This is a genomic window from Bradyrhizobium yuanmingense (genome assembly GCF_900094575.1).
Taxonomy (GTDB): Bacteria; Pseudomonadota; Alphaproteobacteria; order Rhizobiales; family Xanthobacteraceae; genus Bradyrhizobium; species Bradyrhizobium yuanmingense.
Genome location: NZ_FMAE01000003.1, coordinates 564,223 through 618,786, shown reverse-complemented (window position 1 = coordinate 618,786; position 54,564 = coordinate 564,223). Strand labels below are relative to the sequence as shown.

Annotated in this window: 56 protein-coding genes (2 of these 56 cut by a window edge); 24 read left to right on the top strand and 32 right to left on the bottom strand. The window is 64.9% G+C overall.

Annotation, left to right across the window (positions count from 1 at the left end; translation table 11 throughout):
• From exbB to GA0061099_RS12615, 4 genes are all read right to left on the bottom strand, one after another.
• Nucleotides 1-533, bottom strand: the 5' portion of a protein-coding gene (exbB, locus tag GA0061099_RS12630; RefSeq protein WP_036022039.1) for a tonB-system energizer ExbB. Its footprint begins 244 nt before the window's first position; the window shows 533 of its 777 coding nt (coding positions 1-533); it begins with the start codon at nucleotides 531-533; its stop codon lies beyond the left edge, outside the window.
• A gap of 23 nt (nucleotides 534-556) precedes the next feature.
• Nucleotides 557-1,072 carry a heme utilization cystosolic carrier protein HutX gene (hutX, locus tag GA0061099_RS12625; protein WP_036022037.1) on the bottom strand — a complete coding sequence of 172 codons (516 nt, stop codon included), beginning with the start codon at nucleotides 1,070-1,072 and terminating at the stop codon, nucleotides 557-559.
• A 24-nt stretch (nucleotides 1,073-1,096) separates the two neighbouring features.
• Nucleotides 1,097-1,432, bottom strand: coding sequence for a heme-degrading protein HmuQ (gene hmuQ, locus GA0061099_RS12620; protein ID WP_035998838.1), 336 nt, complete (start codon nucleotides 1,430-1,432; stop codon nucleotides 1,097-1,099).
• Nucleotides 1,433-1,558: 126 nt separating this feature from the next.
• Nucleotides 1,559-3,952 (bottom strand): TonB-dependent hemoglobin/transferrin/lactoferrin family receptor, encoded by a 2,394-nt coding sequence (locus GA0061099_RS12615; RefSeq protein WP_036022035.1) that lies wholly within the window; start codon nucleotides 3,950-3,952, stop codon nucleotides 1,559-1,561.
• Nucleotides 3,953-4,214: 262 nt separating this feature from the next.
• Between GA0061099_RS12615 and GA0061099_RS42060 the strand changes: the two genes are divergently transcribed.
• Genes GA0061099_RS42060 through GA0061099_RS12595 form a run of 4 tightly spaced genes read left to right on the top strand, consistent with a single transcriptional unit; the run spans nucleotide 4,215 to nucleotide 7,268 of the window.
• The gene (locus GA0061099_RS42060; protein WP_036022033.1) at nucleotides 4,215-4,421 is read left to right on the top strand and encodes a hemin uptake protein HemP; all 207 of its coding nucleotides are present in this window, start codon (nucleotides 4,215-4,217) and stop codon (nucleotides 4,419-4,421) included.
• Nucleotides 4,422-4,426: 5 nt separating this feature from the next.
• Nucleotides 4,427-5,377 (top strand): heme/hemin ABC transporter substrate-binding protein, encoded by a 951-nt coding sequence (locus GA0061099_RS12605; protein ID WP_036022030.1) that lies wholly within the window; start codon nucleotides 4,427-4,429, stop codon nucleotides 5,375-5,377.
• Complete coding sequence (locus tag GA0061099_RS12600) at nucleotides 5,374-6,459, top strand: FecCD family ABC transporter permease (protein ID WP_036022027.1); 1,086 nt, start codon at nucleotides 5,374-5,376, stop codon at nucleotides 6,457-6,459. Before GA0061099_RS12605 ends, GA0061099_RS12600 begins: the two co-directional genes overlap by 4 nt.
• Nucleotides 6,456-7,268: a heme ABC transporter ATP-binding protein gene (locus GA0061099_RS12595; protein WP_074447706.1), complete on the top strand. Its 813-nt coding sequence runs from the start codon at nucleotides 6,456-6,458 to the stop codon at nucleotides 7,266-7,268. The genes GA0061099_RS12600 and GA0061099_RS12595 overlap by 4 nt, the downstream gene beginning before the upstream one ends.
• 172 nt (nucleotides 7,269-7,440) lie before the next feature.
• Here GA0061099_RS12595 and GA0061099_RS12590 read toward each other — a convergent pair whose 3' ends face one another.
• Both GA0061099_RS12590 and GA0061099_RS12585 read right to left on the bottom strand, forming a co-directional pair.
• Nucleotides 7,441-9,120, bottom strand: coding sequence for a mucoidy inhibitor MuiA family protein (locus GA0061099_RS12590; protein ID WP_036022018.1), 1,680 nt, complete (start codon nucleotides 9,118-9,120; stop codon nucleotides 7,441-7,443).
• Between the two features lie 179 nt (nucleotides 9,121-9,299).
• Nucleotides 9,300-9,908 (bottom strand): response regulator transcription factor, encoded by a 609-nt coding sequence (locus tag GA0061099_RS12585; protein WP_036022016.1) that lies wholly within the window; start codon nucleotides 9,906-9,908, stop codon nucleotides 9,300-9,302.
• A gap of 199 nt (nucleotides 9,909-10,107) precedes the next feature.
• On the opposite strand from GA0061099_RS12585, the gene GA0061099_RS12580 reads away from it, so the two are divergent.
• A complete protein-coding gene (locus tag GA0061099_RS12580) occupies nucleotides 10,108-11,136 on the top strand; it encodes an AraC family transcriptional regulator (protein ID WP_036022014.1) in 1,029 nt (342 codons plus the stop codon).
• Between the two features lie 2 nt (nucleotides 11,137-11,138).
• Here GA0061099_RS12580 and GA0061099_RS12575 read toward each other — a convergent pair whose 3' ends face one another.
• The gene (locus tag GA0061099_RS12575; protein WP_074447705.1) at nucleotides 11,139-12,350 is read right to left on the bottom strand and encodes an NnrS family protein; all 1,212 of its coding nucleotides are present in this window, start codon (nucleotides 12,348-12,350) and stop codon (nucleotides 11,139-11,141) included.
• A 129-nt stretch (nucleotides 12,351-12,479) separates the two neighbouring features.
• Between GA0061099_RS12575 and GA0061099_RS12570 the strand changes: the two genes are divergently transcribed.
• Nucleotides 12,480-13,190 (top strand): Crp/Fnr family transcriptional regulator, encoded by a 711-nt coding sequence (locus GA0061099_RS12570; RefSeq protein WP_036021991.1) that lies wholly within the window; start codon nucleotides 12,480-12,482, stop codon nucleotides 13,188-13,190.
• 105 nt (nucleotides 13,191-13,295) lie between these two features.
• On the opposite strand, the gene GA0061099_RS12565 is transcribed toward GA0061099_RS12570, so the two are convergent.
• Entirely contained in the window at nucleotides 13,296-13,493 is a 198-nt protein-coding gene (locus GA0061099_RS12565; protein ID WP_035998817.1) for a DUF1858 domain-containing protein, read from the bottom strand.
• 179 nt (nucleotides 13,494-13,672) lie between these two features.
• On the bottom strand, nucleotides 13,673-15,025 hold the full coding sequence (gene hemN, locus GA0061099_RS12560; RefSeq protein WP_036021990.1) for an oxygen-independent coproporphyrinogen III oxidase: 1,353 nt from the start codon (nucleotides 15,023-15,025) through the stop codon (nucleotides 13,673-13,675).
• Between the two features lie 165 nt (nucleotides 15,026-15,190).
• On the opposite strand from hemN, the gene GA0061099_RS12555 reads away from it, so the two are divergent.
• From GA0061099_RS12555 to GA0061099_RS12535, 5 genes are all read left to right on the top strand, one after another.
• Complete coding sequence (locus GA0061099_RS12555) at nucleotides 15,191-15,391, top strand: hypothetical protein (RefSeq protein WP_035998787.1); 201 nt, start codon at nucleotides 15,191-15,193, stop codon at nucleotides 15,389-15,391.
• Between the two features lie 302 nt (nucleotides 15,392-15,693).
• The gene (gene nirK / locus GA0061099_RS12550) at nucleotides 15,694-16,791 is read left to right on the top strand and encodes a copper-containing nitrite reductase (RefSeq protein ID WP_036022006.1); all 1,098 of its coding nucleotides are present in this window, start codon (nucleotides 15,694-15,696) and stop codon (nucleotides 16,789-16,791) included.
• A gap of 58 nt (nucleotides 16,792-16,849) precedes the next feature.
• On the top strand, nucleotides 16,850-17,728 hold the full coding sequence (locus GA0061099_RS12545; RefSeq protein WP_036022002.1) for an SUMF1/EgtB/PvdO family nonheme iron enzyme: 879 nt from the start codon (nucleotides 16,850-16,852) through the stop codon (nucleotides 17,726-17,728).
• Between the two features lie 164 nt (nucleotides 17,729-17,892).
• Nucleotides 17,893-18,918: a Fe(3+) ABC transporter substrate-binding protein gene (locus GA0061099_RS12540; protein WP_035998784.1), complete on the top strand. Its 1,026-nt coding sequence runs from the start codon at nucleotides 17,893-17,895 to the stop codon at nucleotides 18,916-18,918.
• A gap of 67 nt (nucleotides 18,919-18,985) precedes the next feature.
• Nucleotides 18,986-20,620, top strand: coding sequence for an ABC transporter permease (locus GA0061099_RS12535; protein WP_036021988.1), 1,635 nt, complete (start codon nucleotides 18,986-18,988; stop codon nucleotides 20,618-20,620).
• An 81-nt stretch (nucleotides 20,621-20,701) separates the two neighbouring features.
• Here the strand turns inward: GA0061099_RS12535 and GA0061099_RS12530 are convergent, their stop codons facing one another.
• Genes GA0061099_RS12530 through GA0061099_RS12520 form a run of 3 tightly spaced genes read right to left on the bottom strand, consistent with a single transcriptional unit; the run spans nucleotide 20,702 to nucleotide 22,735 of the window.
• Entirely contained in the window at nucleotides 20,702-21,337 is a 636-nt protein-coding gene (locus GA0061099_RS12530; protein ID WP_036021985.1) for a GNAT family N-acetyltransferase, read from the bottom strand.
• A gap of 21 nt (nucleotides 21,338-21,358) precedes the next feature.
• Nucleotides 21,359-22,009, bottom strand: coding sequence for a CoA transferase subunit B (locus GA0061099_RS12525; protein ID WP_036021982.1), 651 nt, complete (start codon nucleotides 22,007-22,009; stop codon nucleotides 21,359-21,361).
• 18 nt (nucleotides 22,010-22,027) lie between these two features.
• Entirely contained in the window at nucleotides 22,028-22,735 is a 708-nt protein-coding gene (locus GA0061099_RS12520) for a CoA transferase subunit A (RefSeq protein ID WP_035998773.1), read from the bottom strand.
• Between the two features lie 287 nt (nucleotides 22,736-23,022).
• Here GA0061099_RS12520 and GA0061099_RS12515 point away from each other — a divergent pair, with 287 nt between their 5' ends.
• The 4 genes from GA0061099_RS12515 to GA0061099_RS12500 all read left to right on the top strand — a co-directional run bounded on the left by GA0061099_RS12515 (nucleotide 23,023) and on the right by GA0061099_RS12500 (nucleotide 28,297).
• Nucleotides 23,023-24,906 (top strand): AsmA family protein, encoded by a 1,884-nt coding sequence (locus GA0061099_RS12515; RefSeq protein WP_036021980.1) that lies wholly within the window; start codon nucleotides 23,023-23,025, stop codon nucleotides 24,904-24,906.
• Nucleotides 24,907-25,094: 188 nt separating this feature from the next.
• On the top strand, nucleotides 25,095-26,480 hold the full coding sequence (locus GA0061099_RS12510; RefSeq protein WP_036021978.1) for an ABC transporter substrate-binding protein: 1,386 nt from the start codon (nucleotides 25,095-25,097) through the stop codon (nucleotides 26,478-26,480).
• A 96-nt stretch (nucleotides 26,481-26,576) separates the two neighbouring features.
• Complete coding sequence (locus GA0061099_RS12505; RefSeq protein WP_035998764.1) at nucleotides 26,577-27,449, top strand: carbohydrate ABC transporter permease; 873 nt, start codon at nucleotides 26,577-26,579, stop codon at nucleotides 27,447-27,449.
• Nucleotides 27,446-28,297 (top strand): carbohydrate ABC transporter permease, encoded by an 852-nt coding sequence (locus GA0061099_RS12500; protein ID WP_035998760.1) that lies wholly within the window; start codon nucleotides 27,446-27,448, stop codon nucleotides 28,295-28,297. The genes GA0061099_RS12505 and GA0061099_RS12500 overlap by 4 nt, the downstream gene beginning before the upstream one ends.
• Before the next feature lie 138 nt (nucleotides 28,298-28,435).
• Here GA0061099_RS12500 and GA0061099_RS12495 read toward each other — a convergent pair whose 3' ends face one another.
• From GA0061099_RS12495 to GA0061099_RS12475, 5 genes are all read right to left on the bottom strand, one after another.
• A complete protein-coding gene (locus GA0061099_RS12495) occupies nucleotides 28,436-29,248 on the bottom strand; it encodes an ABC transporter permease (protein ID WP_036021974.1) in 813 nt (270 codons plus the stop codon).
• Nucleotides 29,249-29,252: 4 nt separating this feature from the next.
• The gene (locus tag GA0061099_RS12490) at nucleotides 29,253-30,167 is read right to left on the bottom strand and encodes an ABC transporter permease (RefSeq protein WP_036021971.1); all 915 of its coding nucleotides are present in this window, start codon (nucleotides 30,165-30,167) and stop codon (nucleotides 29,253-29,255) included.
• A complete protein-coding gene (locus GA0061099_RS12485; protein WP_036021970.1) occupies nucleotides 30,164-31,336 on the bottom strand; it encodes an ABC transporter ATP-binding protein in 1,173 nt (390 codons plus the stop codon). The genes GA0061099_RS12490 and GA0061099_RS12485 overlap by 4 nt, the downstream gene beginning before the upstream one ends.
• Nucleotides 31,337-31,454: 118 nt before the next feature.
• Nucleotides 31,455-32,927, bottom strand: a complete 1,473-nt coding sequence (locus GA0061099_RS12480; protein WP_036021999.1) for a glycerol-3-phosphate dehydrogenase — start codon at nucleotides 32,925-32,927, stop codon at nucleotides 31,455-31,457.
• Between the two features lie 138 nt (nucleotides 32,928-33,065).
• Nucleotides 33,066-35,750, bottom strand: coding sequence for an EAL domain-containing protein (locus tag GA0061099_RS12475; protein WP_036021968.1), 2,685 nt, complete (start codon nucleotides 35,748-35,750; stop codon nucleotides 33,066-33,068).
• A 202-nt stretch (nucleotides 35,751-35,952) separates the two neighbouring features.
• On the opposite strand from GA0061099_RS12475, the gene GA0061099_RS12470 reads away from it, so the two are divergent.
• Entirely contained in the window at nucleotides 35,953-37,077 is a 1,125-nt protein-coding gene (locus GA0061099_RS12470) for an NAD(P)/FAD-dependent oxidoreductase (RefSeq protein ID WP_036021966.1), read from the top strand.
• A gap of 146 nt (nucleotides 37,078-37,223) precedes the next feature.
• On the opposite strand, the gene GA0061099_RS12465 is transcribed toward GA0061099_RS12470, so the two are convergent.
• On the bottom strand, nucleotides 37,224-37,406 hold the full coding sequence (locus tag GA0061099_RS12465) for a YdcH family protein (protein ID WP_008546178.1): 183 nt from the start codon (nucleotides 37,404-37,406) through the stop codon (nucleotides 37,224-37,226).
• A 330-nt stretch (nucleotides 37,407-37,736) separates the two neighbouring features.
• On the opposite strand from GA0061099_RS12465, the gene GA0061099_RS12460 reads away from it, so the two are divergent.
• The 3 genes from GA0061099_RS12460 (at nucleotide 37,737) to GA0061099_RS12450 (ending at nucleotide 38,567) form a co-directional block, all read left to right on the top strand.
• Nucleotides 37,737-37,943 carry a YdcH family protein gene (locus tag GA0061099_RS12460; RefSeq protein ID WP_008546179.1) on the top strand — a complete coding sequence of 69 codons (207 nt, stop codon included), beginning with the start codon at nucleotides 37,737-37,739 and terminating at the stop codon, nucleotides 37,941-37,943.
• A 131-nt stretch (nucleotides 37,944-38,074) separates the two neighbouring features.
• Entirely contained in the window at nucleotides 38,075-38,293 is a 219-nt protein-coding gene (locus GA0061099_RS12455) for a hypothetical protein (RefSeq protein ID WP_035998725.1), read from the top strand.
• A 22-nt stretch (nucleotides 38,294-38,315) separates the two neighbouring features.
• A complete protein-coding gene (locus GA0061099_RS12450; RefSeq protein WP_036021965.1) occupies nucleotides 38,316-38,567 on the top strand; it encodes a hypothetical protein in 252 nt (83 codons plus the stop codon).
• A gap of 1 nt (nucleotide 38,568) precedes the next feature.
• Here GA0061099_RS12450 and GA0061099_RS12445 read toward each other — a convergent pair whose 3' ends face one another.
• The gene (locus GA0061099_RS12445; protein ID WP_050995844.1) at nucleotides 38,569-39,276 is read right to left on the bottom strand and encodes a GGDEF domain-containing protein; all 708 of its coding nucleotides are present in this window, start codon (nucleotides 39,274-39,276) and stop codon (nucleotides 38,569-38,571) included.
• A gap of 142 nt (nucleotides 39,277-39,418) precedes the next feature.
• Between GA0061099_RS12445 and purE the strand changes: the two genes are divergently transcribed.
• Nucleotides 39,419-39,907, top strand: a complete 489-nt coding sequence (gene purE / locus GA0061099_RS12440; RefSeq protein ID WP_036021962.1) for a 5-(carboxyamino)imidazole ribonucleotide mutase — start codon at nucleotides 39,419-39,421, stop codon at nucleotides 39,905-39,907.
• Nucleotides 39,904-41,010: a 5-(carboxyamino)imidazole ribonucleotide synthase gene (locus GA0061099_RS12435; RefSeq protein WP_036021959.1), complete on the top strand. Its 1,107-nt coding sequence runs from the start codon at nucleotides 39,904-39,906 to the stop codon at nucleotides 41,008-41,010. The genes purE and GA0061099_RS12435 overlap by 4 nt, the downstream gene beginning before the upstream one ends.
• Nucleotides 41,011-41,052: 42 nt before the next feature.
• On the opposite strand, the gene aqpZ is transcribed toward GA0061099_RS12435, so the two are convergent.
• A complete protein-coding gene (gene aqpZ / locus GA0061099_RS12430; RefSeq protein WP_035998714.1) occupies nucleotides 41,053-41,775 on the bottom strand; it encodes an aquaporin Z in 723 nt (240 codons plus the stop codon).
• 259 nt (nucleotides 41,776-42,034) lie between these two features.
• Between aqpZ and rpsU the strand changes: the two genes are divergently transcribed.
• Entirely contained in the window at nucleotides 42,035-42,331 is a 297-nt protein-coding gene (gene rpsU, locus GA0061099_RS12425; protein ID WP_008546194.1) for a 30S ribosomal protein S21, read from the top strand.
• 101 nt (nucleotides 42,332-42,432) lie between these two features.
• Nucleotides 42,433-43,083: a tetratricopeptide repeat protein gene (locus GA0061099_RS12420; RefSeq protein ID WP_074447704.1), complete on the top strand. Its 651-nt coding sequence runs from the start codon at nucleotides 42,433-42,435 to the stop codon at nucleotides 43,081-43,083.
• 26 nt (nucleotides 43,084-43,109) lie between these two features.
• Here GA0061099_RS12420 and GA0061099_RS12415 read toward each other — a convergent pair whose 3' ends face one another.
• From GA0061099_RS12415 to GA0061099_RS12360, 12 genes are all read right to left on the bottom strand, one after another.
• The gene (locus GA0061099_RS12415) at nucleotides 43,110-44,015 is read right to left on the bottom strand and encodes a hypothetical protein (protein WP_036021950.1); all 906 of its coding nucleotides are present in this window, start codon (nucleotides 44,013-44,015) and stop codon (nucleotides 43,110-43,112) included.
• 93 nt (nucleotides 44,016-44,108) lie between these two features.
• Nucleotides 44,109-44,393 (bottom strand): cupin domain-containing protein, encoded by a 285-nt coding sequence (locus GA0061099_RS12410; protein WP_036021948.1) that lies wholly within the window; start codon nucleotides 44,391-44,393, stop codon nucleotides 44,109-44,111.
• A gap of 12 nt (nucleotides 44,394-44,405) precedes the next feature.
• On the bottom strand, nucleotides 44,406-45,503 hold the full coding sequence (locus tag GA0061099_RS12405) for a calcium:cation antiporter (protein WP_035998688.1): 1,098 nt from the start codon (nucleotides 45,501-45,503) through the stop codon (nucleotides 44,406-44,408).
• 48 nt (nucleotides 45,504-45,551) lie between these two features.
• Nucleotides 45,552-46,886, bottom strand: coding sequence for a sodium:proton antiporter (locus GA0061099_RS12400; RefSeq protein ID WP_035998706.1), 1,335 nt, complete (start codon nucleotides 46,884-46,886; stop codon nucleotides 45,552-45,554).
• Nucleotides 46,887-46,983: 97 nt separating this feature from the next.
• The gene (locus GA0061099_RS12395; RefSeq protein WP_035998702.1) at nucleotides 46,984-47,781 is read right to left on the bottom strand and encodes an alpha/beta hydrolase; all 798 of its coding nucleotides are present in this window, start codon (nucleotides 47,779-47,781) and stop codon (nucleotides 46,984-46,986) included.
• Between the two features lie 211 nt (nucleotides 47,782-47,992).
• A complete protein-coding gene (locus tag GA0061099_RS12390) occupies nucleotides 47,993-49,390 on the bottom strand; it encodes an NAD(P)(+) transhydrogenase (Re/Si-specific) subunit beta (RefSeq protein ID WP_035998685.1) in 1,398 nt (465 codons plus the stop codon).
• A gap of 39 nt (nucleotides 49,391-49,429) precedes the next feature.
• A complete protein-coding gene (locus GA0061099_RS12385; protein ID WP_035998681.1) occupies nucleotides 49,430-49,747 on the bottom strand; it encodes a proton-translocating transhydrogenase family protein in 318 nt (105 codons plus the stop codon).
• Between the two features lie 12 nt (nucleotides 49,748-49,759).
• The gene (locus tag GA0061099_RS12380; protein ID WP_036021943.1) at nucleotides 49,760-50,887 is read right to left on the bottom strand and encodes a Re/Si-specific NAD(P)(+) transhydrogenase subunit alpha; all 1,128 of its coding nucleotides are present in this window, start codon (nucleotides 50,885-50,887) and stop codon (nucleotides 49,760-49,762) included.
• A 140-nt stretch (nucleotides 50,888-51,027) separates the two neighbouring features.
• Entirely contained in the window at nucleotides 51,028-51,180 is a 153-nt protein-coding gene (locus GA0061099_RS12375; protein ID WP_036021940.1) for an aa3-type cytochrome c oxidase subunit IV, read from the bottom strand.
• A gap of 97 nt (nucleotides 51,181-51,277) precedes the next feature.
• Entirely contained in the window at nucleotides 51,278-51,673 is a 396-nt protein-coding gene (locus GA0061099_RS12370; protein ID WP_074447732.1) for a type II toxin-antitoxin system death-on-curing family toxin, read from the bottom strand.
• Nucleotides 51,674-51,685: 12 nt separating this feature from the next.
• On the bottom strand, nucleotides 51,686-51,910 hold the full coding sequence (locus GA0061099_RS12365) for an AbrB/MazE/SpoVT family DNA-binding domain-containing protein (RefSeq protein WP_035998672.1): 225 nt from the start codon (nucleotides 51,908-51,910) through the stop codon (nucleotides 51,686-51,688).
• A gap of 81 nt (nucleotides 51,911-51,991) precedes the next feature.
• Complete coding sequence (locus GA0061099_RS12360) at nucleotides 51,992-53,929, bottom strand: M3 family oligoendopeptidase (protein WP_036021937.1); 1,938 nt, start codon at nucleotides 53,927-53,929, stop codon at nucleotides 51,992-51,994.
• 127 nt (nucleotides 53,930-54,056) lie between these two features.
• Between GA0061099_RS12360 and GA0061099_RS12355 the strand changes: the two genes are divergently transcribed.
• Nucleotides 54,057-54,564, top strand: the 5' portion of a protein-coding gene (locus GA0061099_RS12355; RefSeq protein ID WP_036021934.1) for a sigma-54-dependent transcriptional regulator. 989 nt of this gene lie beyond the right edge of the window; only the first 508 of its 1,497 coding nucleotides appear in the window; it begins with the start codon at nucleotides 54,057-54,059; its stop codon lies off the right edge, out of view.

The window sequence follows — 54,564 nt, the reverse complement described above, 5'->3', positions numbered from 1 at the left end:
AAGGAATTCATGATGCCCCAGACGGTGCCGAACAGACCGACGAACGGCGCGATGGCGCCGATGGTCGCGAGCACGCCGGTGCCGCGCGCGATCTGCCTGGACATCGCCGCCTCGACCCGCTCCAGCCGCAACGCGACGCGCTCCTGCAGGCCGTCGTCGAGAATGCCGCCGGAGAGCTCGGCCTCCCTGGCGCAGGACTGAATCAGCTGCGCGACTGCGTCGCGGGCGTCGCCGGTCCGCGCGGATGCCTCGGCCAGCGTCATGTTGCCTTCGAGGGTGCGCGTCCGCTGCAAGGCGAGCGAGCCCTTGCGACGCAGCTCGATGGTCTTGGCGAGCCAGACCGTCCATGTCGCCAGCGAGGCAACGGCAAGCCCGACCATCACGACCTTCACGACGATGTCGGCACCGAGGAACATGCCCCAGGGCGACAGATTGCGCGGCAACAGCGCCGCGTCGATCGCAAAGGCCGGCGCCGGCACGAGCGCCAGTGCGATTGTGAGGATCACGTGCCCTAGCGTGGAATTGCTCTGCATCCTGATCTCCCGACAAATGGAAGTCACGCCGAAAGCTTCGCCGCGATCCGGTCCGCGAGCCGCCGGAACCGCGCCAGCTGATCCGCCCGCAGCGCCCTCGTCTCGTCGCGGCCGACGAAGACCTTGAACATGATGCCGCCGTCGGCGTTCACGAAGGCGACGAAGGCCGAGGACTTGCCCATGAAGGGCCGCTCGACGAAGGCAATTCCCGCGCAGCGCTCGTGGCGGAGATGGCCGTGCAGGCCCTTTGGCTGCATCAGGTTGAAATAGCCGCGGCCGATCTCGCCCGCGGGAATGGTCCCGGTGAACTCGAAGATCGCATCATCGGTGTGGACGATCAGCGTGACCTCGCCCCATTCCGCGATGTCCTGCATGGCGGCGGCAAAATGTTCGCCGCTCCCGATGCGCACCATTGACGGCGGCAATGCCTCGATCACCGCGCGCGGCGTGACGCTGCGCTCGCGCGCGACGTCCTCGATCACGGCACCCGGATTGTCCGCCATATGCGCCTTGAGGTCGGCGAGATCGGTGCTCAGCATATCTGGCTCCTCAACCCCGGCGCCTCAAGCGGCCGCGCTCGCCTTGCGCTCGGTCATGATGACCTCGAAACCTTCGAACTTGGGGTGACCGAGATAGAGGCTCTCGCCGGTCTTGTTGTCGGCGCGCGCATGAGCGCGGCGGAATTCCTCCGAGCGCGTCCAGGCCTCGAAAGCCGCCTTGTCGACCCACACGGTATGCGAGGAATACAGCGTGTGGTCCTCGGCGACCGGCCCCTTGAGCAGATGGAATTCGACGAACCCCGCCATGCTGCCGAGATAGGACTCACGGGTCCGCCAGACGGTTTCGAACGCGGCTTCCGAGCCGGGTTTCACCTGGAAGCGATTCATGGCGATGAACATTCGACTTTTCTCCTGTGACTTGTAGATCGGCAGTTGCCGACCGGATATTTCAGAACGGGTCGAAAGCCACGCTGACGCATCAGCGTGGCTTTCGAGATCAGCAAGGCATAACCTGCGGTGTCTTCCTCAGGTGCCGCCAAAGTGGTATTTGAGACCTCCCTTGATCACGAGCCCAGCACCGGCGCTCGCCCACTTCACGTCGTTTTGCGTGTCGCCCGTGCTACCGACCGGAATGGCGTACGGACGATAGTAGCGATTGAAGAGGTTCTCGACGGAGAAGTTGAGCGTGAGATCGGGCGTCGGGTGATACTGCGCGTAAAGATTGACGAGATCGTACGACGTCGCGGGCGTGTAGGTCCTGGGGATGTCGTAGTTGGCGATTGCCGACGTCCACATCATCGAAAGGATGAGGGTGCGGTCGAGCAGACGCACGCCGGCCGTCGTCGTGATCTTCTGCGGCGGAATGCTGTAGAGGCCGAAGCCGGTCTGCAGATTCTTTCCGCTCTGATAGGTCCCGGAGAGGCCGAAGAACCACAGGTTCGCGTCATACATCGCCTCGGCCTCGACGCCTTGTATGAGCGCGGACGCCACGTTCTGATACTGCAGGAACGGGAGCACCGTGATCGAAGGTGCCGGAGGCGGCCCGGTCGGGACCACGAGCGGATTTCCGTAAGCGACCTGATCGATGAAGTCGCTGATGTCGTTGCGGAACACGTTGATCTTGCCGCGCAGCGTGTCGCCCGCCGTGAACAGATCGTTCTTCTTGATATTGAAACCGATCTCCTTGTTCTTGCCGACCTCGGGGCGCAGGTTTGGATTGGGCACGAAGCAGAAGGTCGAGTCCGCGCCCGGTCCCGGCGTGCCCGACGGACAGCGGAAGAACGAGTCGTTGACCGTCGCGCCGGCATGTGGCCCGCTCACCAGCGTCTCCGTGATCGAGGGCGCCCGATAGCCTTCCGCGTAGCTGGCATAGGGGGTCACGACCGCGGTCGGAACGAGAGCAACGGTGATCTTCGGCGACAGGCGATCGCCGCCCGACGACGAGGACGCCGACGAAAGCTGATAATTGTCGTAACGGAGCGCACCGATCACCTCGAGCATCGAAGTGTAGTTCGCCCGCCACTGCACGAAGCCGCCAGACACCGTGCGCTGGCCGCCGGGCGTCGTCACTTCGGCGGTACCGGTCCTATCCTGCGTAGATACTTTATCCTGAAAGGCGTCCAGGCCGTATGTCACCGCGTGGCGCCAGCTTCCAGTGTCGAACCGCGTCGTATTGTGCACGTCGATGCCGATTGTATCGAGCAGATATCCGCGGTTGCTCCCGATGCACCCCGAAACGGCATTGCCCGGCACGCCACCGCAATACACTGACGGCGTCGTGGTGGTGTGCCTGGTCTTAGTCTGGTCGTTCTCGGTGCGATTCCAGTAGATCTTCGCATCCCAGTCGAACCACTGATCATCCGGCTGCGAGTATTTCCAGCCGAGCGTCGTGGTGTAATTCTTCACGTTGGAGGCGTAGATGGACGTGCCGTTCAGATTGTTCGTGCCGTTCGCATTGGTCGAATTGGGATCGCCGGCGCGTCGCGGCGGCTGGCCCAGACTGTAGATGTCTTCCTGAAAGATGGCGCCGAGCTTGACCTCGTGGCCGTCCGCCGGCCGCACCGTCAGCTTGGCGATGCTGCTGCTGAGCCGATTGCCGGTATTGGCGACCTCGAAGCCGGTGCCGTCCTTGTAGCTCTCCTGCGTCGAATAGGTGCCGCCTGCGAACACGTCGACATTCGGATTGACGTGCACGCCGCCGAAGGCCGAGCCGAGTGCGCGACCATAATTGCTGCCAAGGATAGTCTTGACATCGACGCCCCAGCGCTCGCCCACGCGGACGACATCCTCGATGTCCTTGGTGCGGAACGAGGCCACGCCACCGATCGCGCCGGAGCCGTAGATGTTCGCGGTCGGGCCGCGCACGATGTCGATGCCGCTGATCAGCTCCGGATTGAGGAAGAAGGAGCCGTTGGCGAAGTGGCCTGTGCGCTGATAGTTCTGCCGCGCGCCATCGACGACGACAGCAACGCGGCCGAAATCCTGCAGGCCGCGAATGTTGATCGAGGTCGACGGCTCGTCGCCGCGATTCTGAACCCATACGCCCGGCACATTATAGATGAGGTCACCAACCGTGCTGGCCTGACGTCCCTCGATCTGCGCCGAGGTCACGACGCTGACCGGTGCCAGCGCATCCACGGCACGCTCCTCGGTCTTCGTTGCCGCGACCGTAATCGCATCGAGCGTTTGCACCGGCGCTGCGCCGCCGGCCTGGGCGCGGGCGTTCATCACCTCCGGCGCGGCCTGCTGCGCAACTTGCGGCGCCGGCTTACGCTTGGCCTGCTTCGGCCTGTCCGACGACGCGTTTTCACTCTGCGGCGATGCGGTCTGCGCGAGACTGCCCTCCGCCGTCATTGCCGCAATTGAAACCACCGACGCGCCCAAAATCAGGGCGCGCGAATACCTAGCCCCGTCAGCCATATCAGCCCCAGCCTGCACTTCACTTTAGTTTTTGATGTCGTCTGGCTGGCGCGCGCTCGCAACGCGAGCGACTGGCTGGCTGATTGTCTCAAGAGGCGGGCGAGTTCCCCGCTGTGAGAAATCGTTACGTGGCAACACTCTGACGGTCAATGACATCGGGTTACAGTTTATATCGATTGTAAACTGCGATGGTTGGAATGCGCTTGGCGCCACCTGTACAAACGGGCGGTACTTCAGCTTTCGAAAGCGCATCACACCGACAATGTCAGCCACATCAGGAGACAGCAGCGGCAGCGCGGCAGGACCGGCACAAAGCCCTTCTGCAGCAACGCGAACTCTCACCATGCGCGGCAGCCGCATCGATAGCCGCGAGCTGTTTGCCGCCGAGCGCGAGATCATCATTGCGCATGGCGAGGACAGCTATCGTCTCCGCCTGACCTCGCAGAACAAGCTGATCCTGACGAAGTAACTGCAATGACATGTTGCCGCACCCTCGCCCGTCTCCTGCTCTCCGGCGGACTCGCGTTCGCGTCTGCTGCGCACGCCGCGGGCATCACCGTGCATGACGCGCGCAATCGCGACGTCACTGTTACCGATTTTGCCCGCACGGTGTCGATCGGCGGCGCCATCACCGAGATCCTCTATGCGCTGGGATTGGAAAGCCGGCTGGTCGGCGTCGACACAACGAGCCTCTATCCGGCGGCGGCACTGCAAGACAAGCCGAATGTCGGCTATGTGCGCCAGATCTCGGCCGAAGGCGTGCTCGGTCTCAACCCGACGCTGATCCTGGCGATCCAGGGCTCGGGCCCACGCGAGACCATGGACATCCTGGAGACGGCGAAGGTGCCGCTGGTGCTGGTGCCCGAGACCTTTTCCGAGGAAGGCCTGATCGAGAAGATCAAGCTGGTCGGCCACGCCATGGGCGTCGATGCGCGTGCCGAATGTCTCAGCGCCGCGGTCGGCGCCGATCTTGCACAGCTCCGTGCCCTGCGCGCCAAGGTGACGAAGCCGGTGCGGGTGATGTTCGTGATGTCGCTCCAGAACGGGCGGGCGATGGTGGCGGGCCACAAGACCGCGGCGGATGAGATCATCCAGCTCGCGGGCGCGGCCAACGCGGTCGAGGATTACGATGGTTACAAGGTCATCAGCGACGAGGCGATCGTGGCCGCAAAGCCCGATGTCGTGCTGTCGATCGAGCGCGGCAAGGATTCGCTGCAGGCCGATGCAATCTACACGCACCCCGGCTTTGCGCTGACGCCGGTCGCGGCCAACAAGAGCTTCATCACCATGGATGGGCTTTATCTGCTCGGCTTCGGGCCGCGCACCGCGGCAGCGGCGCGCGATCTCTCAGTCAAGCTCTATCCGGCCTTGGCCGAGGGCGGCGCGTTCGCGTCGGCGCTGTCGACGGCGAATTGCCGGCAATGAGCGTGGCCGCCGGGATCGAAACACGGAGCCCGCGACACAGCGCGGGACGGCGAGCAGCATCGTTCGCGATTCCCCTTCTGCTCGTGGTGCTCCTGGTCACCGCGATCGCCGCTCTGACGGTCGGCGCCGCCGGCATCCCGCTCTCCCGGCTGCCAGCCGCGCTGGGCTTGGCCGGCGAAAACACGGCCATGACGGCCCGCGACCAGCTCGTGCTGTGGTCGATCCGCATTCCCCGGATCGCGGCGGCGGCGATGATCGGCGGCCTGCTTGCCGCGGCCGGCGCGATCATGCAGGGGCTGTTTCGCAACCCGCTCGCCGATCCCGCCCTGGTCGGCGTCTCCAGCGGCGGCGCGCTCGCAGCCGCGAGCGCGATCGTCTTCACCGATTCCCGCTTCGGCGAGGCGCTGCGCGTTCTCCAGACCGAGCTGTTGCCGCTCGCAGCCTTCGCGGGTTCGCTGGCGACCACCACAATCCTCTACGGCATCTCCAGCCGCTCGGGACGCACCTCGATCGCGATCTTCCTGCTCGCCGGCGTCGCCATCACCGCGATCGCCAATGCGGGCATCGGCCTGCTGGTATTCATCGCCGACGACCGCCAGCTGCGCGACATCACGTTCTGGATGCTGGGCTCGATGAGCGGCGCGACCTGGACCAAGGCCGCCGTGCTCGCGCCGGTGCTCATTGCCGGACTCGCAGGCTGCGCCTTCATCGCGCGCGGCCTCGACCTGCTGGTGCTCGGCGAGGCCGACGCCTTTCACGGCGGCGTCGACGTCGAGCGCCTGAAGCGGATCTCGATCGTGATGGTCTCGGCCATGACCGGCGTCGCGGTGTCGATCAGCGGCGTGATCGGCTTCGTCGGCATCGTCGTGCCGCATCTGCTCCGTCTCGTGATCGGCCCGGCGCATCGCCTGCTGCTGCCGGCCTCGGTGCTATCAGGCGCGATCCTGATGGTCGGGGCCGACACGCTGGCGCGGACCATCGTGGCGCCCGCGGAGATGCCGATCGGCATCCTGACGGCGGCCGTCGGCGCACCCGTCTTTCTCTTCATCCTGCTGCGGCAGCGCGGGCTCGCCGCGCTATGACCGCGGTGCTCGAAGCACGACACTTGGGCAAGCGCGCCGGCCGCGCGACATTGCTTGACGGCGTCGGCCTGACGGTTGCGGCCGGCGAGATGATCGCCATCATCGGCCCGAACGGCGCCGGCAAGTCGACGCTGCTGCGGCTGCTCTCCGGCGATCTCCGCCCGAGCGCCGGCGAGGTGCGGCTCAAGCAGCGCGACATCGGCAGCTTCGCGCCGCGCGAGCTCGCCGCGCGCCGTGCAATGCTGTCTCAGCACATCAACGTCACCTTCCCCTTCACCGTCGAGGAGATCGTGCTGATGGGCGCGGGCGAGCGCAGCTTGCGCGAGGCCGGCCCGCTCGTCGACGCCGCGCTGGACGAGGTCGGACTGTCGCATTTCCGCGAGCGGCAATTGCCGACGCTGTCGGGCGGCGAGCAGCAGCGCGCTCATTTCGCCCGCGTGCTGGTGCAGCTCGCCTGCGGCGAGGCCAAGCACGGCCCCGGGCTCTTGCTGCTGGACGAGCCGACATCGAGCCTCGATCTGCGTCACCAGATCGACCTCGTCGAGGCGGCCCGCCGCCGCGCGGCTGCCGGCACCGCCGTGATCGCGATCCTGCACGATCTCAACCTCGCGATCCGCTTTGCCGACCGGCTGGTCGTGCTGGCCGGCGGCAGGCTCGCCGCGGACGGTCCGCGCGCCGAGGTCGTCACGCGGGAGAGGATCCGGGATATTTTCGAGATCGACGCGGACGTGCATCAGGTTGACGGCGTGCCTTATGTGCTGCCGCAGTCGATGCGGGCTGCGGGGCAAGCTGAACTGCCGCCACGGTGAAGGTGCGCTCCCTCGCCCCGTTCTTACGGGGAGAGGGTTGGGGTGAGGGGCCTCTCTCCACACGCGAGATGGTCGAGAGACCTGTACCCCCTCACCCGGATTGCATCTTCGATGCAACCCGACCTCTCCCCGCAAGCGGGGCGAGGTGAAGCTGCGCCACCCGTGCAGGAAATCAGCCCGCCGGGACGATCACCATGCTCTTGTCCTTCGGCCAGCGGATGCGCCAGGCGAAGTTGATGTCGCGGGCCTCGCCGGGCTTGGCGTCGAACGACCATTCCAGCACGCCGCGCTTGTCGCGGATGTTGTTGGCGGTCGGCTGGGTGCTCGAGGGCAGCATCTCGACGACGATGTCCTCGTTCTCGCTGACCGGCAGCTGATCCTCGATCGCGACGCGAATCGGGAAATCATGCCCGTTGCGGATCGTGGTCTTGAACGAACGCTCGTCGGTCTTCGACGTCGTGACCAGGAGGCCTGCCGAGCCTTCATTGCGCTTGAGCACGGCGCGTTCGATCTTGACCTTGTCGTCGGCGCCGAACCCGAGCCGCACGATGTCCTCCTTGGCGGACGCCGTGATCTTGCCGCGGCCGACGAAGGTGCCGTCGCGATAGATCGCGACCTTGCCCGGCAGCAGGGTCGTGTCGTCGGTCTGCTTGAAGCTGGCTTCCAGGAATGCGGTCGGATCCAGCACCGGCGCGGCGCGCACCGCGAGATCGGCGGGCACATTCACCGAAGCGATACGTAGGCTCTTGGCACCGTCGGCGGCGCCGAGGCTGACGCGGCCGGGAATCCTGAAGGTGGCCTGGAAGTCGCCGATCTCGGCGACGGCCTGTTGCTCGTCGGCGCGCTCGCGCAACTCGGTCGCTTCGGCAGCCTTGGACATGGGCTCGTACGAGCGCTGGCGAACAGTTGGCGCAGGCCGCGCTAGATCCGAGGCCGTGCCAAGGGCCATGGGCTTCGGCACTTGTGGATATTGCGCGATCAGCGAATGCAGCTCCGGGGCACTGCCGCCGCGGCTGATGCGAACGGTGGAGACGCCGAGCGTCACGTTCGACCAGTCCTCACCGGTGGACTGCGTCACCTCGGCGCGACGCACCAGTTCGAGCTGCGGCTTGCGATCCTTGGCGCCGGTGTCGAGCCGGGCATCGTAGAGCGGCACCCAGCGCGCGTTGCGCACGGCATAGGTCACGCGCAGTGTCGCCTTGGTCGCGGCGGCCGAGGCGACGTCGATCCGCACTTCCAGCTTGCTCGGCGGCTTGGCCGAGCGCTCGGCTTCCAGTTGCGCGATCTGGCGGTCGAGCTCGCGCTGTTTTCGCGTGGCATCGCGAATTGCGCTGTCGGCGGTCGCGATCTCCTCGGCGACCGCGGCAAAGGCCGCGCGCCATTCAGCAATCGGGCGCGCCTCGCCCTTCTCGCCGAGGCCGGCCGGCGACGCCTCGGCAAAATGCTGCGCGAACTTGCGCCGGGCATTGGCCGAGTCGATCGCACCCTGCAGGTCGGCCCGTTGATCCCTCAGCGCTTCGATGCGCTTGTCGAGTTCGGGCAGGTTGACCGGCGGCGCGGCCTTCGGTGGGCGTGCATCGATCGTGCCGATGGTGAGCTTGGCGCCCGCCTCGCCTTCGACGCGGAGGGAAGATGGATCGAGCGAGAGCGGAAAATCCTTGGCCACCAATGTCGAATCGCCGGAGGCGAGATCTAGCGAAATGACGCGGGTGACGGTGGCACCGTCGGGATAGACGGTGACCGTGTCGATCGTCGAATTGGCGTCCACATTGGCCGCCCATAACGGCGATGCGAGCGCCGTGGTCACCAGGACCACGCCCGTGGTTGCCAAATATCCTGCGGTGATGCGCATAAAGTCCCTCCTGCCGGTATCGCCGCGCCGCCAGCCGGACGCGCGCGATGAAATGCCTCGCCATCGTGGTTGGACGCGGCAGGGAAGGAACCGGTTCGATTGAGACTTCCGTGGGGCGCCGCCGCGGCGGCACCATGTCTGTGGAACGCTCGGTGGTCCGGGCGGCTTCAGGCCTGGGCCTAAGAGCCCTGGCCGAAAATGCGCCGGAGCAGATCGGTCACGTTCTTGGCGCCGGCCTTCTTCAGGACGCTGGCGCGGTAACCTTCGACCGTCCGCGCGCTCAGATGCATCCGCCGGGCGATCCCCTTGTTGGTGAGGCCGGCGGCAAGATGCTCGAGCACGTCGGCTTCGCGCGCGGTCAGAGGCTCACAGCCCGGCAGCCAGCGTTGCCGGATCGCCCCGGGTTGCGCGAATTGATCGATGGCGGCATCGATCCGGTTGACGATGTCGTGGGTGCGGAACGGCTTTTCGATGAAGTCGGTCGCGCCGCTCTTGATGGCGTCAACCGCCATGGCGATGCTGCCATTCGCCGACGTCACCAGCACCGGCGCCATGCAATTCTCCTCGCGCAGCTGCCTGAGCACCTCGAGAGCGGAGCGATCCGGCGGCATCTCCAGCAGCACACAGGCCGGCATCCGCGTCTTGGCTTCCGAGAGCAGAGAGGCACCATCGGCAAAGCAGATCACGTCATAGGCGCTCTGTTCGAGCGCGGCGGAAAGTTGTTCGCGGGAGGCGGCGTCAGTGTCGATGACGAATACCTCGCCCTTGGAATGCATGTTCCCCGGCATAGTCCCGATCCAGCAATGTCTTGGTCAAATGGCCCGAGACGGCCGGGCCCCGTCGCGCCCGCCGTCAATGCGCACGGCATTCACGCCAGTGCATCGGTTTTCCTTATGTATGCGCCGCCGGGTTCCCCGATTTGACCTATTGAGACAGAAACTTTACATTTCGAGACATCTGCGGGTATGGCTGGCAGGAACGGTTTGCATGACCGACCTCATTCGCAGCGCAGGCTTGAGCTGTTACCCCGACGTCGCGCGGTCGGTCGGGCTGGACCCCAGCCAGATGATGCGCAAGGTCAGGCTCCCGCTGGCCTGCCTCGACCAGCCCGACATCCCCATCGCCGTCACCGGCCTGCGCCGCCTGCTCGAACTATCGGCAAAGGCGTCCGGTGCCGAGGATTTCGGCCTGCGTCTTGCCGAGCGCGGCGGCCTCACCAATTTCGGCGCGGTCGGCCTGATCGTGCGCGAACAGGCGACCGTCGGCGAAGCGATCGAGGCGTTTTCGCGCTTCATCCATATCCATCACGACGGCATGCGGCTCGACGTCACGCGTGACGAGCGGACCGTGACCATCACGCTGCATTTGCGCGGCCGGCAGCCGCGCGCGCCGCGGCAGTCGATCGACATGGCGCTCGGCAGCGTTCAGCGCATCATCCAGTCGCTGTTCGGAGGCGATTGGCGGCCGCTGGAAGTGCATCTGCATTATCCGCCGCCGCACGACCGCAAGCGCTACCGCGACTTCTTCGGCTGCCGGGTGAGCTTCAATGCGGACGACGATGCGATCCTGCTGTCCGCGCACGACATGCAGCGCCGGATCCCGAGCGCGCATCCCTTGATCGCGAACTACCTGCGCAAGCGGATCGAGGCGATCGAGAGCAGGCCGGCAAGCTGGGAGGCAAAGGTCGACGAGGTGGTGCGGAGCCTGCTCGCCAGCGGCGATTGCACGGTCGAGCGCGTCGCCGAGCATCTGGCCTGCACCCGCCGCACCATCCACCGCCGCCTCGCCGCATCGGGCACCAGCTTCTCGGCCATCCTGGACGCGCAGCGCGCCGATCTCGTGGTCGAGCTGATCGAGGATCACACCCGGCCGCTGGCCGACATCGCGGTGCAGCTCGGCTTCTCCGCGCAGAGCGCCATGGCGCGCTGGTTTCGCGGTCGCTTCGGCTGCACCATCACCGATTGGCGCAAGGGCGTGCGGCCTCGCTCCGCACCGCCCTCGGCAGGTGCAGCCTGACTTCAGCGCGCGGGGGCGGGCACGCCCATCGTGGCGAGCGCCCGCCGCCCGCTGCCGGCGAGCAGCGGACCGAACGCGACGGCAAATCCGAGGAAGGCGAGGATCCAGCCGCAGGCAGCGACGTACAGCAGCACGTCGCCATACGCGGGCAACACGACGGCACCGATTCGGGCCAGAGCCGCGATGACGATTGCAGCATAGATTGCCTGGACCGCCGGCGAAGCCGTCAGCGCCTGTCCGGTATGGCCGAGGCTGGCGCGGGTCATCACCGCGAGCGTCATCGTTCCCGCAGAACCCGCCATCCAGGCATGGATGCCGGCGCTCGGCGGCAGCTCGCCGAAGGCGGCCACAGCGTTCAGGATGAAGCCGAGCGGCACGAAGACATAACCGACATGCAGGATCAGCAGCAGCCGCTCCCGCGTGGTGCGGTCGCCGGCCCAGCGTGCAAGCCGAACCAGATGCAGCACGCCGACTGCCGCCATCGCGACGCCGGTGATCATGTTCAGCGGTGCCGCGATCCATGCGATCAGCGCCAGCGCGCTCAAGCCGATCACCGCGCCATCGAATCGTCCGAACGGCACCGGCAGGCGGCCGGGATTGAACTTGACCAGCCAGTTGCGGGTGAAGCTCGGAATGATGCGGCCGCCGATCAAGCCGATCAGCAGGACGACCACGCCGATGCCGACGCGGATGCTGACGTCGGCCGCGCCTGCGTAATGCGTCTCGACATGGAAGGCGACGTTGCCGGCGAGCAGAACCAGCACCAGCCCCACCACCGGCAGGTTGCGCCAGTTGCCGCCCGCGATGATCTCGCGCGTTGCGGCGGCAACGACCAATGCCAGGAACGCGGCATCGACGACCAGTGCAAACGTCCAACCGGTATTCGCCGACAGCGTCACCGCGACGCGTCCGGCAAGCCAGACCGTCACCAAGCCCGCGAGCGGCGCGCCCTGGATCGGCAGGCGCCCCGTCCAGTTCGGGATGGCGGTGAAGAGGAAGCCGGTGATGACGGCCGGCAGGAAGCCATAGAGCATCTCGTGGATGTGCCAATCGCGCGGCGCGAATGCGGAACTCACCGACAATTCGCCGTAGAACATCGGCAGCCAGACCAGGATCGACAACGCCGCCTGGATTGCGGCGAGCAGGAAAAAGGGGCGAAAGCTGTTCGCAAACAGCGGCCAGCCCGTAAAGTTGCGGGATCGGGCGCCAGCCATGGGTCAACTCCAATCAAATCAGACTGTTGCTTGGAAAAATACTGCCACCGGGCGGCCTCGTTTTGCGCTAACGCAAACTACCTGACGATTGCAGGTGCCATCACACTCCCTGATGCCAGGGGAGGCAGAATGGCCAAGGTCGACACATCGCTGGTTGCGCATTTGCCGCTGTTTGCGGGGATGACGCCGGAAGCTCTCGACGAGATCCTGCGTGAGGCCCGCTCGGCGCGCTATCCCAAGAACAGTGCGATCTTCGAGCAGGGGGCGGACGCGCAGTCCTTCTTCCTGCTGCTGCACGGCCATGTCCGCGCGGCCAAGACCACACCTGCCGGCGAGCAGATCGTGGTGCGCTATGTCACGCCCGGCGAGACGTTCGGGCTCGCGATGGCGATCGGAGCCGCGCGGTATCCGGCGACGGCCATGGCGGTCGACGACAGCGTCGTGCTGATCTGGCCGACTTCGGCCTGGCCGCGGCTGGTCGAGCGGTTTCCGGCGCTTGCCGCCAACACGCTCCAGACCGTCGGCACGCGGCTGCAGGAAAGTCACACCCGCATCCTGGAAATGTCGACCCAGCAGGTCGAGCAACGCGTCGCGCACGCGCTGCTTCGCCTCGCCAAGCAATCCGGCAAGAAGCTCGACCACGGCATCGAGATCGACTTCCCGATCAGCCGCCAGGACATCGCGCAGATGACGGGCACCACGCTGCACACCGTCAGCCGCATCCTGAGCGGCTGGGAGAGCCAGGGCCTGGTCGAGAGCGGCCGCCAGCGCATCATTCTGCGCGAGCCGCACAAGATTGTGGTTCTGGCGGAGCGGAGCGTCGACAGCGGCACGGCGTGAGAGACACCTCTCTGCTCAAGTCAGGGATGAGGCGCGCTTCCGCTTACGGCGAAAGCGCGCTCATCATCCGGGAACCCACGCACACCTGCGCGATTCCTGATCGTTTCACGCCGGCACGCACTCGATCAGCGCGGCGAGGAACTTGTCGCGGTCAATGCCATGCTCGCGGCAGGCGTCATCGACCGTGTGGAAGGTCGCGATCGGACAGCCGACGCAAGCCATCCTGAAGGCGAGAAACACGCGGATCGTGTGCGGCGCCGAATGCATGATGTCATCGACCAGATCGTCGGATCGGAAGGACATGGACAACTCCATTCCGATCGACGATAGCGACGCGGGACCGAGTTTCTTTGTTGGAGCGCAAGCTGGCTCGTCATTGCGGGGCGCGCGTAGCGCGAACCCGGAATCCATCGAGCAGCAACCAGTGCAGTGAAATGGATTCCGGGTTCGCGCCAAGAGGCGCGCCCCGGAATGACGGGGGGCTACACCGCCCGACTGTGCAACTGCTTGCCTGGATCCAGATGCGCATCGAACGCAGCGGCGACGCTGCGGACCAGGAAGCGCGAGTCCTTGGCGACAGCGAGTCGATCGCCCTCCACCCTCACGACGCCGTCGGAAATCAGCGGCTTCAGACGCGAGGCAGATTTCAGCATGGCGCCGGCCTCCGCGCCATGGCGCGCGCAGATGTCACCGAGATCGGCACCGAACTCGCACATGATGCGTTCGATAATGTCGGCGCGCAGCCGGTCGTCATCGGTGAGGCCGTAACCCTTCGCGGTGGCGAGGCGGCCGGCAGCGATGCTCTGCGAATAGGCGCCGATCTGCACCTCGTTCTGGACATAGCCCTGCGGCAGGTGCCCAATCGCGCTGGCGCCGAAGCCGAGCAGGACTTCGCTCCGGTCGGTGGTGTAGCCCTGGAAGTTGCGCCGCAGCGTGCCCTGCTCGAACGCCGCGGCCATGGCATCGTCGGGCCGCGCGAAATGATCGAGCCCGATCTGCACGTAGCCGGCCTCTTTCAAGGCATTGGCGATGGCGCAGGCCTGGTCGTGGCGCGCAAGGCCGTCTGGCAACACGCCTTCATTGATCATGCGCTGGTGCTTCTTGAAGGCTGGCACGTGAGCATAGCCGAACACCGAGAAGCGGCTGGGTGAAAGCGCGAGGCTGCGTCGCACCGTCTCCAGGCACGAAGCCACTGTCTGGTGCGGCAGTCCGTAGATCAGGTCGAAGTTGACACCCTCGATCGCAGCGCCGCGGAGCATCTCGACCACGGAGGCCGTCTGCGCGAAGCTCTGCACACGGTTGATCGCCCGCTGCACCACCGGGTCGAAGCTCTGCACGCCGAGGCTCGCGCGGTTGACGCCGGAGAGCCGCATCGCCTCGACCATGTCCGCGCTCAATGTACGGGGATCGATCTCGACCGCGATTTCCGCCGAGGGCAGCACGAAGAATTCCTGGCGCATCGTCGCCATCAGCTCGGCAAAGGCGTCCGGCGCCATGATCGTCGGCGTACCGCCGCCGAAATGAATGTGCTCGACCTTGATGCGGTGGCCGATGGTTTCGGCCGTCAGCGCGATCTCTCTGCGTAGCGTCCGCTGGTAGCCGGCGATCAGTTCGTCGCGGCGGACGATCTGGGTATGGCAGCCGCAGTACCAGCACATCTCGCGGCAGAACGGCACGTGCAGATAGAGCGAGGCGCTGGCGGCCACGGGCAGCTCCGCCAGCCAGCGGGCATAGGCGTCCGGACCGATCGCCGGCGTGAAATGCGGTGCGGTCGGATAGCTGGTATAGCGTGGCAGGCGTTCCTCGCCGTAGATCGCCGCAAGATCAGCTCTCATAAGTTACCCATTCGTAAATGCCCGCCGCGCGCGAGACATCGCGGCAAATCACGGAATGAATTCAGATAACCCGGATCGGCGGACGCGGCTTTGCGCTCGCGCAAAGCGCGGATACCGGTTCCCGGCCATGGTGAGAAAAAATCGCGGCCATCCGGAGCGTTCGCCATGAGGCTTTTCGCACTCGAACTCATTCTCTCCCTGCTCGACGTCCGCGGCCATATCCCGCGTTTCGACGACTTCCGGCCGGCCCCGGCCGCGCCGGCCCCCGCCGGCGCGGTGCGCGCCCTGGCGGCCGCGATCGCCGTCTTCGTCGCGCTGTCATTGGCGATCTGGGGATTGGTCTGGCTCGCCGTGAACCTGCTCTGAACGGACGCGCCTTCGCCAAGGCCTGTCTTGCGATCTCGTCCACGCGCATGAGCGGGGCAACCGAGATCGTCATCCAGCTTGAACATGCAAACGAGTTGCCGCTGAGTTGACGCTCGGCCTCGATCGGCATCGCGCCTGCGGACGCGGTGAGTTGCCATCGCCGATCCCGCTCCTTCGAGAAATCTAGGTCATGTTGCCGAACGCGAATCCGGCGGAAGCTTGTCGCAGCACAAACACGCTTGCCGCAATCGGCGCACACTGCACTCCGTCATCAAAACCATTTCAGATGAAGGATGCTTCCGATGTTCACCCGCAGAGCCGCATTGATCAGCGCCGCCGCGACCGCCCTGATGTTGGCGATCCCGGCTTTCGCCGCCGGCGATCTCAAGCTGCCGCGTCAGAAGGTAGAGCTGGTCGCTCCGCCCTTCGTGCACGCGCACGAGCAGGCCACGACACAGGGCCCCAAGATCGTCGAGTTCAGGATGACGATCGAGGAGAAGAAATTCGTTATCGACGACAAGGGCACCACCTTCCAGGCGATGACGTTCAACGGCTCGATGCCGGGCCCGCTCATGGTCGTGCACGAGGGTGACTATGTCGAGCTGACGCTAGTAAATCCCGCGACGAACACCATGCCGCACAACATCGACTTCCATTCCGCGACCGGCGCGCTCGGCGGCGGCGAGCTCACGCTCATCAATCCCGGCGAGCAGGTCGTGCTGCGCTGGAAGGCGACCAAGACCGGCGTGTTCGTGTATCACTGCGCACCGGGCGGCCCGATGACCCCCTGGCACGTCGTCTCGGGCATGAACGGTGCCGTGATGGTGCTGCCGCGTGAGGGGCTGAACGACGGCAAGGGCCGCGCGCTGAAATACGACAAGGTCTACTATATCGGCGAGCAGGACATGTACGTGCCGCGCGACGAGAAGGGCAACTTCAAGTCCTACGAATCGCCGGGCGAAGCCTTCACCGAGACCGAAGAGGTGATGAAGAAGCTGACCCCGACCCATGTCGTGTTCAACGGCAAGGTTGGCGCGCTCACCGGCAAGAACGCGCTCACCGCGAAGGTCGGCGAGAACGTGCTGATCGTGCACTCGCAGGCCAATCGCGACAGCCGTCCGCATCTGATCGGTGGCCACGGCGACTATGTCTGGGAGACCGGCAAGTTCGGCAACGCGCCCGAGGTCGGGCTCGAGACCTGGTTCATCCGCGGCGGCTCGGCGGGAGCTGCGCTGTACAAGTTCCAGCAGCCCGGCATCTACGCCTATGTCACGCATAACCTGATCGAGGCGGCCAGTCTCGGCGCCACCGCGCACTTCAAGGTCGAAGGCAAGTGGAACGACGATCTGATGATGCAAGTGAAGGCGCCTGCCGAAATACCTCCTGCCAGCACCAACTAGACGCGACGAAGGGGCCGGTCATCGCCGGCCCCTTTTTTCCTTCTGCGGAGGAATGATTGTGCTGATCGCATTCAAGCTCAAGCTGGCACTTGCCTGCGCGGCCGGGCTTGCGGGGCCGCTGGCCGTTGCGCCTCTGGTCTCGGAGCTGACGATGCGCCATGCCGTCGGCGAGCCGGCCTTGGTCGAGGTCGCCCCGGGCAGCTTCGCCTATCGCGAGGCCGGCGATTTCACCCGCGGCGGACAGCAGGCGGAAGCGCCGATGCGCACCATCCGGATCAACCGGCCGCTGCGCATCATGCGGAATCAGGTCGCTTCATCCGACTATCAGCATTGCGTGCAGGATGGCGCCTGCCGCGCACTCGATCGCGACGTCGCAATCGCCCCCGATCGCCCAGCAGTGCAGGTGAGCTGGCACGATGCCGAGGCCTACGCAGGCTGGCTATCGCGCAAGACCGGCCATCAATACCGCCTGCCGAGCGACGAGGAATGGGCCTTTGCCGCCGGCTCCAGATTCCGGGATGACGGGGTACCGGTCGATGCAAGCGACCCTTCGAAGCGCTGGATCAGCCGCTATGAGCGCGAATCCGAACGCGACCTCTCCGACACCACGGCTCATCGCTTCGGCAAGTTCGGCCCGAACGAGCATGGCGTCGAAGACCTCGCCGGCAATATCTGGGAGTGGACCGCGACGTGCTTCGTGCGCTCGCGTGTCGATGATTCCGGCAATCCCGGCCGCGCGACCGTGAATTGCGGCGTGCGCGTCGCCGAGGGTGCGCACCGCGCCTATGTCACCGACTTCATCCGCGACGCCCGTGCCGGCGGCTGCGCCCAGGGCGTGCCGCCCGCCAATCTCGGCTTCCGCCTGGTGCGCGAGGAGACGTCGTGGCTGGCCAGCGTCTCGCAGCGCCTGAGCAAGATGAGGCCGGCAGGATCATAGGGCGTCAATTATTTCCCATGACCGTCGCTTCAGTATTAGAATGAGTCTAAAAGATACTTTGGAATTGCTCTAAGCTTATGCTCTCGCGACATCGCGTCGCTAACGTTGGCCCCCCGCCTGCGCTACTCAATCGGCGTTCAATCTCGCGCCTGGGAGCAGCCCTTATGATCTATCTTCGCGTCCTCGCCGCGTCTGCGGCGGTGTTGAGCCTGACCACGTCTTTCGTGTCGGAGGCAGCCGCCAACGGCGAGGTCAACGTCTATACCTACCGCGAGACCAAGCTGATCCAGCCGCTGTTCGATGCGTTCACCAAGGACACGGGCATCAAGGTCAACGTCGTCTCCGCAAGCTCCGGTCTGGAGCAGCGCATGAAGGCGGAAGGGGCCAACAGTCCGGCCGACGTGCTGCTGACGGTGGACATCGGCCGCATCGACGAGGCCGTGCAGGCCGGCGTCACCCAGCCGATCAAGTCGGAGGCGGTCGACAAGGTCGTGCCGGCGCAATATCGCGATCCGGATGGACACTGGGCCGGCATCTCCATGCGCGCGCGCGTGATCTATGCCTCGAAGGATCGCGTCAAGCAGGACAAGATCACCTATGAGGAGCTCGCCGATCCCAAGTGGAAGGGCAAGATCTGCATTCGCTCGGGCCAGCACATCTATAACAACGCGCTGTTCGCGGCCTACGCGGCCAAGTACGGCGAAGCCAAGGCCGAGGAATGGCTGCGCGGCCTGAAGGCCAATCTCGCGCAGAAGCCGTCGGGCGGCGATCGCGAAGCCGCGCGTGACGTCGCCGCCGGCAAATGCGATATCGGCATCGGCAACACCTATTACTGGGCGCTGATGATGAACAACGATCCCGAGAAGAAGCCGTGGGCGGAGGCGACCCGCGTCATCCTGCCGACCTTCGAGGGCGGCGGCACCCACGTCAACCTCTCCGGCGTGCTGCTCGCCAAGAACGCGCCCAACAAGGCCAACGGTACCAAGCTGATCGAGTGGCTCGTCAGCGAGCAGGCGCAGCAGATGTATGCCGACCAGAACTACGAATATCCGGTTCGGAGCGGTGTCGCCGTCAATGCGACCATCGCCGGCTACGGCAAGCTCGTCCCGGATCCGTTGCCGATCGCAAAGATCGCCGCCAACCGCAAGGCTGCGGCCTCGCTGGTGGACAAGGTCGGCTTTGACAACTGATCTCTGGCGGCCCACGTCTATCGAACTGCTGGAAGCTACGAGCACACGGCCTCGATCGAGGGGCCGTGTGCGCGCCGGTCGCGCCGCAACCGCCATCGCGATCGCAACCGCGGTCCTGGTCGCGGCGCCCGTGATCTCGATCGTTTCGCTGGCTTTGCAGCCGGCATCCGATGTGTGGCACGACCTGATCAACTACGTGCTGCCGGCCGCCCTTCTCGACACTGCCCTTCTGCTCGTCGGGGTCGGCGCGGTCACACTTTTGATTGGCGCAGGCACTGCGTGGGTGATGTCGCGCCACGATTTTGCCGGCCGGGGCATGCTGCTGTGGCTGATGCCGCTGCCGCTGGCGATTCCGACCTATCTTGCGGCGTACGTCTATGCCGATCTGTTCGAACCGCTGGGCCTGGTGCATCGCACCCTGGCGATCTGGCTGCCGTTGGGCGATGCCCTCGGCCTTCTGCCCAACCTCCGCTCGCTGCCGGGCGCCATCTTCGTGATCGGGCTCGTGCTCTACCCTTACGTCTATCTCTCGGCGCGTGCGACGTTCCAGGTTCAGTCAGCCGAATTCGCGGAAGCGGCCACGACGCTGGGCGCCGGCCGATGGACCATCTTGTGGCGCGTTTCACTGCCGATGGCGCGGCCGGCGCTGGCGGTCGGCGTGGCGCTGGTCGCGCTGGAAACGCTCAACGACATCGGAGCCAGCGAATATCTCGGCATCCGCACGCTGACGGTCTCGATCTTCACCACCTGGCTCAACCGCGGCAGCCTTGCCGGTGCAGCGCAGCTCGCATGCCTGATGCTTGCGATCGTCGCCGGCCTGATCGCGATGGAGCGTTACGGCCGTCGCAACGCCAGCATCGAATTCTCGGCCGAAAGCCCACATGTGAGGCGGCGAACCCCGCTGTCGGGCGCAAGAGCGTCGATTGCCTTCACGGTCTGCGTGCTGCCGGTGCTGATCGGCTTCGTGGTCCCGCTGCTCTATCTGGCGCATCAGGCTCTCGGCCGCGGCCTGCTTGCAAATTTCGACCCGCTGCTGTGGCGGCACACCTTCCATTCGTTTGCCTTTGCAGGGCTCGCGACGCTCATGGCCTTGATGCTTGCGCTCGCCACGACGATCGCGCACCGCTCGCGGCCGGATCCTCTGCGATATGTCGCGCTTAGCATCGCGCAGGCCGGATACGCGCTGCCGGGTCTCGTCATCGCTCTCGGCCTGCTCACCCCGGTCCTGGCGGTCGACAATGCGCTGAGCGCGGTCGCAACCTGGACCGGACGTTCGCTTCCCGGGCTGATCCTGGTCGGCTCCGGGATGGCCGTCGTGATCGCCTACACGATTCGTTTTCTGGCTGTGCCGGTCGGCATGATCAAGGCCGGGTTCGACAGCATTCCGAGCGACTATGACGAGAGCGCGCGCGCGGTCGGCGCAGGCCAGGGGGTCATGTTGAGGCAGATCTATCTGCCGTTGCTCCGGCCCGCGATGCTTGGCGCCGTCATCATCATGTTCGTCGATTGCCTGAAGGAGCTGCCGGCAACGCTGCTCCTGCGGCCCCTCAACGTCGAAACACTGTCCACGTCGATCTACCAGTACGCAAGCCGCGGCAATTTCGAGGACGGCGCGCTCGCGGCCCTCCTGATCATCGCGGCCAGCATCGGCCCGGTTGCCTGGCTGACCCGGTTCTCCGAGGTGCCGAGCGGCCCCGCTTGACGGGGCACATCGTCCGCACATTCATAGCGCCTCGACCAATTGATAGCAAACGCTTGGTTGTCGCCGGCGCCTGCAACCTGCTCAAATCTTCCGCGCGAACATGCGAAAACCGGGCGCGCCGATGATTGCCTCGAAATTCGGATCGCGCCTCTCTTCCGCGAAGACAAAACCCGCCTTTGCGTAGGCGCGCTCGGCCGGCTCGTTGCCGATCAGGAACGATATCGTCGCCCGGGCAAACCCAGCTGCCCGCCCTTTGTCCAGCGCATGCGCGATCAACGCCTGCATCAAGCCGCGACCACGATAGGCAAGGTCGGTCGCGACATGCTCGATCATCCAGTCGCCCTCGCCACCCTGGACCCAGCAAGCTCGCGAATAGGCACCGCGCTGGCGGATGGCGTCGAGCTCTGACGCCGTGAGCCCAATTGAGAGACCGACCTCTTCGACCGCGCGCCATGCCGCAGGTCCGGTGCCGGCCGCCGGCACGCCGCAAAGTGCAGCAGCGGGCTTGCCATCGATCTCGGCGACCAGGAACTGCGAAAAATGCCACATCGACACCGCCCGTGCGACGGCGACGCGCGCGACGAAAGCGAGGCACTCCGCTTCCGGCCAGCCGAGCGCCACGTCGAACCAGCCGCGCGGCCGGTGGCCGCGCATCGAATTCAGGATGGTTTGTGCGATGAATTCGGCATCTTCGGGACGCGCGGAGCGTATCGTCATGCGCGCCCCTTTACGACGACCCTACGTGTTCTTCAGCGCGACGCGGAATTCGGCTTCGGTCTTGGACTTGATCTCATCCAGCGTGACGCCGTCGGCGAGCTCGATCAGCGCCATGCCGCCATCGCCGTGCTTGTCGATGGTGAAGACGGCAAGATCAGTGACGACCATGTCGACGACGCGCTCGCCGGTCAGCGGCAGATTGCACTTTTTCAGCAGCTTCGGGCCGTCCTTGGCCGAATGCTCCATCACCACGATGACGCGCTTGACGCCGGCGACGAGATCCATCGCGCCGCCCATGCCCTTGACCATCTTGCCGGGGATCATCCAGTTGGCGAGATCGCCGTTCTGGGCCACCTGCATGGCGCCGAGGATCGACAGATCCATGTGGCCGCCGCGGATCATGCCGAAGGAATCCGCGCTCGAGAAATACGAGGTCGAGGGCAGCTCGCTCACCGTCTGCTTGCCGGCGTTGATGAGGTCGGCGTCTTCCTCGCCCTCATAGGGGAACGGACCCATGCCGAGCATGCCGTTCTCGCTCTGCAAGGAGACGTCCATGCCATCGGGGATGTAGTTCGAGACCAGCGTCGGGATGCCGATGCCGAGATTGACGTAATAGCCGTCGCGCAATTCCTTCGCGGCGCGCGCGGCCATCTGTTCACGGGTCCAGGCCATGTGAGTCTCCTGTTGCGCTTAAGCGGCGGTACGCGGGCGGGTGTTGCGGAATTCGATGCGCTTCTTGGCCGTGCCGACCTCGACGATGCGCTTCACGAAGATGCCGGGCGTGTGGATGTGGTCGGGATTGAGTTCACCGGCGGGAACCAGATGCTCGACCTCGGCCACCGTGATCTTCGCGGCGGTCGCCATCATCGGGTTAAAGTTGCGCGCGGTCTTGCGGTAGATCAGGTTGCCGGCGGTGTCGCCCTTCCAGGCGTGCACGATGGCGAGGTCGGCGAACAGGCCGCGCTCCATCAGGTACTTCTCGCCGTCGAATTCCTTCACTTCCTTGCCTTCGGCGATCAGCGTGCCGACGCCGGTCTTGGTGTAGAAGGCCGGGATGCCGGCGCCGCCGGCGCGGATGCGCTCGGCCAGCGTGCCCTGCGGATTGAATTCGAGTTCCAGCTCTCCGGCGAGGTATTGCTGGGCGAACAGCTTGTTCTCGCCGACATAGGACGAGATCATCTTCTTGATCTGGCGGGTTTCAAGCAGGCGGCTGAGGCCGATGCCGTCGACGCCGGCATTGTTGGAGACCACGGTCAGGCCCTTGACGCCGGAATCCCGGATCGCGTCCGACAGCTCCTCGGCAATGCCGCAGAGGCCGAAGCCGCCCGACATGATCATCATGTTGTCTTTTAGAATGCCTGACAGCGCCGACTTGGCGTCGGGATAGACCTTGTTCATGCAAAAAACCTCGACTGAACCTTGGGCTGGCGGGCGTCGCGCCTCATTGGCGGCGATTATTAGGCGAAATCGTCCGAAGCCGTCAATGATACGGGGTTCTCCGCTCCGCCCCCGGGTGATAGAAGCTGCCCATGCCGTGGGCATAACCGCGTAGCGGCCTTGAAAGCGTCAAGAAAACCCATCAAGTTGCGGTACTTAACACCATAGGATCTGGGCGTCGGCACAGACGTTACGCGGCCCGCCCTTCTGGCTCCAACGACCAACCCGATCAGGACATGCCATTGACCATGGCCCAAGGAATGAAGCGCCTCGGGACGCCGATCGCGGCGCTGCTCGGCGTCGCGCTGATCGCCCTGATCGCGACCTCCTGGCTCATCAACCGCGACGCGCTGCGCAAGGCGGTCGAAGCGCAGATCCGCGACGTCACCGGGCTCGAGCTCAATGTCGCAGGCAGCATCGAGATCTCGGTGCTTCCGGCGAGCTACATCTCCTTCCGCGACGTCGGCCTCAAGGGCGGCGGCACCAGCGCTCCCGCGCTCCAGGTCGACGTGCTCACCGCGAATTTGCGGTTGCTGCCGCTCCTGCTGCAGCGTTTCGAGATCGCCGACCTGACGCTGCTGCGGCCGCGCATCCACGTCAGCCTGAAGCCGGACGGCGAGAGCAACTGGACGCCCTTCATCCAGACCATCGCACGCACCATGAAGCCCGGGGCCGAGAACCAGGTCTCGTTCTCCGAAATCCGCATCCAGGACGGCGTGCTCGACTACGAGGACGTTGCCACGCATGCCACCGAGAAGCTCGAGGACATCGACCTGTCGCTGGCCTGGCCTTCGATCTCGCGCTCTTTTGCCGCGACCGGGCAGTTCGACTGGCGCGGCGAGCGCGTCGACGGCTCGATCAGCTTTTCCGATTTCGTCGCCGCCCTCTCCGGCGACCGCTCCGGCCTGAAGGCGCGCATCGCCAGCGCGCCGCTCAAGCTCGCCTTCGACGGCAGCGTCGCCAACCGCACCAGCGCGATGATGGAGGGCACGCTCACTGTGGACAGCCCGTCCTTGCGCAACGCGCTGCGCTGGACCGGACAGCCGCAGCCCGGCAGCGGCGGCTTCGGCCGCTTCGTGCTGAAGGCGCGCGCCAACGTCGTCGGCGCCTCGATCGCGCTCACCAATGTCAACGTCGAGCTCGACGGCAATGCCGCCGAAGGCGTCATGACCTACGCCAATAACGGCCGGCAGACGCTGCAGGCCACGCTCGCCGCCGACGCGCTCGACTTCACTCCTTATATCTCGACGTTCCGCCTGCTCGCGAGTGGGGCGCGCGACTGGAACAGGCAGCTGTTCGACCTCCAGGGATTGTCGACCACCGACCTCGACATGCGCCTGTCGGCGGCCAAGCTGACGGTCGGACCCACGCGGCTCGGCCGCACCGCGATCGGCGCCAATTTGCGCAACGGCACGCTGGCGCTCTCGGTCGGCGAGGCGCAGGTCTATGGCGGGATCGCCAAGGGCTCGTTCGGCATCGCGCGGTCCGATACGGTCGCCGACATCAAGGCGCAATTCCAGTTCACCGATGTCGATCTGCAGGCCTGCGCCACCGAGCTGTTCGGCCTCAACAAGCTATCCGGCCGCGGCAACATCAACGTCTCGCTGTTCGCCTCGGGCTCGAGCCCGTTCGGCCTCGTGCAGTCGCTCGACGGCAGCGCCACCGTGACCGGGCATAACGGCGCGATCGCGGGCTTCAATGCCGAGCAGCTGCTGAAGCGGCTGGAGCGGCGGCCGTTGTCGGGCGGCGGCAATTTCCGCAGCGGCTCGACGCCATACGACAAGCTCACGATCGCCGTGAAATTCTCCGACGGCATCGCAACCGCCGAAGACATCCGCATCGAAGGCCCGGCGGCCAAGATCACGCTGACCGGCACCGCCTCGGTGCCGGCCCGCGAATACGACATGAAGGGCGTGGCGAGCCTCAACACGGCGTCCGGCTTTCAATTGCCCTTCATGGTGCAGGGCCCCTGGGACGATCCCCTGATCTTTCCCGATCCCGAAAGCCTGATCCGGCAGTCGCCGGCGGCGTCTCCCTTCCTCGATCTCCTCAAGCAACGCATCACGGGTGGAAAGCGCCCGGAGGGATCGCCGACCGCCGAAAATGCGAAAGAGGGCGCGAAGTCGAACTGACGATTGTGCGCCGTGGAGCGCGCGCGAATTGATCCCGGTGAATTGATGCGGCGATTGGATCGATGCGCGCATGATGCATCTCCGACGCGCTACGACCTTGGTCCGACAAGATGCGTTGATTGCGCTACCACCATGCGCTAGTGTTTTATACGACCGGTTAAAACACCGGCCGTTTGAGGGAGAAAAACGTGAAATCCAAGGTTATTGGCGCAGTTTCATTGGCGGTCGCTGCGGTTGGGCTGTTTGCCGCCACTGCGCCCGCATTTGCACAACAGAAGACGATCACGGTCTGGTGGGTCAAAGGCTTTTACAAGTCCGAGGACGAAGCGCTCGCCGAGACGATCAAGAAGTTTGAAGCCAAGACCGGCATCAAGGTCGAATTGTCGCAATACGCGATCCAGGACATGATTCCGAAGACCGTCGCAGCGCTCGATGCGGGCACCGTGCCCGACGTCGCCTATTCCGACAGCTACGACGTGCAGGTACAGGGCAAGTGGGCCTATGAGGGCAAGCTCGAGGACCTCACCGACGTCATGGACCCGATCAAGGGCCGGTTCGTGCAGAACACGCTGGACGCCTCGATCCTCTACAACGACGTCGCCAAGAAGAAGGCCTATTACGGCTTCCCGCTGAAGCAGCAGAGCATGCACGTCCAGATCTGGAACGACATGCTGGAGAAAGCCGGCTTCAAGCAGAGTGACATCCCGAACGACTGGACCGGCTACTGGAGCTTCTGGTGCGACAAGGTGCAGCCGGCGATCCGTAAGGCCACGGGCCAGCGCATCTATGCCGTAGGCCAGCCGATGGGCGTGGAATCCACCGACTCGTTCCAATCGTTCTACACCTTCATGGACGCCTACCACGTCAAGCTGGTCGACGACGACGGCAAGCTGCTGGTCGACGACCCCAAGGTCCGCGACGGCCTGATCAAGGCGCTGAAGGACTACACCGACACCTACACCAAGGGCTGCGCCCCGCCCTCCGCGACCACCTGGAAGGACCCGGACAACAATGTCGCCTTCCACAACAAGACGATCGTGATGACCCACAACTTCACGATCTCGATCGCAGCAAAATGGTACGAGGAGTCACAGAACCAGAACCTCACGCCGGAACAGCGCGAGGCCGGCAAAAAGGCTTATGAGCAGGACATCGTCACGGCGTCCTTCCCCAAGGCTCCCGATGGCTCGACCATCAAGTATCGCTCCGACGTCAAGACGGGTCTGATCTTCACCGCGGCCAAGAACAAGGCCGAGGGCAAGCAGTTCCTCAACTTCCTGCTGCAGGAAGAGAACATCCGTCCCTACATCGAGGGCGCGCTCGGCCGCTGGTTCCCGGTGACGAAAGAAAGCCAGGAAAGCCCGTTCTGGCAGGCCGACAAGCACCGCAAGGCCGTCTACACCCAGTTCAAGGGCGGCACCTCTCAGTTCGACTTTACCAGGAACTGGAAGTTCACGATCTTGAACAATGAGAACGTGTGGGCGAAGGCGATGAACCGCGTCGTCAGCGAGAAGGTTCCGGTCGACAAGGCCGTCGACGAACTCATCGCCCGCATCAAGCAGGTCGCGGGCTGAGTCGTCCGCCCATCTCTCCGCGTTGCGGGGGAGAGTGCAACAACAACAACACCGGCCGCGTCTCGCGGCCGGCTTCTCTTTGAAGAGTCCGAAAGAATGGCGATCACGCTCTCTGGCGATCAGGCAATACCCGGCCCGCCCCTGTCGTCCCGGCTGACCCCGGCGCAGGTCTGGGGCATCCTCCTGCTAACACCTTATCTGCTCGTCTTCCTTGCCTTCGTCGTCTATCCCGTCTGCTACGGGCTCTGGCTGGCACGCGATCCGGCGAACTATGTGGCGCTGTATCACGACCCGATCTTCGCGCGCGCTGCAATCAACACGCTGATCTTCCTGGTCGTCGGCATCAACATCAAGATGATGATTGCGCTGTTCCTGTCCGGCTTTTTCGCGCAGCAGCGCACCTGGATCAGATGGCTGTCGGTGATCTTCATCCTGCCCTGGGCGGTGCCGTCGATCCCGACCATCCTGTCGGTGCGCTTCATGCTCAATCCCGAATGGGGCATGGTCAACCACTTCATCTTCTCCCTGACCGGCGATGACGGCCCGAACTGGCTGAACGACCCGACCGTCGCGCTGTGCATGGCGATCGCCGTGCACATCTGGAAGTCGCTGCCGTTCTGGACGCTGATCCTGATCACCGGGCGCCTTGCGATCTCGCACGATCTGTTCGAGGCCGCCGAGGTCGACGGTGCCAGCTGGTGGCAGAAATTCCGCTACATCACCTGGCCGTCGATGCAGACGCTCTACGTCACCTGCACGCTGCTCTCGATGATCTGGACGCTGGGCGATTTCAACAGCGTCTACCTGCTCACCGGCGGCGGACCTGCCGACCTCACGCACGTGCTGGCGACGCTCGGCATCCGCTATCTTCGGCTCGACCAGCTCTCGCTCGCGATGGCATCCATCGTCTGCGCGATGCCGTTCGTCCTGCCACTGGTTTATTTCATGATGAAACGGTTGTCGCGATGAAGCTTCCCTCCCTCCGTGACGTCGCGACGGAAGCGCGGCTGCTGCTGATCGGCATTCCCGTCTTCCTGTGGACGATGATCCCGATCTACCACATGTTCCTGTTCGCGATCTCCCCGAAGGAGGACGCGTTCTCGGGCAAGCTGTGGCCGGACCATCCGACGCTGCACAACTTCGAAATCGTGTTCAAGCAGCAGCACTACTTCCTGCGCGACTTCTACGCCCAGTTCTGGAATTCGACGCTGATCGCAGTCTCCGTGGGCGTGCTCACGCTGTTCATCGCGACCGCCGCGGCGTTCGCGATTTCGCGATTGAAGGTGCCGGGCGGCCGCGCCGTGCTGAACCTCGCGCTCTTCACCTATTTCATTCCGGCGGCGTTCCTCGCGGTCCCGATGTATCGCACGATGGGCAATTACGGCCTGCTCAACAATCACTGGTCGCTGATCCTGGCCATGGTGACGATCGCCTCACCTTACGCGATCTGGGTGCTGAAGCAGGCCTCGGACAAGCTGCCGGTGGAGCTGGACGAAGCCGCGGTGATGGACGGCGCCACCACGCTGCAGATCTTCCGCCTGGTCTATTTGCCGCTGATGATGCCCTCGCTGGTCGCGATCGGCACCTATGCGGTGCTGCTGGCCTGGAACGAGTATCTCTACGCGTTCCTGCTGCTGTCGAACGACCGCGACATCACCCTCCCCGTCGCGCTCGGCAACTTCCTCGCCGCCGACGACTCGCCTTGGGAGCTGCTGATGACGACGGGCTTCATCTACGCGCTGCCGCCGGCCGCGGTCTATTACGCCTTCCGCCGCTACATGGTGGGCGGGCTCACGGCGGGTGCGGTGAAGTCGTAAGCTCTTCTTTCGTCATTGCGAGCCACCGGGTCCGCGCGGAGCGCGGCCCGATCACAAGCTCCGCGAAGCAATCCAGACTACTGCAGAGACAGACTGGATTGCTTCGTCGCAAGAACTCCACGCAATGACAGCAGAGCCTCACAGCGGCGCCGCGCTCTCGCCCTGCGAGCTCGACAGCTTGGAGGCGAGCGAGGCGATGACAATGACGACCGCGATCAGGGCGATCACAAGCGTACAGATCGCGTTGATCTCGGGCTTCACGCCGAGCCGCACCTCCGAGTAGATGCGGATCGGCAGCGTCGCCGAGCCTGGGCCGGTGGTGAAGCTCGCGATCACGAGGTCATCGAGCGACAGCGTGAACGCCAGCATCCAGCCGGCGACGATTGCAGGGGCGATCAGCGGCAGCGTTACGACAACGAACGCACCGACGGGATTGCAGCCGAGATCCATCGCCGCCTCCTCCAGCGAGCGATCGAGCGAGCCGAGGCGCGACTGCACGACCACCGTGACGAAGCACATGGTGAGCGTGGTGTGGGCGATCGTCACCGTCCAGAAACCGCGCTCAACGTTCAGCGCAACGAACAGCAAGAGCAGCGACAATCCGGTGATCACCTCCGGCATCACCAGCGGTGCGTAGAGCATGCCTGAGAACAGGGTGCGACCACGAAAGCGTTCACCGCGCGACAGCGCCACCGCTGCGAGCGTGCCGAGCAGCGTCGCGATCGTCGCGGAGGCGACAGCGACCCGCAGGCTCATCCAGGCCGCCTCGATCATGGCGCGATCGTTGAACAACTCATGATACCAGCGCAGCGACCAGCCGCCCCACACCGTCACCAGGCGCGAAGCGTTGAAGGAATAGAGAACGAGGATCAGGATCGGCAAATAGAGGAACGCCAGCCCCAGCGCGAGCGAGGCGATGTTGAAGCGGGACAGGCGGGAGACCTTGCGCATCGCGCTATCTTCCCTGTTCCAGCTGCCGCTTCTGCAGCCGCTCGTACAGCAAGAGCGGCACCAGCAGCACGACCAGCAGCACGATCGCGGCAGCCGAGGCAACCGGCCAGTCCTTGTTGGTGAAGAATTCGAGCCACAGGGTCTGGCCGATCATCAGCGCGTTGGAGCCGGCCAGGAGATCCGGGATGACGAATTCGCCGACGATCGGGATGAAGCACAGCAGCACGCCGGCGCCGACGCCGGGCAGCGACAGCGGAAAAGTCACGAGCCAGAACACCTGCCAGGGCGGCGCGCCGAGATCGGAGGCCGCCTCCTCCAGCGCCGGCTCCATCTTGGCGAGCGTGGCGTAGAGCGGCAGCACCATGAATGGCAGGTAGGAATAAACGATGCCGATATACATCGCGGTGTCGGTGGCGAGCCACACCACTGGCTGGCTGACCAGATGCAGCGCGAGCAGGATCTGGTTGAGCAGGCCGTCGTGCTGAAGAATGTTGATCCAGGCATAGATGCGGATCAGGAACGAGGTCCAGAACGGCACGATCACAAGCACCATCGCCACCGCCTGCCAGCGCTTCGGCAGCCGCGCCATGCCATAGGCGATGGGATACCCGATCAGCAGCAACAGCGCAGTCGCGGTGACGGCGACGGTCAGGCTGCGCAAATAGGCGAAGACGTAGATGTCGTCGGAGGCGAGCAGCTTGAAATTGTCGACCGAGAGCGCAGCGAACGCCGCCTTCAGCGCGTCCCATCCCGCCGTCAGGTCGAACACCGGCTCGTAAGGCGGCTGCGCGATCGCGGTCTGCGACAGGCTGATCTTGAGCACGAAGCCGAACGGCACCAGGAAGAACAGCACCATCCAGACATAGGGCGCGATGGCCGCGAAGCGCGCCGGCTTTGCGAAGATGCGGCGCGAGCTCATGATTGCAGCACCACGCAATCGTCGGGCGTGAACCAGGCGACGACATGCTGGTTCAGGCTGTAGGCGTCGACGTCCAGCCGCGCGCTGTTAGCGACCGACGCCTGCAGCATCCCGCCGGTGTCGAGCTTCACCTTGTAGGTGGTGGTACCGCCGAGATAGCAGATGTCGGCGATCACGCCCTCGAGCGTGTTGATCGCCGTCTCGCGACCGGCCTCGTTGACCGGGGCCCGGCGCGACAGCTTGATCTTCTCGGGGCGGATCGCGACCGCCAGTTTTCCGGCGCCGACGGCCTCGCGCGGCTCGGTCACCACCAGCGCGCCCGCATCGCGGGTGCCAATGACCAAACGACGACCGTCGCGCAATTTCGATTCGCCGTCGAACAGATTGATGTCGCCGACGAACTCGGCGACCCAGCGCGAACGCGGCGCCTCGTAGAGCTCGCGGGGGCTGGCGACCTGGGCGAGCTTTCCGGCGTTCATCACGCCGATTCTATCAGCCATCGTCATCGCCTCCTCCTGGTCGTGGGTGACGATGATGAAGGTCATGCCGAGCCGCCGCTGCAGCTCCATCAGCTCGGCTTGCGTGCTCTCGCGTAGCTTCTTGTCAAGCGCTGCGAGCGGCTCGTCGAGCAGCAGGAGCTGCGGCCGGCGCGCCAAGGCGCGGGCGAGCGCCACGCGCTGGCGCTGACCGCCGGACAGCTGGTCCGGCTTGCGCTTCTCCAATCCCTCGAGCTTGACCAGCGCCACCATCTCCGCGACGCGCGTGGCGATGTCGGCACGCGGCATGCCGGCGCGCTTCAGGCCGAAGGCAATGTTGTCGCGTACCGAAAGATGCGGGAACAGCGCATAGTTCTGGAACATCATGTTGATCGGGCGCTCGTGCGGCAGCGCCTGCGCGATATCCTTGCCGCCGAGCAGGATACGCCCCTCGTCCGGCGCCTCGAAGCCCGCGAGCATGCGCAAGAGCGTGGTCTTGCCGCAGCCGCTCGGGCCGAGCAGCGCGAAGAACTCGCCGGCCTTGATATCGAGCGACACGCCGTCGACGGCGCGGAACATACCGAAGGTCTTGGCGACGCCCTCGATGAGCAGCAGCGGCTGGCCGGTCGCCGGACATGCGTCTCCGCCAGCCGTTTCAGCCGCAACGTTCATCCCGGGCAACTCTTCCGCCATGGTCCCTGCCAACCCCGATTCCGCCGCACGCTAGCGGCCGATTGGCTTTTGCTCAACCGGTTCGGGGAAAACTTACATCGCGCCGCCGTAGCCCGGATGGAGCGAAGCGGAATCCGGGCTACACCAGTGACCGGCTCAGATCCGCCATGAACGCCGCCAGCGCGTCGTGGTCCGTCGCAGGCATTGTCAGGCCCAGCTTGGAACGGCGCCACAGAACGTCATCCGGAAAACGCGCCCACTCGCAGGTCATGAGATATCGCACCTCCGCGCCGGTCAGTTCGGGACCGAAGGCTGGGCCAAGCTCTTTTCGCGTCCTTGCTTCACCGAGCACGGCCGCCAATCGCGAGCCGTAGGCCGCGACCAGGCGCTGGGCTTCCGGCTCGGACAGAAAGCGCCAGCGCTCGCGTGCGAGGTCGACCTCGGTGTCGAAACGATCCCAGGCGAAATCTCCACCTGGCAGCGCTGCGCCGGCGGTCCAGGGCGGCGACATCGGATAGAACGGCGTCAGCCTCGTCACCGCCCGCTCGGCGCGCCGGCGCGCGGTGGTGAGGTCGCCGCCGAACATCGTGATCAGCGGTGCCTTGCGCCGGCGCGCGTGGAACAGGGTTGTGCCCTCGCGTTGCCGCGCGGACGCCGGTCTCAGATTGACGCCGCAGACCGCCCGGACCACGTCGGTCGGGGCGACGCGCTCGCGGAAGTAGCGGCTCGCCGCTTCGCAGAGATAACCGACATCGGCCCCTCGCACCGCCACGATGGTGGGGTCGCCGGTGAAATCGTGCGTGACTGTGCCGATCAGCGTGAACGCGCGCTCAAACGGGCTTGCGAAGATCAGTCGGCCGTCGCTGTTCTGGAACACGTAGACATTGTCTGAATCGAACAGCCTGGGCACGATGATCTGGCTCATCTGCATGGCCGTGGCGGCGGGCTGCGGCTGGCGCAGGACGGTCTCCGCGACGATCGAGGTCCAGCCGCCACTGGTATTGGCCAGCGCCCTTGCTGTAACGGAGCGGCGGTGGCCGCGATCGACCACGGCGAGCCGCCAGATGTCGGTTCGGTCGGCACGCACGCAGCGCGCCCCGGTCCGGATCGTCGCACCACGCTCGGCGGCGTCCAGCGCCGTGAGCACGACAAGGCGGGAATCGTCGACGATACAGTCCGAATATTCGAACGCCGTGCCGAACGGGCGCTTCAGCGCGTTGCCGACCGGGTGATGGGTGATGTCGAGGGTCGTCGATCCGGGCAGGCCGCTCCGGCCGGCGAGGACGTCATAAAGAAACAGGCCGGCCCGCAGCAGCCACGGCGGACGCTCGTCCACATGTGCAGGAATCACAAAACGCATCGGCCGCACCAGATGCGGCGCGATGGCGAGCCAGGTCCGGCGCTCGGCCAGTGCCCGGCGCACCCGCCAAAAGCCGCGGCGCTCCAGCACCGAGAGATCGCCGTGGATCAGCCGCGGTGTGGCCGACGACGCCGCGCCGCCGAGATCGCCCTGCTCGAACAGGATCACCCGCAGGCCGCGGCCCGCCGCATCGCGGGCGAGGCTGACGCCGTTCAGGCCGCCGCCGATGATCGCGAGGTCGTAATCCGCCATGAAGCCGTCGAATGGGAGCGAAGCACTCCCATCCACTAGAGCGATTTCCGTTCCGATGAAATCGGAACGGTGGCTCTAGATTCATATTCTGACGCGTTTTCTTGACGCGAGCCGCTGTCCACTTCGCTCGAAAACGCTCTAACCGGTCTTCAGCGCAAGCTCCATGGCTTCGGCGCGGCCGACGAGCCCGGCATATTTGCCGATCGGCAACGGCTTGCCGAGCAGATAGCCCTGCACCCCGTCACAGCCTTCCTTGGCGAGGAAGGCGAGCTGGTCGAGCGTCTCGACGCCCTCGGCGATGATCGACATTTCGAGGCCGTGGCCGAGGTCGATGACGGCGCGCACGATCGCCGCCGATTGCGGGTTGCGGCCGAGATTGATGATGAAGGCGCGGTCGATCTTGATCTTGTCGAACGGGAACGCCTGGAGATAGCTCAGCGAAGAATAGCCGCTGCCGAAATCGTCCATGGAGATGCGCACGCCGAGCGCCTTCAGGCGGCGCAGCAGCGCAAGGCCGCGATCGAAATCCTCGATCAGAACACCTTCGGTGATCTCGAGCTCGAGCCGGCCGGGTGCGAGGCCCGTCTCGATCAGGATCGAATGGACGAGGCCGACCACGTCGCCGTGCATGAACTGCGCCGGCGACAGATTGACCGCGACCTGCAGCGGCTTCGGCCAGGACGCCGCCTCGCGGCAGGCCTCGCGCAGGATCCACTCGCCCATCTCGACGATGAGGCCGCTCTCCTCGGCGATGGGAATGAATTCGGCCGGCGAAACCTGGCCGCGCACCGGATGCTGCCAGCGCGCCAGCGCCTCGAAGCCGATGATCTCGCTCTCGGCGACGCTGTGGCCCGCGGCCCCCTGCGGCTGGAAGGCGAGCGAGAGCTCGCCGTTCTTGACCGCCATGGAGAGGTCCTGGTGCAGCACGCGGCGGTCGCGGATCTGCTGGTCCATCTCGGGCTGGTAGAGGCTGATCGTGCCGCGCGACTTCTGCTTGGCGCGGAACAGCGCCGCGCCGGCATTGGCGAGCAGCGAGGCGCCATCGGTGCCATTGTGGGGAAAGACCGACATGCCCGTGGTGATGCCGGCGCGGACCGGCCGGCCGTCGATCTGAAAATCCTTCGCGACGGCTTCGCCGATCTGCTGCGCCAGCGCGAGGCCGGCCTCGGGCTGCTTGCCGTCGATGATCAGGCCGAACTCGTCCCCGGACAGGCGCGCCACCACGCCGCCGCGTGCGGAATCCTGGAGCCGATGGGCGACCTCGATCAGGAGCTTGTCGCCGAGCGCATGGCCGAAGACGTCGTTGACCTCCTTGAGGCCGTCGAGGTCGACGCAGAGCACGGCGAACTCCTCGCCGGTGCCCTCGCAAGCCTCGATCATCTGGGTCAGAGCCTGCAGGAAGGCGGCGCGATTCGGCAGATCGGTGAGGCCGTCGTGATAGGCCATGTGCGCCATGCGCGACTCGGTCTGCCGGCGGTCGGTGACATCCTCGTGGGTCTTGATCAGATATTGCGGCTCGCCGGCATCGTTGACCACAGTGGCGCGGCGGGTCAGGAACAGCCGCAGGCCGCCCTTGGTGGAGATCGGATGCTCCTCGGTGATCATCCCGCGCTTCTTGATCGCGGCCTCGTCGCGCGCGACGATCAGCTTGGCTTCCTTGGCGTTGAAGATGTCGGACGCGGTCAGTCCGGTGGCTTCCTCGCGCCTGCGGTTGAGGATCGTCTCCGCGCTGCGGTTGGCGAGCAGATAGCGGCCGTCCTTGACCTGCTCCACGATCAGCGCAACCGGGATGTTGTCGACCACGAGCTCGAGGAACTTCTTGGTGCTCTCCAGCTCCTGCGACAGCGAGCGGCGGTCGGTGATGTCCTCGAACAGGATGAGCAGAAATTCGGGCTTGTTGCTCTCGTTGCGGACCACGATCCGGATCGAGGCGACCATGCGCCGCGCGCCGGCACGATCCACCTCGAACTCATTGCGGTGCTGGCCATCGGGCGAATTGAGCGCGGCCTGGTCAGCGGCCTCGATGCTGGCCGCCGAGGCCGACGCAAACAGCTCCCGTGCATTCCTGCCGACGGCGAAGTCCCGCGACAATCCCCAGAACTTCTCATAGGCGCTGTTGGCGAAGATGTAGCAGCCGTCCTCGATGTTCTTGGCCGCCACGCAGGCCGGCACATGATCGAGCACCGATTCCAGGAACTGCTTGGTGGAGGCGAGCTGCCGCGACAGGTTGCGCTGCTCGGTGACGTCGAGATGGGTCGCCACCGAGCCGCCGTTCGGCAACACGAAATACTTCACCAGGATAGCCCGTCCGTCCGGCAGTTCCGTGGTCAGGCCATTGGCGCTCGATGCCTTTTGGTAAAATTCGTCATCGGTGACGCCGAGCACTCCGCGCTCGCGGCGCAGCCTCAGGATGTCGCAACCGGTCATGTTGGGCCGGAGGTCGGATCGCGTCAGGCCATAGATCTCTAGATAGCGGTCATTGCAGAAGATGACGCGGCGCTGCGCATCCGTCATCACCACGCCCTGGTTGAGGTTGTTCATGGCGGAGGAGATGAAGGCGTTGCGACGCAGCTGCAAACGGCTGGACCGGCGCAGCGAGGAATGGATCCACAGCCCGATCGCGGCGAGGAACGAGCAGACCACGATGCCCGCGATGAGGGCTTCCCAGATCACGCCGGGATCAAGCCTGGTGGGATCGCCCGGAACGGCAAGGCTGTCCGATGCCGCAAAGGCGCGCGCAGGCGCGCCCGTAACGGCCAGGCATAGGAGGGCGTGCACAGCAATCGAAAGCGTGCTGCCCACGTGCCAGTTCTTCTCAGCCATCAGCCACCCGCGATTTCAACGTCGGATTGTCTGGCCTCGCGGGTTTGGATCGGGTAAACGCCTGTGGGCACAACAGAATAATGTGACATAAAATGCGGCAATTGCCCTGACATGATAAACGACTTCTTAACGGAAGCCCCGCCTGCGCCGCCGCATCCGGACCGTGCGCCACCGGTGCTTCCAACTGGTCTCCTGCACAACCATGGATAGGGTCGATTGCGTCGTCATCGGAGCCGGCGTGGTCGGGCTCGCGGTGGCCCGGAAGCTCGCCCAGGCCGGGCGCGAGGTGATCGTACTGGAGGAAGCCGAGGCGATCGGCACCGTCACCTCCTCGCGCAACAGCGAGGTGATCCATGCCGGCATCTACTACCGGGCCGGGAGCTGGATGGCGCGCATGTGCGTGGCAGGCAAGCACGCGCTGTACCGCTACTGCGCCGAGCGCGGCATCCCGCACAAAAATTGCGGCAAGCTGATCGTCGCGACCAGCCCGAAGGAGACCGAGAAGCTGCAATCGATCAAGGCGCATGCCGAGGCCAACGGCGTGCTCGACATGCAGCTGCTCTCGGGCGAGGCCGCACGCGCGCTGGAGCCGGCGCTCGCCTGCGACGCCGCGCTGCTGTCACCGTCGACGGGCATCATCGACAGCCATTCCTACATGCTCTCGCTGCGCGGCGAAGCCGAGGACGCCGGCGCAGCTTTCGCGTTTCACACCCCGCTGATCCGTGCCAAGGCGGCGGCCGGCCTCATCGAGATCGATGCCGGCGGCGAGGCACCGATGACGCTGCAATGCAGCCTCCTCGTCAACGCCGCGGGGCTGTCGGCAACGCATGTGGCGCGCAGCATCGACGGCATGCCGCTGGACCGGATTCCGCCGGCCTATCTCGCCAAGGGAAACTACTTCAGCTGCAACGCCAGGGCGCCGTTCTCGCGCCTGATCTATCCGGTGCCCGAGCCCGGCGGCCTGGGCGTGCACCTGACGCTGGACATGGCAGGACAGGCGCGCTTCGGGCCTGACGTCGAATGGATCGAGACGATCGACTACGAGGTCGATCCGTCACGCGCCGAGCGCTTCTATCCCGCGATCCGCAAATACTGGCCGACGCTGCCTGACGGCGCGCTGATGCCGAGCTATTCGGGCATCCGCCCGAAGATCGTGCCGCCGGCCGTGGCCACGCAGGATTTCTTGATGCAGGGCCCGCGCGATCACGGCGTTGCAGGCCTGATCAATCTGTTCGGCATCGAATCGCCGGGACTGACGTCCTCGCTCGCGATCGCCGATCACGTCGCCGAGCTCGCAGATATCGACAGTGTTTCGAGAAGCGGATAAGTGTGCGCGTCGAGAGCCACGGGTCCAAGCAAGAGTGAGCGCCGCACAACCGTGTTGCACGGTACACACCTTGCAGCAGGGATGAGCACGGATGCTCTCATCCCTGCGTGAAGGACGTGATCAACTCTACACTGTCACGGGGGTTACTAGTGGAGCGTGTCGCCAGATTGCTTCAGACGCTCGATCTGGTCCTTGACCATCAACTTCCGGCGCTTCAACTCAACAATTTGCAGGTCGTCTGTTGAAAGGTGCACGAGAGCTTCGTGCAATTCGTTTTCGAGAAGTTTGTGCTTCCGTTCCAATTCAACGAGATGTGCCTGAATTGTCATTCGAAACCTCCTCGGTAGGGTTGAACCTTTAGGATTCGATCCGGACAACCAAGTCTACATCACCGATTCGTCCTGTCGATGGGTATCCGTCGTTGCAGCGTCATTTTTGAAAGTTCATATGTAACGAAGCGTGACTAAGGGAACCACGCCGGAAAAATCCATGATATCAATACGCCGACGCACCGCCGCAGCTCCCTGCAGAAATATGTTGCTGGAGATCGGGGACGAGGGATCGCAGATCGCTTGCGATCACGCGGCGCAAGGACGATAATTTCCACAGGGCATCCACAGCCCGGATCTCACGCCTATCGGTTTTCGGCCACCGCAGACATGACCAATGAAGATGAGCGTGAGCTCGAAGCCGAGCTCACCCGGTTGCAGCAGGAACACCGAGATCTCGATGCGGCGATCGATGCATTGCATCAATCGCCCGCCCCCGACCTGTTGCGGTTACAGCGCCTGAAGAAGCGCAAGCTGTTGTTGCGCGACCGCATCGCGTTCATCGAAGACCAGATCACCCCCGACATCATCGCCTGACCGTGAGCCGGTCTTGCGCGGCGCCCCGCCGCTTCCGAATCCGCTTGACTCAATAAGAACAAAATAGGAACATTCGCGGGCGCCCCAACACCTCAGAGAACGCTCAAGGACAACACACGAGGACAACGCAGATGTCGGCAACCGCCCTTTTCGACAACAGCCATTACGAACAGGCCTGCGATCAGGCGATCGCGATGTGCGACGGCAATCTGCGCAGCACCATCAAGGCGCTGATCATGGCCAACGAATATCTGGAAGCCGAGCTGGAGGAATTGCAGGCGGCGATTTCAGCCGGCTGCATTCCGGAGATCTCGCGCAGCAAGATGCGGAGCAAGAGCAGCGCCGCATAATCTTCAACCTTGGAGCAACGCCATGTCGGATGTGACCTATTACGTTGCAATGCCCTTCTTGATCGATGACGACGGATCACCCGTCGCAGGCGCTGCAGAGGAGTGTCAGTCCTCGACGGCGGCGCTGCGACGCGCAGAGATGCTGGCGCGCGGCGCCGGCCATATCGGCGCGATCGCGTTCAGCCGCAGCGGCGATCCCATGACCGGCGAATTCGGCGACGCGACGCTGCTGCGCAAGTTCGGCAACGTGCCGGAAGATCTTGCCACCCTCTAGACTAGCGCTCGCCGCCGACCAGCCTGATCCGCGGCTCGTGCCGGCGGCTCGCCTTGCGCACATACATGGCGGCATCCGCATCCTCCAGGGCGCGGCCTGCAGCGGATTGCGGACCGAGCAGCGCGACGCCGGCCGAGGCGCCCGCGGCCACGTGCTGGCCGCGAAAAACGAATGACAATTCGTCGATCGCCTGCTCCAAGGCCGCAGCCTTGACCTTCGCATCGGTCTCGCTGAGATTCCAGAGCAGCAGCGCGAACTCGTCGCCCCCGAGCCGGCCGACCACGTCGGAGGCGCGGATCTGTCGCGTCAGCGTGGCGACAATCGCCTTGAGCACCTCATCGCCGGCGGCATGACCGAAGGAATCGTTGATCGGCTTCAGCCGATCGACGTCGAGCACGATCAGCGCCCCGCTGGCGCGGTAGCGCTTCATATAGGCGATGGCGCGCGCGAGCTCGCGCTCGAAACCGCGCCGGTTGGGAATCCCGAGCAGGAAATCGGTATCGGCGGCCGCCTCGAGCTCCGAGATCCGCAGCAGGGCCGCCTTGAGCTTGCTCCTGAGGCCGCGGATGATCGCCTTGCCGTCATCGGCAGCCGGCGCTCTGCGCAAGGCCGGTTTGGCCGCGCGGCTCGAAACGGCTTTGGATCGGGCGGCGCTCATGTTCCGGCCCTTTCTGGCCTTCGCAGGGCTCGCCCTTTTCGGTTTCTTCATGGGCATCGTGCTCAATGAAGGCTTGCGGGGATTCACCAAGACAGGATAGTGGATTCCCTTCTCCTTGCCACCGCCTTGCGAGCCGCCGGCCGGAATCATTAATCTGGCCTATCTCTCTGTTTTTCTGGGCACAATTGACGTCATGACCGCGCCGATCGCCATCATCATGGGAAGCCAGTCGGACTGGGACACGATGCGGCACGCCGCCGACACGCTTGACGCGCTCGGCATTGCTGCCGACAGCCGCATCGTCTCGGCCCACCGCACGCCCGACCGGCTGTTCGCATTCGCCAAGGGTGCCAAGGCCGCAGGCTACAAGATTATCATCGCCGGCGCCGGTGGCGCGGCCCATCTGCCCGGCATGGCGGCGGCGCTGACGGAACTCCCGGTGTTTGGTGTTCCCGTCGAATCCAAGACGCTCAGGGGCGTCGATTCGCTCTATTCGATCGTCCAGATGCCCGCGGGCATTCCGGTCGGCACCCTCGCCATCGGCAAGGCCGGCGCGATCAATGCCGCGCTGCTGGCAGCCGCCGTGCTGGCATTGTCCGACCCCGCCCTGTCGGATCGCCTCGCCGCCTGGCGCAAGGCCCAGACCGAGGCGGTCGCCGAGCGGCCGGAGGACAAGGCGTGACGGACACCAGGCACGTGAAGCTGAAGCCCGGTGACACCATCGGAATCCTCGGCGGCGGACAATTGGGCCGGATGCTTGCCATGGCCGCGGCGCGACTCGGCCTGCGCTGCCAGGTGTTCTCGCCCGATCCGGATTCACCGGCCTTCGACGTCGTGCTGAACGCGACCTGCGCCGAATATGCCGACGTCGAGGCGCTCGAATTGTTCGCGCATGATGTCGACGTCATCACCTACGAATTCGAGAACGTGCCGGCGGCAGCCGCGCTGGTATTGGACGCGCGCCGCCCGGTGCTGCCCAACCGCAAGATCCTCGAGACGACCCAGGACCGGCTCGCCGAGAAGGATTTCGTGACGAAGCTCGGGATCGGCACTGCCGCCTACGCCGACGTCACCTCCGTCTCCTCGCTGCGCGAGGCGATCGCCAGGATCGGCCTTCCAGCGGTGCTGAAAACCCGCCGCTTCGGCTATGACGGCAAGGGCCAGGCCATCATCCGCGAGGGCGACGACATCGCGAAGGTGTGGACCAGCCTCGCCACCAAATCGGCGATCCTGGAGGCCTTCGTGCCCTACGAGCGCGAGATCTCCGTGATCGCCGCGCGCGCGGCCACGGGCGAGGTCGAGTGCTTCGACGTCACCGAGAACGAGCACCGCGACCACATCCTGAAGATATCGCGTGCGCCCGCGCCGATTCCTGACGCGCTCGCCGAGGAGGCGCGCAGCATCGCGAGCAAAATCGCAAGCGCGCTCGACTATGTCGGCGTGCTCGCGGTCGAGATGTTCGTGCTGGCAGGCGGCACCGGACCGAAGGTGCTGGTCAACGAGATCGCGCCGCGCGTGCACAATTCCGGGCACTGGACGCTCGACGGCGCCTCCGTCTCACAGTTCGAGCAGCACATCCGCGCCATCGCCGGCTGGCCGCTCGGCAAGCCGGTGCGCCACGGCGAGGTCGTCACCATGACCAACCTGATCGGCGACGAGATCAACGATTACGAAAAGTGGCTGAGCGTGCCGGGCGCGACCGTGCACATCTACGGCAAGGGCGCGCCGCGCCCCGGCCGCAAGATGGGCCACGTGACAGAAGTCAGGCCGCCCCGGGACAAGTGACGGGATCGCAGCAAGAGCTGCAATCCCGCCGGGTGATTGTGACTACGCCGTCTTCACGCCCGCAACGACGCCGCTGGGCTCCTCGCTGAGCCAGCGATAGATCACCCCGCCGAGCGCGCCGCCGATCAGCGGCGCGACCCAGAACAGCCACAGCTGCGACAGCGCCCAGCCGCCGACGAACAACGCCGGGCCGGTGCTGCGCGCCGGGTTCACCGAGGTGTTGGTGACGGGAATGCTGACGAGGTGGATCATCACCAGCGCGAGCCCGATCGCCAGCGGAGCGAAACCCGCCGGCGCGCGCCCATGGGTCGCCCCCATGATGATGAACAGGAACATCATGGTCATCACCACCTCGGTGAGGAAGCCGGCCATCATGCTGTACTGACCGGGCGAATGCGCGCCATAGCCGTTGGAGGCGAAGCCCTTGCTGACGTCGAAGCCGGGCGCCCCACTCGCAATGACATAGAGCAGCGATGCGGCGACAATCGCGCCCGCCACCTGGGCGATCACATAAGGCAGGATCTGGCCGGCCGGAAAGCGGCCGCCGGCGGCGAGACCGACCGTGACGGCCGGATTCAGATGGCACCCGGAGATGTGGCCGATCGCGTAGGCCATGGTGACGACGCTCAATCCGAAAGCCAGGGACACGCCGACCAGCCCGATCCCGACCTGCGGGAAGCCGGCGGCGATCACCGCGCTTCCGCAGCCCGCGAATGTCAGCCAGAAGGTGCCGATGGCTTCGGCAGCATATTTTTTGATGTCCATTGTAGTCCCTCATTGCAAAGATTCCGGAACAAAGCTCCGGTGCGGCCCCGTCCTCGGCGCCAAATCGCCCAAATCGGGGCCGCATGGAGGTATTTTCGCCGCATTTAATGGCCGAACTTGGCCCGAAAATCCGCTTGGCCGGTGGACATCTGCGGTTTTGTCTGATACATCCGCGCGCTCAAGGTTAAGGGCTTGCGCGTTTCGCCATCCCCTTTGACTTACCAGAATTCAAATCCGATCCACCTGAAGAGGATGCCGCGTGCAGGTTCTCGTTCGCGATAACAATGTTGATCAAGCCCTCAAGGCGCTGAAGAAGAAGATGCAGCGCGAGGGAATTTTCCGCGAGATGAAGCTCCGCGGTCATTACGAGAAGCCCTCCGAGAAGAAGGCCCGCGAAAAGGCCGAGGCCGTGCGCCGCGCGCGCAAGCTGGCCCGCAAGAAGCTGCAGCGCGAAGGCCTGCTGCCGATGAAGCCGAAGCCGGTGTTCGGCGCCGGCCCGGGCGGTGATCGCGGCGGTCGTGGCGGCCCCGGTGCAGGTCCGCGCGGACCGCGCTGAGCCGATTCAGCAAGACTTTAGTTTTCGATGACGCGGGCCCCGGGCCCGCGTTATTGTTTTGAGGACTTGTCGGATCAAGCTCTAGCGCGAGCCAACCGTAGATGGCCTCCCCTTTCTCCCAGCGCGGCCTTCCGCGACGGCGCCGGATCTGGCAGCCGCCGCTCGCGGCGGCCCTGACGGGGATCGTGCTGGGCGGCTGCTCGTTCGATCTGGGATCACTGATGCCGGAGAAGGACAAGCCGCAGGAGGCCCCCAAGGCCGCCGCGCCGGCCGAGAGCGCGGTGAGCGCCGGCAACGTCACCGAAGCCCAGGCCCATACCGCGAAGGCTCAGTCTCTGGCGAAGTCAGGCGAGGCCGCGGCAGCGCTCGACGAGTTCAATCGCGCGATCGGCCTCGATCCCTACAATGCGCAGGCGCTCTATGGCCGCGCCCTGATCTACCAGGGCAACAACCAGCACGACTTCGCGATCGCCGATTTCAGCGCCGCCAGCGGACTCAACCCGCAAAAGGCCGAGCCGCTGCTGGGCCGCGCCAACAGCTATCTCGCGCTCGGCAAGGTCAAGGAGGCCGCAGCCGATCTCGACGAAGCCTCCGAGGCCGATCCGAACAATGCCCAGGTCTGGACCGCGCGCGGTCAGGTCTATGAGCGCTTGGGCGACAAAGCCAAGGCGGCGGCGTCCTACACCAAGGCGGTTGCGCTTCGTCCACGCGACGAACCCGCTCGCAGCGGTCTCGCCCGCGTCGGCGGCTGACGGTTTGGCGGAGGCTGAGCGGAGTTCTAGTCGGGCGTGGCGCTCTTGGGCAGAACGGCGTTGAACATCGACTTCATGCCCGACAGCATCTCGTCGGCGACATTGGTCTTCTTCGGCCGCGGCAGGGCGGCGCCCGCATCGGCACGCAGGTCGAGCGGCGGTGCGATGACCGGCACGGGAATGTCGGCCGGCGGCGTCACCCGATTCGGATCATCGTTGCCGATCGAGGCCGTGTAGGGCGGATTGGAGCCCCCATTGCCATAGGCCTCGGGTGAGGGCGTCGAGACATTGATCGGCGGCGGCAGCGGACGGACTGGAGACGGCTCCACATTCACGACACGCGGAGCCTCCGGCGTGCGGGCGGCGTCCCGCACCGCAGGCTCAGCCGGCTTGGTCTCCGACGCGCGAGCCTCGGCAGGCTTGGTTTCCGACGACCTGGCCTCAGCAGCCTTGCCCTCGGGCGACTTGCGCAGGCGCTCGATCGCAGCACGCGCCAGATCGTTGGCGTCGGGAGCCGCGGAAGCCGCCGTCGGGGCCGAATTGGCCTCAACCACGGGAGCAGAAGCCGCCGGTGCGGATTTCGCCGCGGCCTTGTCGCGGGCAGAGGGACGTCCGCGCGGACCGGTGTCAGCGGGAGCCACGTCTGCGGCCTTGGTCTCGGCGGCCGGCGGATGATCGACCGGCTTCTCGACCGCCGCCTTGTCCGTCACGCTCTTCTCGGGGATGCCCTTGGCCTTGACGCCGGAGGCGGGAAGGTTGGCGGTATCGGTGGGTTTGCCGTCGCTGCCGGTCTGGGCAGGCGCGGTCACGGCGGCTGGGGTGTCGGCGGCCGGCTTGGCGTTGATGTAATGATTGACGATGTAGGCCCCGATGATCGTCGCGAGCACCGAGGGGAAAATATCCATCGAAATTTTTGCGAGGTATTTCAGCATTCCGACCACACTCCCCGCGCGACCTGATGCGGGAACTTTAGGGCATTGTGAGGGATCAACTGCGACGGATCGATGGCAAACAGGGGCGCGACCCTAGCGTTTCAGCTCAATTTCAAGGAACACGATCTCAGTTGAGGTTTCGTTAAGTACGTCATGCTGGACACCGGCCTTGCGGAAATAGGATTTCCCGGCGGCAAGCTGCGCCTTGGACCTTTCGCCATTGGGCGCGACGATGGTCATCTCGCCGGCGGCGACCGGAACGATCACATAGTCCATGCCATGGGTGTGATGGCCGGTGGCGCTGCCGGGGGCAAGCCGCCATTCGGTCACCCGGACCTCTTCGTTGTCGACCTGAACCTCGGACTTGGCGGCAAGCACTGGGAGCTCCTTCTAGGGTACGAAAACCATGAACACGTAGACGGCAAATACCACCATATGCACCAGGCCGAACAGGACATTGGTCCTGCCCGTGCCGAAGGTCAGCATGCTCAGGAAGAAGGTCAGCAGCAGGAGCACGCTGCCCTGGGCGCCGAGGCCGAGCTCGAGCTCCTTGTCGAGCGCGTAAGTGGCGACCCCGACGGCAGGAATGGTCAGGCCGATGGTCGCCAGCGACGATCCCAGAGCGAGGTTGATGCTCTTCTGGAGGTCGTTCTGGCGGGCCGCCGAGACGGCCGCGACGCCTTCCGGCATCAGGATTAGAAGCGCGACCAGAAGCCCGGCAAAGGCCGGCGGCGCGCCGATCTTGGCCGCGACGGCGTCGACCACCAGCGAGAATTTCTTGGAGAGCAGCACGACCGCCAGCAGCGCGATCAGCAGCAGCACGACGCTGAGCACCAGCATCCTGCCCGACAGATGCACCTCGCCGCTGCCGGCGTACGCCCGCTCGTGGACGAAGTAATCCTTGTGCAGGACCGTCTGGGTGTAGAGAAACACCGCATAGAGCGCCAGCGTGACCACGTCGACGAAGCCGAGCTGGACCGCCGAATAGACAGGCCCCGGCGTGGTGGTGGTGTAGTTCGGCAGGATGAGCGTGATGGTCGCGAGCGCGAACAGGACGCTGAGATAGACGTTGGCGCCGGAGAGCTGAAAACCCTGCTCGCGATAGCGCAGGCCGCCGATGAAGATGCAGAGCCCGACGAGGCCGTTGCAGACGATCATGACCACGGCGAACACGGTGTCGCGCGCCAGTGCCGGGGCAGGCTTGTCGCCCAGCATGATCGTGGTGATCAGCGCGACCTCGATGATGGTCACCGAGAGCGTCAGCACCAGCGTGCCGTAGGGTTCGCCGACCCGCTCCGCGATCACCTCGGCATGATGAACCGCCGCGAACACCGTGCCGAACAGGATGACCAGAAGGACGACGGTGAAGAGAAGACCGCCAAACGACAGCGTGAAGACGTAATCCGTGGCGCTGACGGCTGCGAACAACAGCAGGGCCAGCGCCGGAAAGACCCAGGCCGACCGGGGCATCGGATCATGCGCGCTCATCCATCGGCTCCAACTACAAAGCGAGCAATAGCAAATCGGCCGGCGGATTCAATGCCAGTGCAGGATCGGTGCGACCGGCAGGAACGTCAGCAACAGGAACAGCGGGATCAGCACGGCGCCGGCGCGCAGGAGATAACCGAAGAAGCTCGGCATCGCGACGCCGTTCTCGCGGGCGATGCTGCTCACCATGAAGTTCGGCGCGTTGCCGATATAGGTGAGCGCTCCCATGTAGACCGCTCCCATGGAGATCGAGGCGAGCGTGCCCGAGAGCTGATGCATCAGCACCTGCGGATTGCCGCCGGCGAGCTCGAAGAACAGCAGATAGGTCGGCGCATTGTCGAGGAACGCGGACATCAGGCCGGTGAACCAGAAATAAACGACCTCGCGCGGCGCGCCATCCGGCGCCGTCACCGCCGACAGCAGCCAGGCGAACGCGCCGTGATGGCCGGCATTGAGCATGGCAATGACCGGGATGATGGCGACGAAGATGCCCGCGAACAGTTTTGCGACCTCGCGGATCGGCTCCCAGGTGAAGCCGTTGGCCTGCCTGTGCTCGTCGGGCGTCAGCCACACCGACAGCGCCGCGATGGCCAGCAGCGCCAGGTTGCGCGCGACGTCCTCCAGCTCCAGCTTGGTACCGAAAATGTCGAAGGCAATGTCGGGCCTCCACATCGCCGAAGCGAGAAGGCTGGCGACGATGGCTGCGATCAGCACCAGATTGACGAGGCCGCGGATGCGCAACGGCTCTCCCCGGCCTGTGTCGGCGGGCGGCGGCTCACTGCGAAAGCGCCAGACGTCGACGACGGCGAAGATCGCGAGCAGCAGGACGGCGACGAGTGCTGTCTGCAACCAGATGGTCCGCGTGGTCCAGAAGAAGTCAACGCCATGCAGGAAGCCGACGAACAGCGGGGGATCGCCGAGCGGGCTCAGCGCGCCGCCGACGTTGGCCACCAGGATGATGAAGAAGATGACGACATGGGTGTTGTGGCGCCGCTGCCGGTTGGCGCGGATCAAGGGGCGGATCAGGATCATCGCGGCACCCGTGGTGCCGACGATGCTCGCCCCCAGCGTGCCGAGCGCGAGGATGCCGACATTCGCCGCCGGCGTGCCCTTGATGTCGCCGGTGATGAGGATGCCGCCGGCCACGACATAGAGAGCGAACAGCAGCACGATGAAGCCGAGATATTCGGCGAGCATGGCATGGACCAGCGCCGCCAAGGTCGCCGCGCCGCCGGCAAAGACGACGAGCGCGGCGAGCGCCAGCAGCGACCAGGCGGCGGTGATCTTGCCGTAGTGGTGATGCCAGATCTTCGGCAACAGCAGCGGCCCCATTGCAATCGACAGCAACAAGCCGGCAAAGGGCAGCGCATAGGGCCAGCGCATCGCCGCACCATCGAGGCCGGTCGCGGCAAGCGCATTCTGCGGCAGAAGCGTCAAGCAGGAGACGGCGAGCGCGGGGATGTAACGTTGAGCCAAGCCGTCAGCCGCCAATGAAGCCTCTCGCCGTTTCGATCGCGCCATATTGATCGAGATCGTCGTGCCCGCCGCCCTCGATGCGAACGAACCGCTTGGGCTCGCGGGCGAGCGCGAACAGACGCTCTCCGAAGACGATCGAAATGACAAGGTCATTGGTGCCATGCATGACGAGCAGCGGCACCGTGACGCGCGACATGCGCTGGTCCGAATGGAACGGGTCGCGCATCAGAAGGCGGACCGGAACGAACCAGAACGATGACCCCGCAATGTCGGCCGTCGACGTATAGGGCGCCTCCAGGATGAGTTTTCCAACGCGATGCTCCGAGGCGAGCGCGACCGCGACGCCCGTCCCGAGCGAAAAGCCCCAGGCGACGATTCGTTCCGCCGCATAGCGCGCGGTGGTGAACGCGTAGGCGGCTGCAGCGTCGCGCAGCAGGCCCTGCTCGCTCGGCATCCCGCTCGAGCCGCCATAGCCGCGATAGGACAGCGCAACGAGGCCGGTGCCGTCGGCAGTCATCGCCTTGAAACGGCCGACGCGGCCGGCGAGAAAATCGCCATTGCCGTGGAAGTAGAGGATCACGGAACGACCGGGCTTGGCCGGCACGTGCCAGACGATGACCTGCTCGCCATCAGACGTGGTCAGGACATGCTCTTGCGCCTCGGGAAGGCCCGCAGCATCGGGTGCGGTGCGGCCGGCGGGCGGGATCGGAAACAGCATCTCGCGCTGGCGGACGTACAGCACGAGGAGACCGGCGCAATAGACGGTCAGGAGCACGATGGCGATCCACTTGACAATGCTCATCATTGCGCGGCCGCTCCCTCGCTTGAGACTAGGGCTTGCGACGGCTCCGCAGCAATTTCATGACGTCGGTCGCAGGCTCGCCGGAACGTCGCGGCAGCTGCACGCCGCCTTGTGGGCAGCGTGCCAGGCGACGCGCTGCTCGCGCACGCCTTGGGCGGCATGCGATCGGACTGGTGCCATTCCTAATTGATGGCCACGGTCCCTCCCCCCGTCACATCGCCTTGACGATGTTCTCGGTGACCTTCTTGGCGTCGCCGAGCAGCATCATGGTGTTGTCGCGGTAGAACAGCGGATTGTCGATACCGGCATAGCCCGACGCCAGCGAGCGCTTGATGAACATCACCGTGCCGGCCTTCCAGACCTGGAGCACCGGCATGCCGTAGATCGGCGAAGTCTTGTCCTCTTCGGCCGCCGGGTTGGTGACGTCGTTGGCGCCGATCACGAAGGCAATGTCGGCCTGCGCGAATTCGGAGTTGATGTCCTCGAGCTCGAACACCTCGTCATAGGGCACGTTGGCTTCGGCCAGCAGCACGTTCATGTGGCCGGGCATGCGGCCGGCGACCGGGTGAATGGCGTATTTCACCTCGACGCCTTCCTTCTTGAGCATGTCCGCCATCTCGCGCAGCGCGTGCTGGGCCTGCGCCACCGCCATGCCGTAGCCGGGCACGATGATGACCTTGGAGGCGTTCTTCATGATGAAGGCCGCATCGTCCGCCGAGCCGAGCTTGGCGGGCTTCTGCTCGCCCGTGGCGCCGCCGGCCGCCGCGGTCTCACCGCCGAAGCCGCCGAGGATGACCGAGATGAAGGACCGGTTCATCGCGTGGCACATGATGTAGGACAGGATCGCGCCCGAGGAACCGACCAGCGCGCCGGTGATGATCAGCGCGGAATTGCCGAGCGTGAAGCCGATGCCGGCGGCCGCCCAACCCGAATAGGAGTTCAGCATCGAGATCACGACCGGCATGTCGGCGCCGCCGATCGGGATGATCATGAGCACGCCGAGCGCCAGCGCGATGATGGTGATCATCCAGAAGTCGAACGCGCCGCCGGTGAGGACGAGACGGACGATGAAGAACACCAGCGCGACGGCCAGCGCGATGTTGATGATGTGGCGGAACGGCAGGATGATCGGCGCGCCGCTCATGCGCGCGGACAGCTTCAGGAAGGCGATCACCGAGCCGGTGAAGGTCAGCGCGCCGATGGCGACACCGAGCGACATTTCGACCAGACTTGATGCATGAATGGCGCCAGGCTTGCCGATGTCGAAGGCCTCAGGCGCGTAGAACGCGCCGGCAGCGACCAGCACCGCGGCCATGCCGACCAGCGAGTGGAAGGCGGCGACCAGTTCCGGCATCGAGGTCATCGGCACGCGGCGGGCGATCACCGCGCCGATGCCGCCGCCGATCGCGACCGCGAGGATCACGAGGACCCAGGCCACGCCATCCGCCGGCGGATGGCTCGCCAGCGTGGTGGCGACCGCGATCGCCATGCCGATCATGCCGAACAGATTGCCCTGGCGCGAGGTTGCCGGGCTCGACAGCCCGCGCAGCGACAGGATGAACAGCACCCCCGCCACGAGATACAAGAATGCAGAGAGATTGGCGCTCATCTCAGGTCCCCATTGATCCCTTCAGCCCGAGGTGGCCGCTTACTTCGACTTCTTCTTGTACATCGCCAGCATGCGCTGGGTGACAAGGAAGCCGCCGAAAATGTTCACGCAGGCGAAGACGAGCGCGACGAAGCCGAAGCCGCGCGCCCAGCCCGAGCCGCTCGAAACCATGCCGACGCCGACCGCGAGCAGCGCGCCGACCACGATCACCGAGGAGATCGCGTTGGTCACGCTCATCAGCGGCGTGTGCAGCGCCGGCGTCACCGACCACACCACGAAATAGCCGACGAAGACGGCGAGGACGAAGATCGACAGCCGGAAGATGAAGGGGTCGACGACCTGTGCAGCGTGCTCCATGGCAATCTCTCCTTAAGCTTTCGGCTGGAAGTTCGGGTGGATCACGGCGCCGTCCTTCGTCAGCGCGGTAGCCTTGACGAGTTCGTCGTCCCAGTTGACGGCGAGCTTCTTCTCTTTCTTGTCGACCATGGTCTCGATGAAGGAGAACAGATTGCGCGCGTAGAGGCTGGAGGCCGAGGCCGCAACGCGACCCGCAACGTTGGTGTAGCCGACGATCTTGATGCCATCGAGGTCGACGACTTCGCCGGCCTTGGCGCCCTCGACATTGCCGCCGCGTTCGACGGCGAGATCGACCAGCACCGAGCCGGGCTTCATCGACTTGACCATGTCGGCACTGACGAGCTTCGGCGCCGGGCGGCCCGGAATCAGCGCGGTGGTGATGACGATGTCCTGCTTCTTGATGTGCTCGGCGGTGAGCGCGGCCTGCTTGGCCTGGTATTCTTTCGACATTTCCTTGGCGTAGCCGCCGGCGGTCTGCGCGTTCTTGAACTCCTCGTCCTCGACGGCGAGGAATTTCGCGCCGAGGGATTCCACCTGCTCCTTGGTGGCAGGCCGCACGTCGGTCGCGGTCACGACGGCGCCGAGACGGCGCGCGGTCGCGATCGCCTGGAGGCCGGCGACGCCGACGCCCATCACGAACACCTTTGCGGCAGGCACGGTGCCGGCTGCGGTCATCATCATCGGAAAGGCGCGGCCGAAGGCTTCGGCGCCCTCGATCACGGCGCGGTAGCCGGCGAGGTTGGCCTGCGAGGACAGCACGTCCATCACCTGCGCTCGGGTGATGCGCGGCATCAATTCCATCGCGAAGGCGGCGATGCCGGCATCGGCCATCGTCTTCAGCGCGGCATCGTTGCCGTAGGGGTCCATGATGGCGATGACGAGGGCGCCGCGCTTGTACTGCGCCAGCTCGGATGCCTCAGGGCGCTTCACCTTGATGATGATGTCGGCGTCCTTGAGCGCGTCAGCGCTGACGGTGGCGCCGACCGCGGTGAATTCGGAATCCGGCAGGCCCGATTTGATGCCGGCACCCGGCTCGACGGCGATCTCGGCGCCCAACGCCTTGAACTTCTTCACCGTATCAGGCGAAGCGGCGACCCGCGGCTCCGACGGATCTATTTCTTTGGCAACGGCGATCTTCATAGGCCCTCCGGCGACGCGGACAAAAACGCGCACGCGAACTTAGCGTTACTCCCGCAACGTTTGGATACCGGTTTTGAAACCGGCTTGTATGCAAATTTAATGAGCAGCCGCCGGCGTTGGCGGATGCAGCCGACGATGGATCAGGTCAGAAAGACCGCCATCAGGATCACGATGAGCGCGACCGAGACCGTGCCGTACTTCACCAGCTTGATGAAGCCCTCATAGGTCTGCTCGTGGGCAACGTAGTCGTTGCCGTCGGCGATGGTGTACGCCACTTCGCTATGGTCAGCCATGGAATGTCCCCAGTCGAACGTCGAATTCTCGGGCTGGGATACCTGAAAGATTTAGACAGGGCAACGGCACCGAGGCGGGGTTTTCCCTCAAATCGGGTCATTTGGAATTCCAATTGTCCCGGATCCATCGCGTCAGACTCTCCTCACTGACTTCGCCGGCGGCGAGGGAGAGGATGATCGTTGTCGCTTCCGCGGGATCGGGGCTGAAAGCTACGCCGTTCTTGCGAAGAAAAGCCATCATGGCCATGAAGGCGATGCGCTTGTTTCCATCGACGAATGCATGATTTTTCGCGAGGCCGAATGCATAGGCTGCAGCGAGTTCGTCCAACGGCGCCTGTTCCGAGCGCCATTTGTTGATCGGGCGCTCCAGCGCCGAGCGCAGCATGCCTTCGTCGCGCAATCCCGGCGCACCGCCGAAGCGCCGGAGCTGTCGACCATGAATTGCGACAGCCTGCTCGTAAGTGACCCAGAGCGGCTCCTGAGGATCGCTCATGCGCATCGCCAGCTATTTTGCGAGCGCAGCGAGCGTGTCGCGATACTTATCCATGATCTCGTCGGCGATCTCCATCGTCCGCTCGAAATCGGGGTCGTAGGGCAGCAGCTGAAAACCACCACCAGGCAATTCCACCACATGCAATTGCTGGCCGCGCTTGAGATCGAGGCGCTGCATCAGCTCGCGTGGCAACAGCAAACCATCCGAATTGCCGATCTTCTTGATCTCAATTTTCATGGCTGACCTCCGGCGCGTTATACACTTGTATAACACAACCAACGAGTCGGTTCAACGGATGTTTTACGGATGGCGAATGCGTCAGCCCATCGCCTCCAGCTCGTCGATCATTCCGGCGATGACGCTGAGCCCGCCGTCCCAGAACTTTGGGTCCTTCGCATCTAACCCGAATGGCCGCAGCAGCTCGGAATAGTGCTTGGTGCCGCCGGCGGCGAGCATGTCGAGATAGCGCTCGGCGAAACCCTCGGCCGCGTTCTCGTAGACGGCATAGAGCGAGTTCACGAGACAGTCGCCGAACGCGTAGGCGTAGACATAGAACGGCGAATGGATGAAGTGCGGGATGTACATCCAGTAGTTCTCGTAGCCCGCCTTGATCTCGATCGCCGGTCCAAGGCTCTCGCCCTGCACCGACAGCCAGATCTCGCCGAGCCGCGTCGCGGTGAGCTCGCCGTTCTTGCGCTCGGTGTGGACCGCACGCTCGAAGGAATAGAACGCGATCTGCCGCACCACGGTGTTGATCATGTCCTCGACCTTGCCGGCGAGCAGCGCCTGGCGCTGCTTCGCGCTCTTGGTCTGGGCCAGCAGCCGCTTGAAGGTGAGCATTTCGCCGAACACGCTCGCGGTCTCCGCCAGGGTCAGCGGCGTCGGCGCCATCAGCGCGCCGTTCTTTGCCGCGAGCACCTGATGGACGCCATGGCCGAGCTCATGCGCGAGCGTCATCACGTCGCGCGGCTTGCCCTGGTAGTTCATGAGAACGTAAGGGTGCGCTGACGGCGTGGTCGGATGCGAGAACGCCCCGGGCACCTTGCCCGGCCGGACCGGCGCGTCGATCCAGCGGTCGGTGAAGAAGCGCTCGGCGATATCGGCCATTTTGGGCGAGAAGCCGCGATAGGCCGTCAGCACCATGCTGCGCGCCTCCGGCCAGGCGATGACATCGGTCGCCGCGAAAGGCAGCGGCGCGTTGCGGTCCCAATAGGCCAGCCGCTTCTTGCCGAACCATTTCGCTTTCAGCGCATAATAGCGATGCGACAGTTTCGGATAGGCTGCGCGCACCGAGGCGACCAGCGCATCGACGACCTCGCGCTCGACACGATTGTTCAGATGGCGGGAATCGGCCACGTCCTTGAAGCCGCGCCAGCGGTCGGAGATGTCCTTGTCCTTGGCCAACGTGTTGGTGATCAGCGCAAAGGTGCGCTCATTGGCCTTGAAGGTCTTCGCCAGTGCCTCCGCCGCGCTCTTGCGCTTGGCGCCGTCGCGATCCTGCAGCAGATTCAGCGTCGGCTCGATCGCGAGCTCCTTGGCGCCGACCTTGAAGCGGAGGCTGGAGATGGTCTGATCGAACAGCCGGTTGAAGGCTGAATAGCCGGTCTGCGCCTTCTCCAGGAAAAGCTGCTCGAGCTTGTCGTCGAGCTGGTACGGCTTCTCCTTGCGCAGATCCTCGATCCAGGGACGGTAGTGCGCGAGCTCGGCGGCCTGCATCGCGCGATTCAAAATATCGTCATCGATCCGATTGAGCTCGAGCGCGAAGAACAACAGATGCGTGGACGCCGCCGTCAGCCGCTCGGACACGTCGCCGTAAAACTTTGAAATCGCAGGGTCCACACTGTCGCCGGCATGGACGAGCCCGGCATAGGAGCCGAGACGGCCGGCGAGATCGTCGATCGCCTCATAGCGTCGCACCGCCTCGGCGAGCCACTTTCCGCCATCTTCGTTTGCTGTCCCTGTCCCCAGCTTGCCCCTGTAGTCCGTCTCGAAGGCGACGCAGTCGGCATCCATTCTCTCGAGGTCGCGCGCCACCTCCGGCGCCTCGATCCCGGAATAGAGGTCGGCCAGGTTCCACTCCGGAAGCTTGCCGGTCTTGCTCGCAGCTTTGGAGGGTGCAGCTTTGGAGGGCCTTGCCTTGGGGGCGGATTTTTTGGTGCTTGGCTTGCGGAGAGCGGGCTTGCCGGGAGCGGACTTCTTGAGAGCGGACTTGTTCAAGGCAGATTTGTTCAAGGCGGACTTGGAGCGCGAATTCATTGTGTGGGAAACCTGTGTTCAACAATCGCGGCGGCAGGCGGGGGCATCAAGGTTTAAGCGTGCGTTAATCGGCTTCGGCCAGAGTGCCCCGATTCGAGACAGATAGTAGTAGCGTGCGGGGAACACCATGGCTGCCAGTATTTTGATCGCCGACGACGACGCTGTAGCCCGCCGGCTGGTCGAGAACATGGTGCAGAAATGCGGCTATGAGACGGTCGTCGTGGACTCCGGTGACGCCGCAATTGCCGCCCTCACTGCCCCCGACGGACCGGCCATCGACGCCGTCATCCTCGATCTCGTGATGCCCGGCCTCGACGGCATGGGCGTATTGGCGAAGATCCGCGAAGCCGGCCTGAGCGTCCCCGTCATCGTGCAGACCGCTCATGGCGGTATCGACAACGTGATCTCCGCGATGCGCGCGGGCGCAGCCGATTTCGTCGTCAAGCCGGTCGGCGTCGAGCGGCTCCAGGTCTCGCTTCGCAACGCGCTCAACACGTCCGCGCTCAAGGGGGAATTGCAGCGCATCCGTCACAGCCGCGAAGGACGGCTCACCTTCTCCGACATCATCACCCGCTCCGAAGCGATGACGGGCGTGATGCGCGCCGCCCAGAAGGCGGCAAACTCCGCGATCCCCG

What these genes read in the sequence shown, in the direction of transcription:
- GA0061099_RS12540 (WP_035998784.1), top strand. Translation starts at nt 17,893, where the DNA reads ATGATCTATCTTCGCGTCCTCGCCGCGTCTGCGGCGGTGTTGAGCCTG.
- GA0061099_RS12375 (WP_036021940.1), bottom strand. Translation starts at nt 51,180, where the DNA reads ATGGCTGACCATAGCGAAGTGGCGTACACCATCGCCGACGGCAACGAC.
- GA0061099_RS12445 (WP_050995844.1), bottom strand. Translation starts at nt 39,276, where the DNA reads ATGAAGAAACCGAAAAGGGCGAGCCCTGCGAAGGCCAGAAAGGGCCGG.
- GA0061099_RS42060 (WP_036022033.1), top strand. Translation starts at nt 4,215, where the DNA reads ATGTCAGCCACATCAGGAGACAGCAGCGGCAGCGCGGCAGGACCGGCA.
- GA0061099_RS12415 (WP_036021950.1), bottom strand. Translation starts at nt 44,015, where the DNA reads ATGCTGAAATACCTCGCAAAAATTTCGATGGATATTTTCCCCTCGGTG.
- GA0061099_RS12360 (WP_036021937.1), bottom strand. Translation starts at nt 53,929, where the DNA reads ATGAATTCGCGCTCCAAGTCCGCCTTGAACAAATCTGCCTTGAACAAG.
- aqpZ (WP_035998714.1), bottom strand. Translation starts at nt 41,775, where the DNA reads ATGGACATCAAAAAATATGCTGCCGAAGCCATCGGCACCTTCTGGCTG.
- GA0061099_RS12470 (WP_036021966.1), top strand. Translation starts at nt 35,953, where the DNA reads ATGGATAGGGTCGATTGCGTCGTCATCGGAGCCGGCGTGGTCGGGCTC.
- nirK (WP_036022006.1), top strand. Translation starts at nt 15,694, where the DNA reads ATGTTCACCCGCAGAGCCGCATTGATCAGCGCCGCCGCGACCGCCCTG.
- hutX (WP_036022037.1), bottom strand. Translation starts at nt 1,072, where the DNA reads ATGCTGAGCACCGATCTCGCCGACCTCAAGGCGCATATGGCGGACAAT.
- GA0061099_RS12580 (WP_036022014.1), top strand. Translation starts at nt 10,108, where the DNA reads ATGACCGACCTCATTCGCAGCGCAGGCTTGAGCTGTTACCCCGACGTC.
- GA0061099_RS12380 (WP_036021943.1), bottom strand. Translation starts at nt 50,887, where the DNA reads ATGAAGATCGCCGTTGCCAAAGAAATAGATCCGTCGGAGCCGCGGGTC.
- GA0061099_RS12465 (WP_008546178.1), bottom strand. Translation starts at nt 37,406, where the DNA reads ATGACAATTCAGGCACATCTCGTTGAATTGGAACGGAAGCACAAACTT.
- GA0061099_RS12455 (WP_035998725.1), top strand. Translation starts at nt 38,075, where the DNA reads ATGTCGGCAACCGCCCTTTTCGACAACAGCCATTACGAACAGGCCTGC.
- GA0061099_RS12490 (WP_036021971.1), bottom strand. Translation starts at nt 30,167, where the DNA reads ATGAGCTCGCGCCGCATCTTCGCAAAGCCGGCGCGCTTCGCGGCCATC.
- GA0061099_RS12605 (WP_036022030.1), top strand. Translation starts at nt 4,427, where the DNA reads ATGACATGTTGCCGCACCCTCGCCCGTCTCCTGCTCTCCGGCGGACTC.
- hemN (WP_036021990.1), bottom strand. Translation starts at nt 15,025, where the DNA reads ATGAGAGCTGATCTTGCGGCGATCTACGGCGAGGAACGCCTGCCACGC.
- GA0061099_RS12405 (WP_035998688.1), bottom strand. Translation starts at nt 45,503, where the DNA reads ATGAGCGCGCATGATCCGATGCCCCGGTCGGCCTGGGTCTTTCCGGCG.
- GA0061099_RS12395 (WP_035998702.1), bottom strand. Translation starts at nt 47,781, where the DNA reads ATGAGCATTGTCAAGTGGATCGCCATCGTGCTCCTGACCGTCTATTGC.
- GA0061099_RS12460 (WP_008546179.1), top strand. Translation starts at nt 37,737, where the DNA reads ATGACCAATGAAGATGAGCGTGAGCTCGAAGCCGAGCTCACCCGGTTG.
- GA0061099_RS12525 (WP_036021982.1), bottom strand. Translation starts at nt 22,009, where the DNA reads ATGGCCTGGACCCGTGAACAGATGGCCGCGCGCGCCGCGAAGGAATTG.
- GA0061099_RS12530 (WP_036021985.1), bottom strand. Translation starts at nt 21,337, where the DNA reads ATGACGATACGCTCCGCGCGTCCCGAAGATGCCGAATTCATCGCACAA.
- GA0061099_RS12370 (WP_074447732.1), bottom strand. Translation starts at nt 51,673, where the DNA reads ATGAGCGATCCTCAGGAGCCGCTCTGGGTCACTTACGAGCAGGCTGTC.
- GA0061099_RS12615 (WP_036022035.1), bottom strand. Translation starts at nt 3,952, where the DNA reads ATGGCTGACGGGGCTAGGTATTCGCGCGCCCTGATTTTGGGCGCGTCG.
- purE (WP_036021962.1), top strand. Translation starts at nt 39,419, where the DNA reads ATGACCGCGCCGATCGCCATCATCATGGGAAGCCAGTCGGACTGGGAC.
- GA0061099_RS12520 (WP_035998773.1), bottom strand. Translation starts at nt 22,735, where the DNA reads ATGAACAAGGTCTATCCCGACGCCAAGTCGGCGCTGTCAGGCATTCTA.
- GA0061099_RS12600 (WP_036022027.1), top strand. Translation starts at nt 5,374, where the DNA reads ATGAGCGTGGCCGCCGGGATCGAAACACGGAGCCCGCGACACAGCGCG.
- GA0061099_RS12505 (WP_035998764.1), top strand. Translation starts at nt 26,577, where the DNA reads ATGGCGATCACGCTCTCTGGCGATCAGGCAATACCCGGCCCGCCCCTG.
- GA0061099_RS12575 (WP_074447705.1), bottom strand. Translation starts at nt 12,350, where the DNA reads ATGGCTGGCGCCCGATCCCGCAACTTTACGGGCTGGCCGCTGTTTGCG.
- GA0061099_RS12590 (WP_036022018.1), bottom strand. Translation starts at nt 9,120, where the DNA reads ATGCGCATCACCGCAGGATATTTGGCAACCACGGGCGTGGTCCTGGTG.
- GA0061099_RS12595 (WP_074447706.1), top strand. Translation starts at nt 6,456, where the DNA reads ATGACCGCGGTGCTCGAAGCACGACACTTGGGCAAGCGCGCCGGCCGC.
- GA0061099_RS12585 (WP_036022016.1), bottom strand. Translation starts at nt 9,908, where the DNA reads ATGCCGGGGAACATGCATTCCAAGGGCGAGGTATTCGTCATCGACACT.
- GA0061099_RS12450 (WP_036021965.1), top strand. Translation starts at nt 38,316, where the DNA reads ATGTCGGATGTGACCTATTACGTTGCAATGCCCTTCTTGATCGATGAC.
- GA0061099_RS12365 (WP_035998672.1), bottom strand. Translation starts at nt 51,910, where the DNA reads ATGAAAATTGAGATCAAGAAGATCGGCAATTCGGATGGTTTGCTGTTG.
- GA0061099_RS12385 (WP_035998681.1), bottom strand. Translation starts at nt 49,747, where the DNA reads ATGGAGCACGCTGCACAGGTCGTCGACCCCTTCATCTTCCGGCTGTCG.
- GA0061099_RS12515 (WP_036021980.1), top strand. Translation starts at nt 23,023, where the DNA reads ATGGCCCAAGGAATGAAGCGCCTCGGGACGCCGATCGCGGCGCTGCTC.
- GA0061099_RS12400 (WP_035998706.1), bottom strand. Translation starts at nt 46,886, where the DNA reads ATGCGCTGGCCCTATGCGCTGCCCTTTGCCGGCTTGTTGCTGTCGATT.
- GA0061099_RS12480 (WP_036021999.1), bottom strand. Translation starts at nt 32,927, where the DNA reads ATGGCGGATTACGACCTCGCGATCATCGGCGGCGGCCTGAACGGCGTC.
- GA0061099_RS12565 (WP_035998817.1), bottom strand. Translation starts at nt 13,493, where the DNA reads ATGTCCTTCCGATCCGACGATCTGGTCGATGACATCATGCATTCGGCG.
- GA0061099_RS12495 (WP_036021974.1), bottom strand. Translation starts at nt 29,248, where the DNA reads ATGCGCAAGGTCTCCCGCCTGTCCCGCTTCAACATCGCCTCGCTCGCG.
- GA0061099_RS12390 (WP_035998685.1), bottom strand. Translation starts at nt 49,390, where the DNA reads ATGAGCGCCAATCTCTCTGCATTCTTGTATCTCGTGGCGGGGGTGCTG.
- GA0061099_RS12555 (WP_035998787.1), top strand. Translation starts at nt 15,191, where the DNA reads ATGAGGCTTTTCGCACTCGAACTCATTCTCTCCCTGCTCGACGTCCGC.
- GA0061099_RS12500 (WP_035998760.1), top strand. Translation starts at nt 27,446, where the DNA reads ATGAAGCTTCCCTCCCTCCGTGACGTCGCGACGGAAGCGCGGCTGCTG.
- hmuQ (WP_035998838.1), bottom strand. Translation starts at nt 1,432, where the DNA reads ATGTTCATCGCCATGAATCGCTTCCAGGTGAAACCCGGCTCGGAAGCC.
- GA0061099_RS12485 (WP_036021970.1), bottom strand. Translation starts at nt 31,336, where the DNA reads ATGGCGGAAGAGTTGCCCGGGATGAACGTTGCGGCTGAAACGGCTGGC.
- GA0061099_RS12475 (WP_036021968.1), bottom strand. Translation starts at nt 35,750, where the DNA reads ATGGCTGAGAAGAACTGGCACGTGGGCAGCACGCTTTCGATTGCTGTG.
- GA0061099_RS12570 (WP_036021991.1), top strand. Translation starts at nt 12,480, where the DNA reads ATGGCCAAGGTCGACACATCGCTGGTTGCGCATTTGCCGCTGTTTGCG.
- GA0061099_RS12420 (WP_074447704.1), top strand. Translation starts at nt 42,433, where the DNA reads ATGGCCTCCCCTTTCTCCCAGCGCGGCCTTCCGCGACGGCGCCGGATC.